51 protein-coding genes and 3 tRNA genes (2 of these 54 only partly in view) are annotated in these 57,671 nt (G+C 56.1%); 26 read left to right on the top strand and 28 right to left on the bottom strand.

Translation table 11 applies throughout. The features are described from left to right. From HEQ18_RS11300 to HEQ18_RS11325, 6 genes are all read right to left on the bottom strand, one after another. Positions 1-1,635: the 5' portion of a DUF885 domain-containing protein gene (locus tag HEQ18_RS11300; protein WP_432814793.1), read on the bottom strand. Its footprint begins 117 nt before the window's first position; the window shows 1,635 of its 1,752 coding nt (coding positions 1-1,635); its start codon is at positions 1,633-1,635; the stop codon falls past the left edge of the window. Positions 1,636-1,747: 112 nt separating this feature from the next. Beyond that, complete coding sequence (gene gltB / locus HEQ18_RS11305) at positions 1,748-6,274, bottom strand: glutamate synthase large subunit (protein ID WP_432814794.1); 4,527 nt, start codon at positions 6,272-6,274, stop codon at positions 1,748-1,750. Between the two features lie 35 nt (positions 6,275-6,309). Continuing rightward, positions 6,310-6,987, bottom strand: coding sequence for a DUF2059 domain-containing protein (locus HEQ18_RS11310; protein WP_397605537.1), 678 nt, complete (start codon positions 6,985-6,987; stop codon positions 6,310-6,312). A 17-nt stretch (positions 6,988-7,004) separates the two neighbouring features. After that, positions 7,005-8,447: an NAD(P)-dependent oxidoreductase gene (locus HEQ18_RS11315; RefSeq protein WP_432814795.1), complete on the bottom strand. Its 1,443-nt coding sequence runs from the start codon at positions 8,445-8,447 to the stop codon at positions 7,005-7,007. Between the two features lie 159 nt (positions 8,448-8,606). Further along, positions 8,607-9,407, bottom strand: coding sequence for an undecaprenyl-diphosphate phosphatase (locus tag HEQ18_RS11320; RefSeq protein WP_397580524.1), 801 nt, complete (start codon positions 9,405-9,407; stop codon positions 8,607-8,609). After that, positions 9,404-10,327: a complex I NDUFA9 subunit family protein gene (locus tag HEQ18_RS11325; RefSeq protein ID WP_432814796.1), complete on the bottom strand. Its 924-nt coding sequence runs from the start codon at positions 10,325-10,327 to the stop codon at positions 9,404-9,406. Before HEQ18_RS11325 ends, HEQ18_RS11320 begins: the two co-directional genes overlap by 4 nt. A gap of 195 nt (positions 10,328-10,522) precedes the next feature. Here HEQ18_RS11325 and HEQ18_RS11330 point away from each other — a divergent pair. From HEQ18_RS11330 to HEQ18_RS11375, 10 genes are all read left to right on the top strand, one after another. Continuing rightward, positions 10,523-10,609 (top strand) — tRNA-Leu (locus tag HEQ18_RS11330). Positions 10,610-10,744: 135 nt separating this feature from the next. Continuing rightward, on the top strand, positions 10,745-11,623 hold the full coding sequence (locus HEQ18_RS11335; RefSeq protein WP_432814797.1) for a DNA methyltransferase: 879 nt from the start codon (positions 10,745-10,747) through the stop codon (positions 11,621-11,623). Then, the gene (locus HEQ18_RS11340; RefSeq protein ID WP_432814798.1) at positions 11,620-12,912 is read left to right on the top strand and encodes an Eco57I restriction-modification methylase domain-containing protein; all 1,293 of its coding nucleotides are present in this window, start codon (positions 11,620-11,622) and stop codon (positions 12,910-12,912) included. Before HEQ18_RS11335 ends, HEQ18_RS11340 begins: the two co-directional genes overlap by 4 nt. Before the next feature lie 78 nt (positions 12,913-12,990). Continuing rightward, positions 12,991-13,812, top strand: coding sequence for an IS5 family transposase (locus HEQ18_RS11345; RefSeq protein ID WP_432814158.1), 822 nt, complete (start codon positions 12,991-12,993; stop codon positions 13,810-13,812). Positions 13,813-14,467: 655 nt separating this feature from the next. Then, a complete protein-coding gene (locus HEQ18_RS11350) occupies positions 14,468-16,714 on the top strand; it encodes a DEAD/DEAH box helicase family protein (RefSeq protein WP_432814799.1) in 2,247 nt (748 codons plus the stop codon). A gap of 176 nt (positions 16,715-16,890) precedes the next feature. Further along, the gene (locus HEQ18_RS11355; RefSeq protein WP_432814800.1) at positions 16,891-19,080 is read left to right on the top strand and encodes an autotransporter assembly complex protein TamA; all 2,190 of its coding nucleotides are present in this window, start codon (positions 16,891-16,893) and stop codon (positions 19,078-19,080) included. Further along, on the top strand, positions 19,080-23,240 hold the full coding sequence (locus HEQ18_RS11360) for a translocation/assembly module TamB domain-containing protein (RefSeq protein WP_432814801.1): 4,161 nt from the start codon (positions 19,080-19,082) through the stop codon (positions 23,238-23,240). Before HEQ18_RS11355 ends, HEQ18_RS11360 begins: the two co-directional genes overlap by 1 nt. After that, positions 23,240-23,425 carry a hypothetical protein gene (locus HEQ18_RS11365; protein WP_397605684.1) on the top strand — a complete coding sequence of 62 codons (186 nt, stop codon included), beginning with the start codon at positions 23,240-23,242 and terminating at the stop codon, positions 23,423-23,425. The genes HEQ18_RS11360 and HEQ18_RS11365 overlap by 1 nt, the downstream gene beginning before the upstream one ends. Positions 23,426-23,500: 75 nt before the next feature. Further along, positions 23,501-24,172 carry a glutathione S-transferase family protein gene (locus HEQ18_RS11370; protein ID WP_397603911.1) on the top strand — a complete coding sequence of 224 codons (672 nt, stop codon included), beginning with the start codon at positions 23,501-23,503 and terminating at the stop codon, positions 24,170-24,172. A 215-nt stretch (positions 24,173-24,387) separates the two neighbouring features. Then, positions 24,388-25,896 carry a YifB family Mg chelatase-like AAA ATPase gene (locus HEQ18_RS11375; RefSeq protein WP_432814802.1) on the top strand — a complete coding sequence of 503 codons (1,509 nt, stop codon included), beginning with the start codon at positions 24,388-24,390 and terminating at the stop codon, positions 25,894-25,896. A 63-nt stretch (positions 25,897-25,959) separates the two neighbouring features. Here HEQ18_RS11375 and HEQ18_RS11380 read toward each other — a convergent pair. From HEQ18_RS11380 to aroA, 5 genes are all read right to left on the bottom strand, one after another. Then, positions 25,960-26,045: transfer RNA gene (locus HEQ18_RS11380), tRNA-Leu, on the bottom strand. A 57-nt stretch (positions 26,046-26,102) separates the two neighbouring features. Further along, a complete protein-coding gene (locus HEQ18_RS11385; protein WP_296196381.1) occupies positions 26,103-26,381 on the bottom strand; it encodes an integration host factor subunit beta in 279 nt (92 codons plus the stop codon). A 213-nt stretch (positions 26,382-26,594) separates the two neighbouring features. Then, a complete protein-coding gene (rpsA, locus tag HEQ18_RS11390) occupies positions 26,595-28,301 on the bottom strand; it encodes a 30S ribosomal protein S1 (RefSeq protein WP_395616337.1) in 1,707 nt (568 codons plus the stop codon). A gap of 249 nt (positions 28,302-28,550) precedes the next feature. Continuing rightward, positions 28,551-29,177: a (d)CMP kinase gene (locus HEQ18_RS11395; RefSeq protein ID WP_432814803.1), complete on the bottom strand. Its 627-nt coding sequence runs from the start codon at positions 29,175-29,177 to the stop codon at positions 28,551-28,553. Between the two features lie 325 nt (positions 29,178-29,502). Then, positions 29,503-30,840: a 3-phosphoshikimate 1-carboxyvinyltransferase gene (gene aroA / locus HEQ18_RS11400; protein ID WP_432814804.1), complete on the bottom strand. Its 1,338-nt coding sequence runs from the start codon at positions 30,838-30,840 to the stop codon at positions 29,503-29,505. Between the two features lie 155 nt (positions 30,841-30,995). Here aroA and HEQ18_RS11405 point away from each other — a divergent pair, with 155 nt between their 5' ends. Continuing rightward, the gene (locus HEQ18_RS11405) at positions 30,996-31,313 is read left to right on the top strand and encodes an FYDLN acid domain-containing protein (protein ID WP_432814805.1); all 318 of its coding nucleotides are present in this window, start codon (positions 30,996-30,998) and stop codon (positions 31,311-31,313) included. Positions 31,314-31,387: 74 nt separating this feature from the next. Then, a tRNA-Ala gene (locus HEQ18_RS11410) sits at positions 31,388-31,463 on the top strand. On the opposite strand, the gene HEQ18_RS11415 is transcribed toward HEQ18_RS11410, so the two are convergent. From HEQ18_RS11415 to HEQ18_RS11460, 10 genes are all read right to left on the bottom strand, one after another. Then, the gene (locus HEQ18_RS11415) at positions 31,414-32,070 is read right to left on the bottom strand and encodes a tyrosine-type recombinase/integrase (protein ID WP_432816002.1); all 657 of its coding nucleotides are present in this window, start codon (positions 32,068-32,070) and stop codon (positions 31,414-31,416) included. The two genes, HEQ18_RS11410 and HEQ18_RS11415, sit on opposite strands and share 50 nt — an antisense overlap. A 326-nt stretch (positions 32,071-32,396) precedes the next feature. Then, positions 32,397-32,810, bottom strand: a complete 414-nt coding sequence (locus tag HEQ18_RS11420; RefSeq protein WP_432814806.1) for a helix-turn-helix domain-containing protein — start codon at positions 32,808-32,810, stop codon at positions 32,397-32,399. Then, complete coding sequence (locus tag HEQ18_RS11425) at positions 32,807-33,946, bottom strand: phage portal protein (protein ID WP_432814807.1); 1,140 nt, start codon at positions 33,944-33,946, stop codon at positions 32,807-32,809. The genes HEQ18_RS11420 and HEQ18_RS11425 overlap by 4 nt, the downstream gene beginning before the upstream one ends. Beyond that, on the bottom strand, positions 33,937-34,491 hold the full coding sequence (locus tag HEQ18_RS11430) for an HK97 family phage prohead protease (protein WP_432814808.1): 555 nt from the start codon (positions 34,489-34,491) through the stop codon (positions 33,937-33,939). The genes HEQ18_RS11425 and HEQ18_RS11430 overlap by 10 nt, the downstream gene beginning before the upstream one ends. Further along, a complete protein-coding gene (locus HEQ18_RS11435; protein ID WP_432814809.1) occupies positions 34,491-35,741 on the bottom strand; it encodes a phage major capsid protein in 1,251 nt (416 codons plus the stop codon). The genes HEQ18_RS11430 and HEQ18_RS11435 overlap by 1 nt, the downstream gene beginning before the upstream one ends. 339 nt (positions 35,742-36,080) lie before the next feature. Beyond that, entirely contained in the window at positions 36,081-36,683 is a 603-nt protein-coding gene (locus tag HEQ18_RS11440; RefSeq protein WP_432814810.1) for a hypothetical protein, read from the bottom strand. 58 nt (positions 36,684-36,741) lie between these two features. Beyond that, positions 36,742-37,062, bottom strand: a complete 321-nt coding sequence (locus HEQ18_RS11445) for a hypothetical protein (RefSeq protein WP_432814811.1) — start codon at positions 37,060-37,062, stop codon at positions 36,742-36,744. 23 nt (positions 37,063-37,085) lie between these two features. Next, positions 37,086-38,663, bottom strand: coding sequence for a terminase large subunit (locus tag HEQ18_RS11450; RefSeq protein ID WP_432814812.1), 1,578 nt, complete (start codon positions 38,661-38,663; stop codon positions 37,086-37,088). Between the two features lie 316 nt (positions 38,664-38,979). Next, positions 38,980-39,309 carry an HNH endonuclease signature motif containing protein gene (locus HEQ18_RS11455; RefSeq protein WP_432814813.1) on the bottom strand — a complete coding sequence of 110 codons (330 nt, stop codon included), beginning with the start codon at positions 39,307-39,309 and terminating at the stop codon, positions 38,980-38,982. A 5-nt stretch (positions 39,310-39,314) separates the two neighbouring features. Beyond that, a complete protein-coding gene (locus HEQ18_RS11460; RefSeq protein WP_432814814.1) occupies positions 39,315-40,583 on the bottom strand; it encodes an AAA family ATPase in 1,269 nt (422 codons plus the stop codon). A 516-nt stretch (positions 40,584-41,099) separates the two neighbouring features. On the opposite strand from HEQ18_RS11460, the gene obgE reads away from it, so the two are divergent. The 6 genes from obgE to HEQ18_RS11490 all read left to right on the top strand — a co-directional run bounded on the left by obgE (position 41,100) and on the right by HEQ18_RS11490 (position 46,474). Further along, positions 41,100-42,152 (top strand): GTPase ObgE, encoded by a 1,053-nt coding sequence (obgE, locus tag HEQ18_RS11465; RefSeq protein WP_397603977.1) that lies wholly within the window; start codon positions 41,100-41,102, stop codon positions 42,150-42,152. A gap of 81 nt (positions 42,153-42,233) precedes the next feature. Next, entirely contained in the window at positions 42,234-43,349 is a 1,116-nt protein-coding gene (gene proB / locus HEQ18_RS11470) for a glutamate 5-kinase (protein ID WP_432814815.1), read from the top strand. Beyond that, positions 43,346-44,254, top strand: coding sequence for an NAD-dependent epimerase/dehydratase family protein (locus HEQ18_RS11475; protein WP_432814816.1), 909 nt, complete (start codon positions 43,346-43,348; stop codon positions 44,252-44,254). The genes proB and HEQ18_RS11475 overlap by 4 nt, the downstream gene beginning before the upstream one ends. 90 nt (positions 44,255-44,344) lie before the next feature. Beyond that, positions 44,345-44,590 carry an acyl carrier protein gene (locus HEQ18_RS11480; RefSeq protein ID WP_295497917.1) on the top strand — a complete coding sequence of 82 codons (246 nt, stop codon included), beginning with the start codon at positions 44,345-44,347 and terminating at the stop codon, positions 44,588-44,590. A 20-nt stretch (positions 44,591-44,610) separates the two neighbouring features. After that, positions 44,611-45,810: a serine palmitoyltransferase gene (gene spt / locus HEQ18_RS11485; RefSeq protein WP_397603973.1), complete on the top strand. Its 1,200-nt coding sequence runs from the start codon at positions 44,611-44,613 to the stop codon at positions 45,808-45,810. Positions 45,811-45,820: 10 nt separating this feature from the next. Continuing rightward, positions 45,821-46,474, top strand: a complete 654-nt coding sequence (locus tag HEQ18_RS11490) for a YoaK family protein (protein WP_432814817.1) — start codon at positions 45,821-45,823, stop codon at positions 46,472-46,474. Here HEQ18_RS11490 and HEQ18_RS11495 read toward each other — a convergent pair. From HEQ18_RS11495 to HEQ18_RS11505, 3 genes are read right to left on the bottom strand one after another with little or no spacing between them, the layout of a single operon-like run. Further along, positions 46,471-47,394 carry a hypothetical protein gene (locus HEQ18_RS11495; protein WP_432814818.1) on the bottom strand — a complete coding sequence of 308 codons (924 nt, stop codon included), beginning with the start codon at positions 47,392-47,394 and terminating at the stop codon, positions 46,471-46,473. The two genes, HEQ18_RS11490 and HEQ18_RS11495, sit on opposite strands and share 4 nt — an antisense overlap. A 33-nt stretch (positions 47,395-47,427) precedes the next feature. Next, a complete protein-coding gene (locus HEQ18_RS11500; protein ID WP_432814819.1) occupies positions 47,428-48,399 on the bottom strand; it encodes a diacylglycerol/lipid kinase family protein in 972 nt (323 codons plus the stop codon). A 10-nt stretch (positions 48,400-48,409) separates the two neighbouring features. Next, positions 48,410-48,859 (bottom strand): DUF2141 domain-containing protein, encoded by a 450-nt coding sequence (locus HEQ18_RS11505; RefSeq protein ID WP_432816003.1) that lies wholly within the window; start codon positions 48,857-48,859, stop codon positions 48,410-48,412. A gap of 201 nt (positions 48,860-49,060) precedes the next feature. On the opposite strand from HEQ18_RS11505, the gene HEQ18_RS11510 reads away from it, so the two are divergent. From HEQ18_RS11510 to HEQ18_RS11530, 5 genes are all read left to right on the top strand, one after another. Then, a complete protein-coding gene (locus HEQ18_RS11510) occupies positions 49,061-50,254 on the top strand; it encodes an LptF/LptG family permease (protein WP_432816004.1) in 1,194 nt (397 codons plus the stop codon). Positions 50,255-50,257: 3 nt separating this feature from the next. Beyond that, positions 50,258-51,346, top strand: a complete 1,089-nt coding sequence (lptG, locus tag HEQ18_RS11515) for an LPS export ABC transporter permease LptG (RefSeq protein WP_432814820.1) — start codon at positions 50,258-50,260, stop codon at positions 51,344-51,346. A gap of 35 nt (positions 51,347-51,381) precedes the next feature. Then, positions 51,382-52,533, top strand: a complete 1,152-nt coding sequence (locus HEQ18_RS11520) for an N-acetyltransferase (RefSeq protein WP_432814821.1) — start codon at positions 51,382-51,384, stop codon at positions 52,531-52,533. Positions 52,534-52,612: 79 nt separating this feature from the next. Next, positions 52,613-53,317: an NRDE family protein gene (locus HEQ18_RS11525; RefSeq protein ID WP_432814822.1), complete on the top strand. Its 705-nt coding sequence runs from the start codon at positions 52,613-52,615 to the stop codon at positions 53,315-53,317. A gap of 68 nt (positions 53,318-53,385) precedes the next feature. Then, positions 53,386-53,811, top strand: coding sequence for a hypothetical protein (locus HEQ18_RS11530; RefSeq protein ID WP_432814823.1), 426 nt, complete (start codon positions 53,386-53,388; stop codon positions 53,809-53,811). A gap of 141 nt (positions 53,812-53,952) precedes the next feature. On the opposite strand, the gene HEQ18_RS11535 is transcribed toward HEQ18_RS11530, so the two are convergent. Beyond that, positions 53,953-54,279, bottom strand: coding sequence for a DUF952 domain-containing protein (locus tag HEQ18_RS11535; RefSeq protein ID WP_432814824.1), 327 nt, complete (start codon positions 54,277-54,279; stop codon positions 53,953-53,955). A 180-nt stretch (positions 54,280-54,459) separates the two neighbouring features. Here HEQ18_RS11535 and HEQ18_RS11540 point away from each other — a divergent pair, with 180 nt between their 5' ends. Further along, a complete protein-coding gene (locus tag HEQ18_RS11540; RefSeq protein ID WP_432814825.1) occupies positions 54,460-55,071 on the top strand; it encodes an outer membrane protein in 612 nt (203 codons plus the stop codon). 233 nt (positions 55,072-55,304) lie between these two features. On the opposite strand, the gene HEQ18_RS11545 is transcribed toward HEQ18_RS11540, so the two are convergent. Further along, the gene (locus HEQ18_RS11545) at positions 55,305-55,559 is read right to left on the bottom strand and encodes a YdcH family protein (RefSeq protein WP_397605708.1); all 255 of its coding nucleotides are present in this window, start codon (positions 55,557-55,559) and stop codon (positions 55,305-55,307) included. 275 nt (positions 55,560-55,834) lie between these two features. Between HEQ18_RS11545 and HEQ18_RS11550 the strand changes: the two genes are divergently transcribed. Then, positions 55,835-56,305 (top strand): thermonuclease family protein, encoded by a 471-nt coding sequence (locus HEQ18_RS11550; RefSeq protein ID WP_432814826.1) that lies wholly within the window; start codon positions 55,835-55,837, stop codon positions 56,303-56,305. Between the two features lie 7 nt (positions 56,306-56,312). On the opposite strand, the gene HEQ18_RS11555 is transcribed toward HEQ18_RS11550, so the two are convergent. Together HEQ18_RS11555 and HEQ18_RS11560 are read right to left on the bottom strand one after the other, a co-directional pair. After that, positions 56,313-56,738 carry an ion channel gene (locus HEQ18_RS11555; RefSeq protein ID WP_432814827.1) on the bottom strand — a complete coding sequence of 142 codons (426 nt, stop codon included), beginning with the start codon at positions 56,736-56,738 and terminating at the stop codon, positions 56,313-56,315. A gap of 60 nt (positions 56,739-56,798) precedes the next feature. Further along, positions 56,799-57,104, bottom strand: coding sequence for a DUF1294 domain-containing protein (locus HEQ18_RS11560; RefSeq protein ID WP_432814828.1), 306 nt, complete (start codon positions 57,102-57,104; stop codon positions 56,799-56,801). Positions 57,105-57,661: 557 nt separating this feature from the next. Here HEQ18_RS11560 and HEQ18_RS11565 point away from each other — a divergent pair. Further along, positions 57,662-57,671, top strand: partial view of an Abi family protein gene (locus HEQ18_RS11565; RefSeq protein ID WP_432814829.1) — the start only. It continues 908 nt past the right edge of the window; 10 of the gene's 918 nt are visible here — the first part of the coding sequence; its start codon is at positions 57,662-57,664; its stop codon lies beyond the right edge, outside the window.

The following is a 57,671-nucleotide window of genomic DNA, read 5'->3' on the forward strand; positions in this document are numbered from 1 at the left end:
CCCGAGTTCCTTGGTCGCCATATTGCGCAATTCGCGGATTTTCAGCTCGCCCAATTTGTACGCGAGCGCCTGACCCGGCCAACTGATATAACGGTTTACCTCCGCCTCAATATTCGCGGCGGACAAAGCGCTGTTGTCGGTCATGAAGGCGATGGCCTGCTGCTTGCTCCAACCCTTGGCATGAATGCCGGTGTCGACCACCAGGCGGCACGCCCGCCACATTTCGTAGGATAGCCGCCCCATATCCTTGGCAGGCGTATCATATAGCCCCATTTCGATACCAAGCCGTTCGGAATACAGCCCCCATCCTTCGGTGAACGCCGTGAACGATGCGCCATATTTGCGGAAATCGGATAAGGGCAGCTCCTGCTGCAACGCGATCTGATGATGGTGCCCCGGCACCGCCTCATGCACAGAAAGCGCTGGAATCTCCCAGAACGGGCGCTGGTTCAACTTCGACGTGTTGACAAAATAGGTGCCGGATATCCCAATTTCGGGCGATCCTGGATTATAATAAGCCGTCGTGGTTCCTTCAGCAGTCTCCGCCGGAATTTCCTTTATGCCATATGGCAAGCGGGGCAAGCGGCCGAACAGGCTGGGCATTTTGCCATCGATTATCTTGGTCACCCGCGCGACCTTTTCCATCAACTCCTCTGGCGTTTTGGCATAATATTGCGGGTCGGTACGCAGATGTTCGATAAAGGCTTCGCGGCTCGGATAGCCTGCCTTTTTTGCGACATCGACCATTTCGGCGCGAATGCGTGATACTTCGCTCAGGCCAATTTGGTGGATTTGCTCTGCCGTCAGATTGGTGGTGGTTTCTTCGCGGATGCGAAAGGCATAATAAGCCGCGCCATCGGGCTGCGCTGACACGCCGGGGGCCTTGGCACAAGCGGGCTTGTAGCTTGCGGTGTACCACGCCAATTGTGTGTTGAGCGCTGGGTGGATGACATTGCGGATGGTTGCCTCGGCACTGGCCGCCAGCGCCGCAAAGTCACTTTCCGAAATGCTATCGGGGCGCTTGGCCGCATAAGGACCGTAGAAGCGCGACCGGCGAATGTCCGACGCGATCAGGCCGCTAACGGTTCCTTCAAATCCGGTCAGTGTTTCGCAAGGCTGCGTAAACCTGCCTTTGATCGCGACATTGGCGACCGCGATATTTTCGTCATTGACGCGACCATATTGCGCAAGCCGGGCATTGTAGCTTTCAAAATCTGTCTTGGTTTTGAACGGCAAGTTTCGCGACATGCTGGCGAGTTGTTGGTGCCAGCTCGAATAGGTCGTGAAGTTGATGGCGCGCTGGCCGAACTGATTGCCTTCGATCGTAGACACCAACGACCGGCGTAATATGCCCGCCTCCACCTTCGACGCAGCGCTTAATGCATCTGCCGGGATGGCATTCAGGCGGATTAGAAACTTTGTCGCATCGGCGGCCCTGCGGTCCTGCGCCGCTAGGGTATAATCGCCAAGTTCATTGGCATAATCATTCACGCCAAGCGCGCTGGCGAAGACAGGCGCCTCTTTCAACGCCGTCGCCCAGACGTCATCGACCAAAGCCGTGAGATCATCATTGGCATCGGCATAAGCAGGTGTCGAAAGCGCAAATAAGCACCCGGCGATGAACAGGCTACGCATGAATAAGGCTTCTCCGTCACAAGTCGAAGTGACGCATAAAGCAGGGAAAGCGGCAATTGGCCAGCGGCGATTCTTTGCGCGCATTGGCCCGGCGGCCTGCCGCAGTTCTTATTTACTCCGCCGCTTCCAATGCTTCATGGTCGGACAGTGGTTGGCTCAGGCGCGTGAGCATTTCCTTTGGACAAATCTGCCAAAATTCGCCGCGCCTGCGATCCCAATCTTCCATGATTGATTTCGACCAAGCGCTGTCGGTTTTTTCGGCATGCGCGGTGATCAGGGCTTTTAGCGCCTCTTCCCAATAGGCGCTTTCAAGGCGTTGCCATATGATGCTGTCCGGGTTCGCCATTTGGGTGAAGTCGCGTTCGGTATCGAGCATGAACGCCATGCCGCCGGTCATGCCAGCGCCAAAATTGCTGCCGACCTTGCCCAAGATAACTGCGATACCACCGGTCATATATTCCAAACCATTGGACCCGCAGCCTTCAACCACGACATGCGCGCCCGAATTACGGACCGCAAAACGCTCCCCGGCTTGTCCTGCCGCGAACAAATGCCCTGATGTTGCGCCATACAGAACGGTGTTGCCGATGATACTATTTTGCTGGCTAGCCAGCGGGCTGCTGACCGTCGGACGCAATATGATTGTCCCGCCCGACAGGCCCTTGCCGACATAGTCATTGGCATCGCCAAATACTTCGAGCGTAATGCCTTGGCACAAAAACGCGCCCAGCGATTGGCCAGCGGAACCACGCAAACGGACATGGACATGCCCTTCGGATAGGCCCTTCATGCCATATAGCCGCGTGATTTCGGAGCTGAACCTTGTGCCCACCGCACGGTGCGTGTTGCGGACATTATAGGTTAGCTGCATCTTCTCACGCCGTTCAAACACGGGCCGCGCGTCATGGATCATCTGCGCGTCAAGGCTGTCGGGCACTTCATTGCGGAATGTCGGGATGTTGAAACGGCGCGCGCTGTCGGGCGCGTCCACCTTGGCCAATATCGGGTTGAGATCGAGATCATCGAGATGCTCGGCACCCCGGCTGACCTGGCGCAGCAGCTCTGTGCGGCCAATGACTTCATCAAGGCTGCGATAGCCAAGCTTCGCCAGTATCTCGCGCACTTCCTCGGCAATGAAGGTCATCAGGTTGATGACTTTCTCCGGTGTGCCCGTGAATTTCTTGCGCAAGGCCTCATCCTGAACGCACACGCCAACAGGGCAAGTGTTCGAATGGCATTGCCGCACCATGATACAGCCCATGGCAACAAGGCTGAGCGTGCCGATGCCAAATTCCTCAGCACCCAAAATCGCGGCGATGACGATGTCGCGCCCGGTTTTCAAACCGCCATCAGTGCGCAACTTTACGCGGTGGCGAAGGCCGTTGAGCGTGAGCACTTGGTTCGCCTCGGACAGGCCCATTTCCCATGGCGTGCCCGCATATTTGATGCTGGTTTGCGGGCTTGCACCCGTGCCGCCGACATTGCCGGAGACCAGGATGACATCGGCATGCGCCTTGGCCACACCTGCCGCGATTGTGCCAATGCCCGCCGCACTGACAAGCTTCACACAGACCCGCGCGCGCGGGTTGATCTGCTTGAGGTCGTAAATCAACTGCGCCAGATCTTCGATCGAATAAATGTCGTGATGGGGTGGCGGTGAAATAAGCGTCACGCCCGGCGTCGAGTGTCGCAGACGTGCGATCATTTCGGTCACCTTAAAGCCCGGCAATTGCCCACCTTCGCCGGGCTTTGCGCCCTGCGCGACCTTGATTTCGATTTCCTCGCACGCGCCCAGATATTCGGCGGTGACGCCAAAGCGGCCGCTGGCAATCTGTTTGATCACGCTGTTGGCGTTGTCGCCATTTTCATAAGGCTTGAAACGCTTGCTGTCCTCGCCGCCTTCGCCCGAAACGGCCTTTGCGCCGATCCGGTTCATGGCAATGGCGAGCGTTTCATGCGCCTCTGGCGACAATGCGCCGAGGGACATTCCGGGCGTGACAAAGCGTTTGCGGATTTCGGTGATCGCCTCAACCTCGTCAATCGCGACGGGTTCTTTGGCGAAGTTGAATTCCAGCAAGTCGCGCAAGTAAATCGGCGGCAATTCCTTCACGCCTTGCGCAAATTGCGTGTAGGTCGAATAGCTGTCATTCGCGACCGCGCTTTGCAGCAAATGCATGAGGCCCGCAGAATAAGCATGTTCTTCGCCGCCGTCGCGTTGCTTGTAAAATCCGCCGACGGGCAGGCGCGCAACGGCGGCATCAAACGCGTCATTATGACGGTCGCGCGCGTTGACATATAATGAGTGATAGCCTTCGCCCGAAATCTTGTTCGGCATGCCGGGGAAGAAGTCGTTGACCAAAGCGCGTGACAGGCCAACCGCCTCAAAATTATAACCGCCACGGTAGCTGGAGATGACCGCGATACCCATTTTGGACATGATCTTCAGCAGACCTTCGTTAATCGCTATGCGGTAATTTTCGACGGCTTGGGTCAGCGTATAGCCACCGAGCAAGCCGCGAAGATGCCGGTCGGCAATCACCGCTTCGGCAAGATAGGCGTTCACCGTGGTCGCGCCAACGCCGATGAGAACGGCGAAATAATGCGTGTCCAAGCATTCGGCAGAACGGACATTGATCGACGAATAACTGCGCAGGCCATTGCGGACCAAATGCGTGTGCACAGCCGCCGCCGCGAGGATCATCGCGATACCGACGCGGTCGGGACCGATATTTTCATCGGTCAGGAACAGTTCGGATTTGCCCATCCGCACGGCGGCCACCGCTTCTTCGCGAATACGGCTAATGGCGGCGCGCAGGCCCTCTTGCCCGTCGGAAATGTCATAAGTGCAATCAATCTCGGCGCCCAATGGCCCGAACGCGGCCTTCAACCTGCGCCAATCGTGCGCCGTCAGGACTGGGCTATCCAGAACCAAGACATCGGCATTCTGGCTCTTTTCCTCCAGGATATTGGCGAGGTTCGAAAAACGCGTTTTCAGGCTCATCACATGCCGTTCGCGCAAGCTGTCGATCGGTGGGTTGGTGACTTGGCTGAAATTCTGGCGGAAGAATTGGCTAATCAGGCGGGGTTTATCGCTGATGACGGCCAGCGGGGTGTCGTCGCCCATGGACCCAATGGCTTCCTTGCCATCTTCGATCATCGGCGCGAGGATCATTTCGACATCTTCCAATGTCATGCCAGCGGCGATCTGACGCTTCGTCAATTCCGCGCGCGACCAAGCGGGCGCGCTGTCGTCGTCAGCCTCTGGCAAGTCGGTGATGCGGCGGAAGCCGCTGACCAATGCGCCATAATCCTGCTCGGCCGAAATGCGATCTTTTAATTCGCCGTCGCGGTATAATTTGCCTTCATCCAGATTGACGGCAATCATTTGTCCAGGGCCAAGGCGGCCCTTTTCCAATATCGTCGTTTCGGGCAGGACAACCATTCCGGTTTCGGAACCGATCACCAGCAAATTGTCTGACGTCCGGCTGTAGCGCAACGGGCGTAGCGCATTGCGGTCAACGCCTGCGACGGCCCATTGTCCATCGGTCATCGCCAAAGCGGCAGGGCCGTCCCATGGCTCCATGACGCTGGACATATATTCATACATGGCGCGGTGGTTGGCGGGCAAATTGGGGTTCGACTGCCATGCTTCAGGAATCAGCATAAGCTTGGCCGTTGGCGCTTCCTTGCCGGAACGGACCAAGGTTTCGAACACGGCGTCCAATGCGGCAGTGTCCGATGATCCGGCGGGAATGACAGGCTTGATATCATCCGACTGCGCGCCAAAGGCGATGCTGGCCATCTTGATCTCGTGGCTTTTCATCCAATTCTGGTTGCCACGGATGGTGTTAATCTCACCATTATGCGCAAGGCCGCGAAATGGCTGCGCCAACCACCATTGCGGGAAAGTGTTGGTTGAATAACGCTGATGGAAAATCGCAACGCGGCTTTCAAAGCGGTCATCTTGCAGGTCGGGGTAAAATACCGACAGCGACTCCGCAAGGAACAGGCCCTTATAGACAATTGAGCGGCACGACAGCGAACAGATGTAGAAATCGCGGATTTGCGCAGCGATGATCTTCTTTTCGATCCGGCGGCGGACGAGGTAGAGATTCTTTTCAAATTCGGTTGCGCCGACCTCTTCGGGCATTGGTCCGGCAATCATGATCTGCTCGATCTCGGGCCGCGTCGCTTGCGCTTTATCGCCGATCACGGAGACATCGACAGGCACCTGACGCCAGCCATAAATGGAGTAGCCAGCGTCGATAATCTCCGCCTCAACAATCGTCCGGCAATTCTCTTGTGCGCTTAAATCGGTGCGCGGCAGGAACACCATGCCAACCGCCAACCGGTTGGGCATGGGGCGGTGGCCGCTGTCCGAAATCGCATCGTCAAAGAAACGGACGGGCAAATCGATATGCAGGCCTGCGCCATCGCCGGTCTTGCCGTCGGCATCGACCGCGCCGCGATGCCAAACGGCCTTCAACGCCTCAATCCCCGCCGCCACAACCCGCCGTGAAGGCTTGCCATCGGTCGCCGCAATCAACCCTACGCCGCAGGCATCGCCTTCGGACTCAGGATGATACATGCCTTCACGGGCAAGGCGTTCATGTTCGGTTGTGGGGAATTGGTGGGTCATATCTTCGTCTGTTATGCTGACATCACAGCACCCTCTTATTGCTCTGTAGTTTCGGTTGACGGCTTAGGCGGCGGTGGCAAATGCGCCGTCGCGGCTTCGACCTTTTTCATAATAGCAGGCATGGCTTCCATGATTTTTGGCATCATGCCGAATGAAGCCTGCATCAATTCTTTATCGGTAAACGTACTCATGAAGTTACCAGCAAAACTCTCCCCACTTGGTGTAGCAAAAAACGCTCCAATATCGTTCAACTCGGCAAGCGTATATTTTTTGGCATAGATGCTCGACAATGCCGTGCGGACCTCCGGCTCTAACTCGACCATCATCGCACCCATTTCAGTGAACATGACTTTCATCATGATGTCCATCCGTTCGCGGAAATACGGGTCTCTTTCGGCGGCAAGCTGTTCCAGCGTTTTGCCAGCAACCGCGCCGTTCGCCTCATCACCCGCCATAGCGGCCATTACTGCTGGATCCATTCCCAGCATCTGGTCCACGATGCCGCTGGCCATAGTATCCATCATATCTTTCATGATGCGCTGATATGTGCCCGGAGGAACGAGCTTAATCACCACATTTTCCGCTGCTTTCAGCCTCGCCGGATCAACAGGAGTTGCAGTTACTTCCGTCGGCGATTCTTGGGCGAAGGCCGGGGTCCCTAGCACGAAGGAAACTGTCGTCAGCGATAAAGCGAGCAAAGTGGATTTCAACATATTCATACTCCCAATTGTTAAGCCGCGACTTTTGCCAATTTTGCCTTGGCCTGCAACCAATCATGCATATGCTGCGTCACATCCCGCCCGTCGCGGATTGCCCAGACAACAAGGCTTGCCCCGCGCACGATGTCGCCAATGGCGAATACGCCGTCGAGGTTCGTCATCTGCGTCATATGATCGACACGCACGGTGCCCCAGCGGGTGACGTTGAGGTCAGGTGCGTTGAACAGGACAGGCAGGTCTTCGGCCTCAAAGCCCAGCGCCGTAATCACCATATCGGCGTTCAATGTGAAGTCGCCTTCGGGGTCATTTTCCGGCGTGCGGCGGCCGGAGGCATCAGGCGCGGCAAGCCGCATCTTCGCCACATGCACGCGCTCGACTTTGCCATTGCCGTCAAAGCCCTTGGGGCCGGACAGCCAAACAAATTCGACGCCTTCTTCTTCGGCATTGGTCACTTCGCGCTGTGAACCCGGCATATTTTCACGGTCGCGGCGGTAGAGGCACTTCACCGATTTTGCGCCTTGGCGAATCGCGGTGCGGACACAATCCATTGCGGTATCGCCGCCGCCAATGACGACGACGTCTTTGCCATGTGCGTTCATCGCGCCGCTTTCAAAAGCAGGCACAATGTCGCCAAAACCCTTGCGGTTGGAGGTGGTGAGGAAATCCAGCGCCGGGATGATGCCCTCCAGCCCGATGCCCGGTGTCGCAATTGCGCGCGCCTTATAGACGCCGGTCGCGATCAACACCGCGTCATGCGTCGCCCGCAAATCATCCAGCGATGCATCGCGGCCAACCTCAAAATTGGCGTGGAAGTGAATGCCCGCATCCTCAAGCCGCTGGACACGGCGCATGACAATGTCTTTCTCCAGCTTGAAACCGGGGATGCCATAGGTCATCAGCCCGCCCATGCGGTCATAGCGGTCATATACATGCACGTCATAGCCCGCGACGCGCAGATATTCTGCGGTCGTCAGCCCGCCGGGGCCAGCGCCGATGATACCCACCGATTGGCCGCGCGATGGGCCAATATCGACGGGTTCAACCCAGCCCTGCTCCCACGCGGTATCGGTGATGTATTTTTCAACCGAGCCAATGGTGACCGCGTCATGGCCCGAAAATTCAATAACGCAATTGCCCTCGCACAAGCGATCCTGCGGGCAAATACGGCCGCAGATTTCAGGCATGGTGCTGGTCAGGCTGGACATCTCATAGGCTTCGCGCAAACGCCCTTCGGCGGTCAGGCGTAACCAATCTGGAATATGGTTGTGCAGCGGGCAATGGACCGAACAATAGGGCACGCCGCATTGCGAACAACGCGACGCCTGATCCGCTGCTGCGGCGGGCGCATAGCGATCTGCGATTTCGGCGAAATCTTCGGCGCGCAATTCGGCTTCCCGCTTATGCGGATAAGCCTGCGGCTTCGAAACAAATTTCAGCATCGGATCTTTTGCCACAACACGCTCCTTCAGAAGCGCTGCGCGTAACGCGGCGAACATGAGCTGTCACGTGAAAATCCAATAATAGGGCAGCTTTGTTGACTAAATTAACGCATTTTGAGACGATAATTTACGCGCGCGCAATAATATTTCAAATTAAAAGGTCCGTATCGGCACCTACCGCATCGTCAGCCATAGCAACGCGGCTGTTCCAACGATGATTCGGTAATACGCAAAAGGGGCAAATCCATATTTGCCGACAATGGCGACAAACGCCTTCACCACAACCACCGCGACCAGAAACGCCATGGTAAAGCCAATGCCGATCATCCCCAGGTCGTCCGCGTTCAAAAGCGCCCTGTCTTTCCACAAAGCATATACCGTTGCGGCCATCATCGTGGGCACGGCCAAGAAGAAAGAAAATTCCGCGGCGGTCTTGCGTTCGACACCCATCATAAGGCCGCCCATGATTGTCGCGCCCGACCGGCTCACGCCCGGCAACATCGCGGTACACTGGACAAGGCCAATCGCCAAAGCCGTGCCAAAGGGGATTTCCTCAACCGTGTTAAAGCGCACCGTCTTCACCACGCGCTCCAGCAATAATAGGATGATGCCGCCTACGATCAACGCGATGGCAACAATCTGCGGTGTCTGCATCGCGGCGCGAATGGCATCATAAGCCACCACGCCAATCACCACAGCAGGGGCAAAGCCCAAGAGGATATTGCGCGTGAACGCAACGGGCCCAGCCTGCCGCTTCAACAGCCCCGTGCCCACCGCCCAAAACCGCCGCCAATATACCAATAGCACCGCCAAGATCGCGCCGAGCTGAATGGCAATCTTGAACGCGACTGAGCTATTATCGGTAAAACCAACCAGCTCGCCCGCCAAGATAAGATGCCCAGTCGATGACACCGGCAAAAACTCCGTCAGCCCCTCAATAAAGCCGAGGAGCAAAGCGATCATCGTGTCGCTCATGCTGTGGGGCTACTGCCAAAGCGGCCATGCTTGCGGTAAATGTTTAACCAATCGGCGGCAATGACATCCAACGGCGTCGGCACGATGCCATAAGCCGCCAACCCGTCGGTGCCCGTCACCACATTGTCACGGCCCAGCATCTTAAACTGGTCATCGGTAATCGGCGCGCCGGGCATCCACCCTGTGCCCTTGGCGAGCATCTTTGCAGCGATATCGGGCACTTCGATGAACAGGGGGTCGCGGCCAATCGCTTTGGCGATCCAGCGGTTCAGCTCCATCATGGAAAATATCTCCGGCCCGCCAAGCTCCAGCACGCGGCCATCCTGATGCACCAAAGCAGCGGCAACGGCCTTGGCAACGTCGCCAGCAAAGACAGGCTGAAACTTTGTGGCCGCACCAATAACCGGAACGACGGGCAACATGCGGATCAGCCCGGCAAAGCGGTTGATAAACTGGTCTTCGCGGCCAAACACAATTGACGGCCGCAAGATGACGGCGGCGGGAAATGCCGCATGCACCGCCGCTTCGCCGCCCGCTTTGCTTTGGCCATATTCGGCGTCGCTTTGTGCGTCCGCGCCAATTGCCGAGATGTGGACCAAAGCGCCAACGCCGGCGTCTGCGGCGGCCTGTGCCACGATGCCCGCGCCCATATTCTGCACGGCGTCCATATCGGCAAAGCTGCCCACCAGATTGACGACAGCATCGGCATCCATCACCGCGCGGGCAACGCTGGCGGGTTTGCGGATGTCGGCGTCCATCAATTGCACTTGGCCCAAATTGCCCAGCGGCTTGATATGATTGGCGCTATTGGCGTTGCGGCCCACAATACGCAGCCGCGCGCCTTGACCCAGCAGCGCCTGCGCGACGTAGCGGCCCAAAAACCCGCCGCCACCAAAAACCGTTATCAACTTGCCCTGCATATATGCTCCGTCAGCCAGCGTGAAGTCCTGCGCGCGCTTTGCACCACCGCTAAGCAGCTTTCAAGGCCGACATGTGCCTGGCCTGCGCGGCGCGTGGATTTAATCTGCTGTGCTTGGCACGGACGTTGACAATATCACCTAATCGCTTAAAGGAGCGCGCCTACCCGACATGCGGAAAAAGCCTGCATGTCTCGTGCCCGGATGGCGGAATTGGTAGACGCACCAGCTTCAGGTGCTGGCGCTGGCAACGGCGTGGAGGTTCGAGTCCTCTTCCGGGCACCATTTTTCGGTTCAGCGTTAATAGTGCATGCGCGACAGAGCGGGCGTAGGAAAAAACAGATTATATCAGATGAACATGGCCGAACAATAGACGTGAAAGCCATTGCGATTTTCTGTTGAAATGGCATAGCTAACAGAATGTCATTTTCAACCAGCCGGATTGCAGCGGGGCTTAGCCTTGATGATGTCTCGAAAGAGTTCCGGGTGCCGCCGGACACTGTTAGTTCGTGGGAGGCAGGAACTGCAAAGCCACCTGTGCAGATAGCAAGTTCGTTGGAGTTCATTGGCCGAATGAGCGCACAGGAAAAGTCAGACGGCATAAAACCTGCACAAGCGGAGTTCATTACAACCCGCGACGAAGGACCACTTTTCACGCCCGAAAAACTGATCAAATCGAAAAAGCGCGTTGCCGATCATGGCGAGGTTTTTACCCCCGATTGGCTGGTCCAAAAGATGCTCGATCTGGTGAAGGGCGAGACCGAACGGATTGATAGCCGTTTTCTGGAACCCGCATGCGGCAGTGGCAATTTCCTTGTGCCTATTTTGCAGCGAAAGCTGGCGGCGGTCGAGGCACGCTATGGCAAGAGCGATTTCGAGAAACGCCATTACGCATTGTTGGCGCTCACCTGTTGCTACGGCATCGAATTGTTATCCGACAATATCGCCGAATGCCGCGCGAATATGTTGGCAGTGTTCGCCGAGTATCTCCGGCTTGAAAGCCATGATGAATTATATCGTGCCGCCAGCCACGTCTTGTCGCTTAATCTGATTCACGGCGATGCGATGACAATGAAAAATGCGGATGGGGGCCCGATTTTGATTGTTGAATGGGGTTATATTGGCAAGGGCAAGTTTCAACGACGCGATTTCCGCCTTGATGTGTTGACGGGCATGTCGAGCTTCCGTGAGGAACGGACGCTGTTCGCACATCTTGGCAGCCACGAGATTTTTCAGCCTACCGAAAGCTATCCGCCGATGCGCGTAGCCGAATTGGCGGCGGCGGACGTGGCCGCATGACCCAACAGGCTGGCTTCACATTGCGCGGTCGCAATCCGGATGTTTTGACCTGTATTGCGAACCTGTCGAACGACGAAGTATTCACCCCGCCGGAATTTGCAAACCGGATGCTGGATACGCTTGCGGAAGGCTGGGCGGCTGGCAATAAAGGCGCGGATATATGGGCGGACAGCAAGGTTACATTTCTCGATCCTTGCACCAAATCGGGCGTGTTCCTGCGGGAAATTGCAAAGCGATTGATCGCGGGGCTGGAAGGGGAAATTCCGGACCTGCAAGAGCGGGTGGACCATATCCTGACGAAGCAGGTTTTTGGTATTGGTATCACCCGACTGACCAGCCTACTCGCGCGGCGAAGTCTCTATTGTTCGAAACACGCAAAGGGCGACCATTCGGTCGCTAAGAGCTTTGATAACGACGATGGGAACATTTGGTTCGAGCGGACCGAACATACTTGGATCAATGGCAGGTGCAAGTTTTGCGGTGCGCCACAAGCCCTATTCGTTCGAGATAAGGGCCTAGAAACCCACGCGTATGCACTTATCCACGCTGACGACGTCGATGCGCGGGTCGCAGAGATATTTGGAGATGACATGCAATTCGATGTAGTAATCGGCAATCCCCCATATCAACTAAATATAGGGGTCGAAAAAGAAAATTACGCCGTTCCACTTTATCAGCATTTTGTTTCACAAGCGAAAAAGCTTAATCCTCGATTTTTGACAATGGTCATCCCGGCTAGATGGTTTGCCGGTGGAAGGGGCCTCGATGAATTCCGAGAGGAAATGTTGAACGACCTGCGGCTGCGGACAATTGTTGATTATCCAAATGCAGTAGACTGTTTTCCCGGCGTCGATATCTCTGGCGGCGTTTGCTATTTTCTCTGGGATCGCGACAACCAAGGCGATGCGAAAATTCAAACTGTACAAGGTGATCAAGTCTCCGAAATGACGAGGCCATTGCTCGAAGAAAAACAGAGCACCTTCATTCGGTTCAATGAGGCAATTTCCATCGTTCGGAAAGTAAAAGAGTTCGGAGAGGAAAGTTTTTCAACATTTGTTAGCCCTCAAACACCTTTTGGGTTTCTGTCGTCCTTTAAAGACTACAAAGATAAAGCATTCCCCGGTTCAGTGGTGATCCATACCGTTAATGGAATAGGTCACATTCCGAGAGACACCGTTCAGAAAAACTCTCAATGGGTGGGTAAACATAAGCTTTTTATAGCCAAGTCATATGGCGAGCGTGGTAGTTATCCATATTTGTTTTTAGTGTCTGACCCGAAATTAAGTTGAGTAGTGTCAGCGAGTTAGCTTGACGCTTTTCCACATCATTGATTCAGCGGTTTTGCAACAACCCGAAGGATTTCAACGATGTGGACCGACACCACTCGCGCGCATCATGCACGCAACGGATTGGCTTTGCCAAGTGATTTAACTGATGAGGAGTGGGCGGTTCTGGAACCGTTTTTTCCGCTGCCGTCCTTTGTCGGCCGTCCGCGCAAATGGCCGATGCGGCGGATAGTAGAAGCGATGCTGTATCTGCTACGCGGTGGCCTGCCATGGCGGATGCTGCCGCCGGGCTTTCCACCTTCCTCGACGGTGCAGCGTTGGTTTTACGCTTGGCGCGATGATGGCACATGGCAACGGATCAACCATTATCTGATCCAGGATGCCCGGGTGGCGCAGGGTAGCGAGGCTTCACCCAGCGCCGGAGTGATTGACAGCCAGTCTGTCAAAACGACGGAAAGCGGCGGCATACGCGGCTATGACGCGGGCAAGAAAGTGAAGGGGCGCAAGCGCCATATCATCACCGATACGAACGGCTTTCTGGTACACGCCATTATTCACAGCGCCGATATACAGGACCGCGACGGCGCGCCGATCGTGCTCTCCGACATCCGTTATAGCTTCCCTTGGCTGCGCCATGTCTTTGCCGATGGCGGCTATGCCGGTGACAAGCTCAAAACCGCGCTGACCAAGATCGGCGACTGGACCATCGAAATCATAAAGCGTTCTGACCGGGCAAATGGCTTTATTGTTCTACCGCGCCGCTGGGTCGTCGAGCGAACGTTCGCATGGCTAAACCGCAACCGGCGCCTTGCCAAAGACTTCGAGCGCAGCATCGCTTCCGCAACGGCATGGCTGTTCATGGCCTCCGTCCAGTTCCTCGCTAGACGAATCGCAAAACTATGATATTAAACATGATAATTATGAGTCAGACTCTTAGGCAAACCATTTCTTGGCGAGATCGACAGCTGCTGCACACAAACTTATTTAATGATCGGGCCATTTGAGAGTAAGCTTGAGGCTGAGTCGGCAAGAAAATACATAAAAACTCGGTTTTTTCGCTTTCTCGTCATGTTGAGGAAAAACACCCAGGATGCCATGCGGGGAGTCTATTCCTTCGTGCCTATACAAGACTTTTCGCAGCACTGGACGGACCAGATGCTCTACGAAAAGTACGGCTTGGCAGACGATGAAATCGCATTCATCGAAACAATGGTAAGGCCTGTTCTCGACGATGCCTAAACCCACCATCGACGACATCCTCACCCCACAGCCCGAGGCCCGGCTGCGCATTTATGCGTGGACGCCGAACGATCCGCCTGCGGCCTATGCCGGGCTGATTAAGATCGGGCAGACGGCCCGCGAGAATGTCAACGACCGCATCCGCCAGAGCCAAGGGCAAATGCACCAAGCCTATACGCTGCACATTGATGACTTTGCCGAGCGCGACGATGGCAGCGGCTTTCGTGACGGTGACATCCGCCAGCGGCTGATCGAAAAAGGCTTTGAGAATGTCGTGATTGGCGCGTCGCGGGAATGGATGCGCTGTTCACCCGCCGATGTGAAAACCGCGATTGCCGAGCTGAAAAGTGGGCTGCGCTTCACTGGCACGCACAACGACGATTTCCCGATGCGCGCTGAACAGGCGGAGGCGGTTGAACAGACTTTCGACTATTACCAGTCGCGCTGGGCGCAGGATGCAAAGGCCGTTCCGCGCTTTCTGTGGAATGCCAAAATGCGCTTCGGCAAAACTTTCACCAGTTATCAGCTTGCAAAGAAACTCGCGGCCAAGCGGGTTTTGGTCGTTACCTTTAAGCCCGCCGTTGAGGATGCTTGGCAAACGGACCTGCAAAATCACCAAGATTTTGACGGCTGGACATATATGTCGGTGAAGGCAGGTGGCAATCCCAGAGCAATGCCGAAGGACCAGCCTCTTGTCTATTTCGGGTCGCTGCAGGATTTGCTGGGGCGTGACAGCCTGGGCAACATCAAGGCTAAGAACGAGCATCTGCATACGACCGTCTGGGACCTGGTGATTTTTGACGAATATCACTTCGGTGCGTGGCGGGAGAATTCCAAAGCGCTGTTCGAAGGCGACGAAGAAAAGAAGATCGAATATGTCGAAGCGTTGCTCGGGGACGCCGACGTAGAGAAGAAAAAGGCGGCCGAACGCGCCGCCGAAGTACAGCAACCGCTGGAGCAGGAATCGAACTTCCTGCCGATTACCGCACGGGCGTATCTCTATTTGTCGGGCACACCGTTTCGAATATTGCGCGATGCCGAATTTATCGAAGAGCAGGTTTTCAACTGGACCTACACCGACGAACAACGGGCCAAGGCAAAGTTTGCCAAGGAGCATCCGGGCAAGCGCAATCCCTATGCCGCGCTGCCGATGGTAAGCATGTTCACTTACCAAATGCCCGAGGAGTTGACTTCGATCGCCAGCGACGGCGAATTCGACGAGTTCGATCTCAACGCCTTCTTTTCGGCAAGCGGGACCGGCATCCTCGCCACCTTCGCACATGAAAGCGACGTTCAGAAGTGGCTGAACATTATCCGGGGGTCATATAATCCGCAGACCGTGGAGCAGATGCGGAGCGGCACTAAGGCACCCTTTCCTTACGAGAATGATCGCCTGCTGCCTTATCTCAACCATGCCTTCTGGTTCCTGCCCGATGTCGCGGCGTGTCAGGCAATGGCAAATCTGCTCGAAAAACCGCAGAACCAGTTCTGGCGCGACTATAAGGTTATCGTGGCGGCAGGAACGACGGCTGGCATCGGGCTGGAAGCCCTGAGGCGCGTGAAAAACATGATCGGTAGCGGTTACGACAGCAAGACGATCACCCTTTCGTGCGGTAAGCTGACCACTGGTGTTACGGTTCCGCAATGGTCGTCAATCCTGATGCTGCGCAACCTGAAGTCACCCGAGACCTATTTCCAGGCAGCGTTCCGGGTGCAATCGCCTTGGTCAATTAAGAACCCCGAGGGTGACGACCCGGGAGCCGAGCAGGTTTTGAAACCGGTCTGTTTCGTGTTCGATTTTGCGCCCACCCGAGCGCTACGTCAAATTTCCGAATATGGCACCGGGCTTTCTCCCGGTGAGACGAACCTTGAAAAGGTGGTGGCTGACCTGGTCTCTTTCCTGCCGGTGCTGGCGCACGATGGCGCTGTGCTCAAATATCTCGATGCCGGTGAAATCCTCGATTATGCTTTGACGGGGACGGCGGGAACATTGCTTGCCCGGAAATGGGAATCGGCGCTGCTTGTCAATGTCGATAATGCTACACTCGCGCGCGTGTTAGCAAACGCTGAGGCGCTGGCGATTGTTGGGAAGATCGTCGGCTGGCGCAGCCTGAACGACAACACGATCGAAACGATTATCAACAAGAGTGAAGCGGTCAAGGATCTCAAAAAGAAGGCCAAGGATGGCGAACTGTCCAAGGCCGAGAAAAAGGAGCTGACCGACGAGGAAAAAGAATACAAAAACAAGCGCAAGCAGATTCAGGAAAAGCTAATCAAATTCGCAACGCGCATTCCGGCCTTCATGTATCTAACCGATTTCCGCGAAAACACGCTGATCGACGTTATCACAAAAATCGAGCCGGAACTATTCCTGACAGTCACCGGCCTAACGGTTGAGGACTTCAACCTTCTAGTGCGGCTACGCGTGTTCAATACCGAGCGGATGAACGAGGCAGTGTTTGCATTCCGCCGATACGAGGATTCCTCGCTACGTTACACAGGCATAGAGAGCCATGAAGGACTGACGCATATCGGGGGGTATGACACCGTTATTGCCGTAGAGTGACACAACGCTGGCGATCTAACGAAGGCTTAGAGTGAATGCAAGCCGACCCATAAGCCACCATTTACACCCCAGCATTGCGTTCTTGTTTGCAACATTTGCCGTTCGCACTATCGGATGTTCCCGGGCCAAGCGGAACCTTTTTGCATAAGGGGGTGTTAGGGCCGGGGAATGCCTGTTTGATCCGAACAATTGCCTTTTTATGTTTGACGAGCGCTGCTGCGCCGGTGCTTGCCCAAAATCCGGCGGCTGCGGCACCTGCAACGGGTCCGCATGCGCCTATCATAACCGACACGGAGTTTAACGCCGCCATTCCGTCGCTCGACGACGCCCCCTTGGAAAGCATCGAAGCGTGGCAGGCCGATCAGGAAAATCGTGCAGCAGACGGCTCTGCGGCGCAGCAGGTGGCGCAGACCGCTGCTGACCCGGCTATCTTGGCGGTGCAAGATAATGATGCGGTCGAATTGCTGCCCGATCCGCCGGTGACCGACCCGTTGTTGGACGATCCCTTGTCGCCTATCGCAAGTTTTGATGCCGAACCCCCGCCTGAACCCACGCAGGCTGGGGAACGCGAGGTGGGAGCCGTGCGCTACATACTGCGCCTCGATGGCTTGGATGCGGCTGCAACAACAGAGCTGGCCAAAGACGCCGATGGCATTGCGGTTGAGGCGGCGGCCTGGAATGATGTCCGGGCGCGCTTTCACGATCTTTCGTCGCTAAAGGAGAAAGGCGGCCGCGCAGATAGCCGCGCCGAGATTGGCCAACGTGCGCGTGCGGACCGGCAACTGTTGCTGGACATTTTGAACGGGCAGGGCTTTTTTGATGCCGATGTGCAGGTGAAGACCGAAATATCGGCAACACAAAGCGGGCCAGTCAATGTCATCCTGACCGTCCTGCCTGGCCGCCGTTATTATCTGGGGCAGATCGCTTTTGCAGGCCCAGCGGTGCAGCCGGCTAACCTTATCAGCGCCAACTTCGTGCCAAAAACGGGTGATGCGATCATTGCCGATGTCATTTTGGCGGCAGAAGCGAACATTTCTGTCGCATTGCCGCAAAATGGCTATCCCTTCGCCGCCGTTGGCCAGCGCGATATATTGTTGGATGACGCAAATGGCCTTGGCGACTACACCTTGCCGGTGGACCCCGGCGCACGCAGCTATTTCGGGCAATTGCGCACCGAAGGCAGCCCCGCATTTGGTGCGCAGCATATCGCCATATTGCGACGCTTTAAGACGGGCGATCTCTACGACAGCCGCAAAGTGGATGACCTGCGCGCCGCATTGGTTGCCACTGGATTGCTGTCTACTGTTTCGGTCGAAGCGGTTCCCGGCGAAGGCGTGGCACCAGACGGAACGCCTTATGCCGATTTGCTTGTCCGCCAAGAGGCCGCACCGCCGCGCAGTTTGGCGGCAAGTGCGGGCTATGGGACGGGGCAGGGCTTTCGCGCAGAGGGCAGTTGGACGCACCGAAACCTGTTTCCTCCGGAAGGTGCCTTACGGGTAGCAGCGCTGCTTGGCACGCAGGAGCAAGCAGCAAGCGTCGCTTTTGACCGCGCCAATGCCGGACGGCGCGACCGCAATATCGAGATATCCTTGTCGGCATTACACAGCAATTATGATGCGTTTGAGGCATATACCGGGCGGTTGGGTGTGACGATGGCGTTTGTCTCGACCCCAATTTGGCAAAAGAAATTCACATGGTCGATAGGTGCGGAAATCTTAGGCACGTCCGAAGATGCGTTTGAATTGGCGCGCGGTGCCCGCGACCGGCAGCTATATTATGTTGCCGCCTTGCCGGGCCAGGTCGGTTTTGACCGATCGAATGATCTGCTTGATCCCATTCGGGGCTATCGCGTTAATTTGCGGGTCTCACCTGAGGCATCGTTGGGAACGGGCACACAGATTTACGTCCGCGCCATATTGGACGGTTCTTATTATTATCCGGTGCAAGACAATATCGTGGTGGCGGCCCGCACGCGCGTTGGAACCATAGCCGGCATCATGCGGGATAATCTGGCACCATCGCGCCGATTCTATGGCGGCGGTGGCGGATCTGTGCGCGGTTTTGGCTATCAACGGCTCGGCCCCTTGGACCCGAATAATGATCCCATTGGTGGGCGAAGCATGAACGAATTCGCGCTGGAGGGACGCTATCGCTTTGGCAATTTCGGCGTTGTTGGCTTTGTCGATGCAGGACAAGCCTATGAATCGAGCATCCCCAAATTTAACGACTGGCGCGTGGGCGTTGGCATTGGTGGCCGCTTCTACACCAATTTCGGTCCCGTTCGGCTGGACCTTGCAACGCCGTTGAACCGGCGACCTGGCGATTCCCGCTTCAGCGTTTACGTGTCGATTGGGCAGGCATTTTAATGGTGTGGCGGCGGGTTGCTATTGCCGGTGTTGCCGTTGCGGCGTTAATGCTCGCGATAGTGATGGGCAGCTATGTTTGGCTTGATAGCCAGTCCGGTCGGAACTTTGTTGCACGCCAGATTGCGGCTTTTGAGATGGAAAATGGCCTCAACATCCGGATCGGTAAAATCAATGGGTCGATTTATGGCGACGCAGTTTTGTCCGACGTCCGCTTTCGTGACCCCAAGGGCGAATTTGCGCGCGCGCCCGAAATCCGGCTGGACTGGAACCCTTTGTCCTATTTTAGCCGCGGTATTGCCATCAATGCGCTGACGGCCAAAGAACTCAAGTTATCGCGCTTGCCCGCGTTTCATATTGTCCCCGACCGAGGCGACCCGCTGCTCCCTGATCTAGATATCAACATCGAACGGCTGCAGGTGGACCGCATCGTCTTTGCCAAGGCCATTACGGGGGAGGCGCAAGTCGCCTCATTGTCTGGCAAAGTGAAGATTGCCGACAGGCGCGCAATAATTGAAGCGGCCGCAGGCAGCATGCGCGGTGACCGCATCGTTTTAAAACTCGACGCTGTGCCTGACGATAATCGTTTTGATGTCGACCTGAAACTCGATGCACCAGCAAAAGGTTTGGTTGCCGGGCTACTTGGCCGCGAAGTGCCGATGAAGGCCAGCTTAACTGGTCGCGGCAGTTGGCGGAAATGGGATGGCGCGTTGACGGCGCAATTGGCGTCTGAGGACGTAGCGGACCTTGCGCTTACCGCGCGCGAAGGGACATTTACGATAAAAGGCACCGCAGCGCCTGCCAAAGTCTTAGCCGACAGCTTGCTGATGCGGGCGCTATCGCCAGTGGCAATGTTGGACATGGCGACAAGCTTCGACAATCGCGTTGCGAAGATCACGGGCAGCATCCGTTCGGCTGCGGTCGCGGTAGATGCAGACGGCGTGGTCGATTTGGGCAAAGGCAGCTTTGATGACCTCGCGCTGGATTTCCGGATTCTCCGCCCCAGCATCATCGGGTCGAATGTCAGTGGCGCAAATATTCGCGGCAGGGCATTGCTCAATGGCGCCATTGTTGGTCCCATGGTCGCCTATTCCGCCAGTGCAGGTCGGTTGGCATTTGATGCCACAGCATTTGAAGATGTGACCGTCACCGGCGAAATGCAGGCGAAGGCGGACCGTTTCATCATCCCTGTTAACGCGACGGCGCGCCGGGTAACGGGCGTCAACCAAATCGCGGGCGGTTTGCTGACCAACGTTCGCGTCAATGGCGATATTGCTATCGCTGACGGCCGTGTGCTCTCCGACAATTTGAAAATCCGTTCCGACCGGATCAACGCAAAAGCGTTGCTGGTCGGTGACATTGATAAAGGCGTTTACACCACGGCGTTAGACGGAAAGGTCGATGGATTTCAGGTCAACTCGGTTGGCCTGTTCAATGTCGTTGCGGATGTCGATGTCGAAACCACGCGTGGCCGTGGCTATGCGCTGGTCGGCACCGTAAAGGCGCGTTCAACCCGGCTATTCAGCCAGGGTTTCCAGAATTTCCTGGGCGGCCAAATGTTCGTTAATGCCGGCATCCGTTATGGCACCAATGGCATATTGCAGATCACGCGCGCGACATTGGTGTCGCCCTTGTTCCGGCTCAACAGCGGCAGCGGTACCTATGTGACCCAAGGGGGCGGTGTGGTGTTCAATGGTCAAGGCTATTCCAACCAATATGGCCCTGTGCGCGTCGGGATGACTGGCACCTTCGACCGTCCGGAATATCGCATTACGGCAACCAATCCGGGGTTCGGCATCGGCATGTCCAATGTCGTTGGCATCGTGACGGCTAGCCCGCGGGGTTATGCCATCGCGATGACGGGTTCGACCGATTACGGCCCAATCAGCGGCGATGTCGATGTGCTGTCGGGGAAGGGGCCGATGACGATGGATATCTTGCGCGGCAATTTTGCAGGCATCGGCGTAACGGGCCGTATCCAGCAGGCAGCGTCAGGACCATTTGTTGGGACATTGAAGGGGGCAGGTTCGGGCTTTGACGGAACCATCGCTTTGTCGGCGCAAGGCAAGTTTCAGCGCGTGGGTATTGACGCTGTTGCTATAAATGCCAGTCTTTCCGGCGAACGGAAGCTGGCCATTGGGCGTGGGATCATCAATGCGGACATCATATTATATAACAACCCGCAGGTCATTGCCGATGTGCAAGTTGAAAACGCGGTTGTAAATGACATCTCGATCGCCGCAGCACGCGCTAAACTGGATTATCGTGCAGGTGCCGGTGCGGCACAAATATTGGCCGAAGGCCGGAGGCAGGTTCCTTTTCGCCTTGCCGCAAATGCCGACTTCACCCCGCAATTGTGGCGGATTGCCGCCAAGGGCCGCGCCAATGGCGTCAATTTCGCTACCGACAACCCAGCGCGCATTGTCCCGCGCCGGAACGGCTATGATATTTTACCGAGCAATATCAACGTTGCGGATGGCAATTTGCGCATTGCGGGCAGTTATGGCGACGCCCTTGTCCTTCAATCGCGCTTCGACAAGGTCGATATCGCCGTGCTCGATCCCCTCCTGCCCGGACTTGGCCTTGGCGGGCGTGCGAGCGGCAGTCTGGACTGGTCGCAAGCGTCATTGGCGGCCTTCCCGAATGCGGACGCGCGGCTGGAGATCAGCCGCTTTGCCCGGACATATCTGGGGTCGCGATCACAGCCTGTGGACATCAGCTTGGTCGCAAGATTGCTTCCGACCGGCGGAAATGCCCGCTTTATCATCCGACGGCGTGGGGCAGCGGTCGGTCGAATGCAGGTTGACTTGACGCCGTTGCCCCCCGGAAATGCACGCTGGACCGAACGGCTGCTCGCTGCGCCCCTGTCGGGCGGCATTCGCTATAATGGACCTGCCGACACATTGTTTTCCTTGGCCGGACTTGCGGACCAAAGCCTGACTGGCAACATCGGCGTTGCGGCCGATTTTTCGGGGAGGGTGCAGACCCCGATATTGACGGGCGTCGTTCGCGCCAATGACCTTGTGTATGAAAATGATAGCTATGGCACGCGATTGACCGATCTGCGTGTGCGGGGCGTATTCACAAATGACCAGTTGGAAGTCACGGAGCTGAGCGCAAAAGCGGGCGATGGGACAGTGACGGGCAAAGGCATCGTCAACTTAAGTGCGGCCAAGGGCTTTCCTGTGCAACTTAACCTTGACCTCGACCGCGCCCGCGTTGCGCGCAGCGAATTGATTTCGACAACGGCGACTGGCCGGATCAGCGTCACCAACACGCCCGACGGCGCGGCCTTGATTAGTGGCACATTGCGTCTGCCAGAAACGCGGTTCAAGATTATCAGGCAAGGCGCGGCCAAGGTCGCAACCTTAACCGGCGTTCGCCGCAAAGCGCCAACGGGCCGCGCACGTGTGTCCGGCGATGCCGATGCGATCAGCAGTCTTCCAAGCAATTGGAAACTCGACATCCGGCTGGAGGCCCCCGACGAATTATATGTGAGCGGCATGGGACTAGAGTCCGAATGGGGGGCAAGTTTGCGGATCACAGGGACCAGCGATGCACCATTGATTTCAGGCGATATGGGACTTGTGCGCGGAACGCTTGGCTTTGCAGGCCGATCCTTTGAACTGGAAAGCGGACGCATTTCCTTCAACGGCGGGCCTGCAAGCAATCCATCCATCCGCGTGACGGCCGCAAGCTCGGTTGATGGGACGACGGTGCGCGTCAATATTGCCGGTACCGGGCAAAATCCTGCCATTAGCTTTAGTTCAACGCCTGCCTTGCCGCAGGATGAAATCATGGCGCGGATCTTGTTTGGAAACTCCATCGCCGAATTGTCTGCTATTCAGGCGGTCCAGCTTGCAGGGTCACTCAACAGCTTGCGCGGCGGGTCGGGCGGGCTAAATCCGCTTGGGGTGCTGCAATCGGCGACGGGTCTTGACCGCTTGCGCCTGTTGAATGCAGATGCGAATAGCGGTCGCGAAACGGCGGTTGCATTCGGCCAATATATTACCAATGACGTCTATGTCGAAATCGTAACTGACGCCCGCGGCTATACCGCAACGCAATTGGAAATCAGTCTTACCCGCGCGCTCTCCGTGCTTAGCCAGATTGGAACCGGCGGAACATCGAACGTCAATATTCGGTATAAAAAGGATTATTGATGCGCCGATTCCTGTGTTTGCTCAGTCTGACCGTATCTTCTTTGCTGGCGGCGGGGTGTCAGCAGGATTTTGACACGCAATATGCGGAGACGGAGCGCAAGGTGAAAGCGGCTGAAGCAAAAATCGATATAGAAATGGCAAAGGAAGCCAAGCGCGAACCGGGTGAAAATGGTAATTCGGATTAGGTCCTGACCCTAATGCCTGTGCTTTTAGGACGACGCCCCCTTCACTTTCTGTGTAACCAGTCCTAACAGATGCAAATGTGGCAACTCCATCAATATCCGCTCTGTCCCTTTTCGCGCAAAGTGCGTCTGCTGCTTGGCGAAAAAGGCGTGCCATACAGCTTGGTGCGTGAGAATCCGTGGGAACAGCGCGACGAATTTGTGCAAATGAACCCAGCGGGCCGAACGCCCGTGATGCGCGATTCCGAACGCAATATTACTTTGTCCGATTCGGTGGCGATATCGGAATATATCGACGAAACTGTTCCAACGAACCCGATGATCAGCGGCACCGCGCAATATCGCGCCGAAATTCGCCGCCTCGTGTCTTGGTTCGACGAACAATTTTATGGCGACGTGACTCAGCCGCTTTTGCATGAACGCATGAAGAAGCGACTGATTGATCGTCAGCCGCCCGAAGCCAAAATACTGCGCGAAGCGATGAAGTTGGCGAACGGCCATCTCGATTATATCGACTATCTCATCGACCACCGAGCGTGGCTGGCGGGTTCAACAATGACGATGGCTGATCTGGCTGCAGCGGCTCAGATTTCGGTAGCTGACTATCTTGGCGGCATTGATTGGAATGGACATGAGCAGACCAAGGCTTGGTACGCCATGTTTAAATCGCGGCCCAGTTTTCGGCCCTTATTGTCCGAACGGATGGAAGTCATCGCGCCACCCAAGCATTATGAACAGGTCGATTTCTAAGTTCGGAAAACGCCCGACTCTTCGACTGTTTCTTGCGCGCTTTGGGCATTGATAACGTCAAATTGGATATACCAACCGTTGGTATACTAACCGGCCGCAGTTGCCATCGGAGCCGCTAGCTGCGCAATAGGGTTTGTCGATCTCTGGACCGGTCGGCCGGACCTCCGCCGAAACGTAATCCCAGCGCGGCGGAGGTCCACCCTTGGGGACAGTATATGGTATCGATTGTTTCCACAGTCGCGTATCTCGGCTTGGAAGCCCGCAGCGTAGAAGTCCAATGCCAAGTCGCGCCAGGTATGGTAGGCTTTGCCGTTGTGGGTCTTCCCGACAAGGCCGTCGCCGAAAGCCGCGAGCGCGTTCGCGCCGCAATCTCTGCGCTGGGTCTGGCATTACCGCCCAAGCGGATCACCATCAATCTCTCACCTGCTGACTTACCCAAAGAGGGCTCGCATTATGACTTGCCAATTGCTTTGGCATTACTCGGTGCAATGGGGTTGGTGGATGCAGAGGCGCTAGCGCAATTTGTTGTGGTCGGTGAGCTAGGTTTGGATGGCAGGGTGGCGGCATCACCTGGCGTGCTTTTGGCGGCGCTACATGCCTCGTCACGCGGGCTCGGGCTGATATGTCCGGCGATGCAAGGGTCAGAGGCGGCTTGGGCTGGTGAAATCGAAGTCGTGGCCGCACCCGACTTACTGGGCTTGCTGAACCATCTAAAAGGGCAATCCTTGCTGCGGCCGCCTGAGCCAGGGCGCGCCGAGCCGCGCCAAACGGGCCCTGATCTGAAAATGGTAAAGGGGCAAGAGACCGCAAAGCGCGCGCTGGAGATTGCCGCTGCTGGCGGTCACAATTTGGCGATGGTTGGTCCACCGGGCGCGGGTAAGTCGCTATTGGCGTCGTGTTTGCCGGGTATCCTGCCGGAGCTTTCGCCCGCGGAAGCATTGGAAGTGTCGATGATTGCATCCGTCGCCGGATCTTTGGACGGTGGACGCTTATTGCGGACACGTCCGTTCCGTGCACCGCATCATAGCGCGTCCATGCCAGCCTTGGTCGGGGGCGGTCTGCGCATTCGTCCGGGCGAAGTCAGCCTTGCGCATCTCGGTGTCCTGTTCCTCGACGAACTACCCGAATTTCAGCGCGGCGTGCTCGACAGTTTGCGACAGCCCTTGGAAACCGGCGTAGTCAGCGTCGCACGGGCCAACAGCCATGTGACTTTTCCCGCCAACGTCCAATTGGTCGCCGCGATGAATCCTTGCCGCTGCGGGCATCTTGGCGACGCTGCTTTGGCATGTAGCCGGGCACCGCGTTGCGCTGCGGACTATCAGGCGAAGATATCGGGGCCATTGCTTGACCGGATCGATCTGCATGTCGATGTGCAGGCCGTCCGCGCCGCAGACTTGGTCCTTCCGCCCCCCGCCGAAGGTTCAGCTGAGGTGGCCGCAAGGGTGCAGGCCGTGCGTTTCCTGCAAAGCGCACGGCTGCAAGGCACGGGCTTGCGGACCAATGCTGATCTTGATGGCGATACACTCGCAGAATTTGCCACGCCGGACGCAGCGGGGCAGAAGTTACTGGCCCAAGCGGCAGAAGCGATGCGCCTATCGGCGCGCGGCTACACACGCATATTGCGCGTTGCCCGCACCATTGCGGATTTGGCTAACGTCACGGACGTTGGCCGTATCCACATTGCCGAGGCACTGAGCTACCGAAGACAGCCCCCACGCAACTGAACAGCAATGTGGGGCGGGCCTTGCATTAATCAGGAAGTGACTCAAATGGCGCCTCAGGCCAATTGGTGCGGATGGCGGGACTCGAACCCGCACGCCCAGAAGGACAACAGATTTTAAGTCTGTAGCGTCTACCATTCCGCCACATCCGCTTAGCCATGCGCAGACAGCATTACGCCCGCAGGGTCAAGTGCCTTTGCACAAACGGGTTATTTGTTGAGGCTTTCGCGGACTTCTTTGCCCGGTTTGAAATAGGGTACGCGCTTCGATGGCACTTCGACCGATGCGCCGGTGCGCGGGTTGCGGCCCTTGCGTGGGCTGCGGGCGCGGGTCGAAAAAGCGCCAAAGCCGCGCAATTCAACACGCCCGCCATCGGAAAGGCGTTGAATGATCTGGTTGAAAAACAGATCGACGATCTTTTCGATTTCCTCTGTTTTGAGCTCCAGATTCTCGGCTTCAAGCTTTTTGATCAACTCGGAACGGATCATATTGTGTCTCTTTCTTAAGGTTTTTTTAACGCGACGCAGTGCGCTTCTCAAAGTTCACTTTACAATGCTTTACAATAATGTCGATAGGTTGCCAGAAATTTTTCATTATTACAACGGTCTTCCAAGCATTTCGTGCCAAAGATATAAAAAACCCGCTCCTCTTGCAAGGAGCGGGTTTTTCACGGCATTTTGGATGATCGCTTTAACCGAAGTTTACTTCTTCACGCCTTTGAGTGCTTCACCCAAGATGTCGCCAAGCGATGCGCCGGAATCGGACGAACCATATTGCTCAACGGCTTGCTTTTCTTCGGCCAGTTGGAGCGCCTTGACCGAGAAGTTCGGCTTTTTCGAGCGGTCGAAACCGGTTACCATCGCATCAAACTTCTGACCAACCTGGAAGCGGTCGGGACGTTGCTCGTCACGGTCACGGCCAAGGTCGGCGCGCTTGATGAAGCCAGTTGCACCATCTTCGCCCGCTTGCACTTCAAGTCCGCCATCGCGCACTTCAAGAACGGTCACGGTGGTGGTGCCACCCTTTTTCAGGCCGCTTGCCGAAGCAGCGCCGGCTGCCGATGGGGCACCCTTTTCAAGCTGCTTGATGCCAAGCGAAATGCGCTCTTTCTCGGCGTCGATGTCGAGTACGATTGCCTTGACGGTTTCGCCCTTGCGATGCAGGTGCAGGGCTTCTTCGCCGGTGATGCCCCATGCAATGTCGGACATATGGACCATGCCGTCAACGTCGCCGTCGAGACCAATGAAGAGACCAAATTCGGTCGCATTCTTGACTTCGCCTTCAACGGTCGAGCCAACTGGGAACTTGTCTGCGAACGATGCCCATGGATTGTCGTGCGCTTGCTTGAGGCCAAGCGAAATGCGGCGTTTCTCCATGTCGATGTCGAGAACGACAACGTCGACTTCTTGTGAGGTCGAAACGATTTTGCCTGGGTGCACGTTCTTTTTTGTCCATGACATTTCCGAAACATGGACCAAACCTTCGATACCAGCTTCGAGTTCGATGAACGCACCATATTCGGTGATGTTCGTGACTGCACCCTTGAGCTTTGTGCCCACTGGATACTTTGCAACCGCTGCATCCCAAGGATCGCTTTCCAACTGCTTCATGCCAAGGCTGATGCGCTGTGTGTCCTTGTTTATACGAACGATCTGAACCTTGACGGTGTCACCAATGTTGATGACTTCGCTTGGGTGGTTGATGCGCTTGTAGCTGATGTCCGTGACGTGCAGCAGGCCATCAATGCCGCCCAAGTCAACGAACGCACCATAATCGGTGATGTTCTTGACAACGCCGTCGATAATTTGACCTTCGGCGAGGTTCTGGATCAGGCCAGTGCGCTGCTCTGCGCGGGTTTCTTCCAATATGGCGCGACGCGATACAACGATGTTGCCACGCTTGCGGTCCATTTTCAGGATAACGAAGGGTTGGGCGATGTCCATCAATGGCGCAACGTCGCGCACGGGACGGACGTCAACCTGGCTGCCGGGCAAGAATGCCACTGCGCCGCCCAAATCAACGGTGAAACCACCCTTCACACGGCCAAAGATAACGCCGTCCACGCGGTTGCCAGCGTCGAATTCGCCTTCAAGCACATCCCAAGCGGCTTCGCGACGGGCGCGATCGCGGCTGAGCATGGCTTCGCCGTTCATATTTTCTACGCGGTCAACGAAGACTTCGACTTCGTCGCCAACCTTCAGGTCGGCTTTTTGGCCGGGCATAGCGAATTCACGCAGCGCCACACGGCCTTCGGATTTGAGACCCACATCTATGACAGCATGGTCATTGTCGATTGCGGTTACGGTGCCTTTTACGACGCGGCCTTCAAAGCCACCGTCTGCGCCACCAAGTGATTCGTCGAGAAGTGCCGCGAAATCGTCGCGGGTCGGGTTTGGCGAAGTTGCCATAGGTTAGAGTGTCCTTACGTACATTTTGTCCGGCCAGTCGGTTGGTTCCGACGGTCTTTGACCAGAGTTGCCCTGATGCCCGAATAGCAGCAAAGCGTTCAAATACGGTGCATATCGAACCAGATTACCACGTCATGCTGAACTTGTTTCAGCATCCATTCATCAACTTAGACCAAGGGTCAGCGAGGCGAAATGGACCCTGAACCAAGTTCAGGGTGACGGTGTGTTCTATCGATACACGCCGGCTACTTAGCTCTTGCGAAGTTGAGACTCCACCAAAGCAATCGCAGCTTGAACGGCGTCGCCTATAGTCAAATCGCCGGTATCAAGCAATAGCGCGTCTTCCGCCGGTTTTAACGGCGCATCGGCGCGGCCCGTGTCGCGCGCATCGCGTGCCTGAATGTCGCCGAGAATATCGGCAAATGCGACATCGTTGCCGTGCCGTTGCATTTCATCATATCGGCGGCGTGCGCGGACCTCTGCGGGCGCGGTGACGAACAGCTTTACGTCAGCATGTGGCGCAATAACCGTCCCGATATCGCGCCCGTCAAGCAACGCGCCGCCGGGTTGATTGGCAAAGTCCACCTGCCGCTTGTTGAGCGCCGCGCGCACCACGGGGTGGATGGATACCCGGCTAGCTAACCCGCCAACTTCTTCGTTCCGCAAGCTGGGGTCATCAAGCAAGCTGTCTGGAAAGCCGCATCCGGCCAAAGCGTCCGCGGCATCGTCGGCGTTGCCCTGGTGCAATTGCACCTGCCGTCCAACCGCGCGGTATAAAAGGCCAGTGTCCAGAAACGGCAGCCCGAAATGCGCGGCGAGTGCCTTTGCCAACGTGCCTTTGCCAGAGGCGGTGGGGCCATCAACGGCGATGATCATAGATTACCTTCTAAAGCGGGAACTATGCGATTCAAATAAATATTTTTCATGCCTAAACCGTTCGGGCGGCAATCCCGCCGCATGTAAGGAGCAAATATGACACTTGCCGAATTTTGCCTCTTACTTGGAGCGTTGTTTGCTTTTGCAACCTTGATCCTCAAGATTGTTGAAGTAGCGCGATCCAAGTAACGCAACGGGAGGGGGAGCGTGCAGCAACATGCTCCCCTAAGCGCATTGACCCCCGACTGCAGCAACAGTCAGGGGTCGTAATGCAGGAGGTATCCTGACACTTGCAACGCCGCACTAATCTAAGCGTCCCTAAAAATCAATGAATTTTGCGTGCGAGCTTCGACAGCATAGTTTCAAATGTCGGAAAACTCGTCGCAATGGGCGACACATCATCCACCGTTACCGCCTGATAGCAATGCTGCCCTGCCACGGCAAAGCTCATCGCGATGCGGTGGTCGAGTGCACTACTGACGGTCGCATTGCCCTCAAGCGGCTCCCCGCCGCTGCCGTCGATGACAAGGCCGTCTTCGCGTTCTTCGACCCGTGCGCCAATCGCTTTCAAGCCCGTCGCCATGAGCGCGAGCCGGTCGGATTCTTTGACGCGCAGTTCGTCAAGCCCGCTCGTCGTTGTTCGGCCTTGCGCCATGCTGGCGGCTACGAAGAATACCGGAAATTCGTCAATCATGCTGGGGGCGACCTCGGGCGGCACGTCGATACCGCGCAAAACCGAATGCCGCGCGGTGATGTCCGCCACTGGCTCGCCGCCAACCTCGCGCACGTTGGAATAAGTAAGGTCAGCGCCCATCGCCTCCAGCATCTTGTAAATGCCCGTGCGCGTCGGGTTCATGCCGACATGGGTGACGGTCACTTCGCTGCCCGGCGTAATGAGGGCCGCAACAATGAAAAAGGCTGCGGAGGACGGATCGCCGGGAACCTCAATCTGCTGCGGCTGTAGCTCTGCTGCGCCCATTAGGCGGATATGGCGCACACCATCGGCATCAACATCGACGGTTAAATCTGCACCAAAACCGCGCAGCATTCGTTCGCTATGGTCGCGGGTGGGCACAGGCTCGATCACTTCGGTGATTCCCGCGATGTTCAACCCGGCCAGCAGGACGGCGCTTTTAACTTGCGCAGAGGCGACCGGCAGACGGTAGCTGATCGGTATGGCAGGCACCAATCCGCGCACCATGATCGGCAGCATCCCGCCGGGGCTTGCCGTAAACTCGGCGCCCATTTGGCTGAGCGGATCAATCACGCGGCCCATCGGGCGTTTCGACAGGCTGGCATCGCCAATGAAGGTCGCGGTTAGTCGGTGGCTGGCGACCAGCCCCATCAATAACCGTGTCGAGGTCCCGCTATTGCCCATGTCGAGCGCGCCAGATGGCTGCATCAGCCCGCCCACGCCAACGCCGTTGACGGTCCAATTACCTTCGCCGATGCGGTCTATATGCGCGCCCATTGCCCGCATAGCAGTCGCGGTGGCGAGCACGTCTTCGCCTTCTAGCAAGCCTGAAATTTTGCTTTCACCCACCGCAAGCGCGCTCAACATAAGCGCGCGGTGCGAAATGGATTTGTCGCCAGGAACCTTAAGCGTGCCAAGTAACGCGCCGCTGGGCTGGAAACTGCCGGGTCTGGGTACTGCGCTGTGCATGATGTTTTGCGCTTTGCGGATGATGCGCGTTCAAGTCAACGACCACAGTAATTTTTGACAGCGGCGCGTCGCTGTGGCAAAGGCCGCGCCAATTAACGGTGATTCACAGATGTGCGTTGCCTTTCCAAGCCAGTTTAAAAGGATTTAAGCCCGCCATGATCAAGGCTGAATGGGGAATCAAGCGCACTTGCCCGAAATGTGGCGTTCGTTTTTACGACCTGACCAAGGACGAACCGGTTGAATGCATCGAATGCGGCAACCAGTGGACGCCAGAGCCAGTTTTAAAATCGAAGCAGCCAATGCCGTTTGAAGAAGTCGAAAAGAAAAAGGACGACTCGGATCTGGCCGATGACGACCTCGACATTGACGTCGATGCGGTTGATGGCGACGTTTCGCCCGACAATGATGTCGACTTGGGCGGAGACGAAGATCTTGGCGTTGCCGGCACGGAAGATGAGCCCGACGACATCTAATCTTCGGACTTGATATATACAGGAGCGCTCGCTAGTGGCGCTCCTCACCAAGGCTGTCCAATGGGCGGCCAGATGGGGCCTTAGCTCAGCTGGTAGAGCGCTACACTGGCAGTGTAGAGGTCAGGGGTTCGACTCCCCTAGGCTCCACCACTTTTCTGCCGCTTTCCGAAAGCATCGGATTGTCGTTGCAACGCAACTGTAACGCATTAGCGTCTGTAAAGGCAAGCAATTCAGTGTGCATCAGGGCTGTCACCTCAATAAAATAGTTGTCGATGGCCTCTCTCGCGCCGTTCAAATAGCCGGGGGAAAACTTCACATAGCGTTCGGTCGTTCGGTTTCCCGTTGCATGCCCTGCAAAGCGTTCGACTTGCCAAGGCTCTGCGCAGCGCTTCATGGCCTCTGAAATGATTGTGTGCCTGATAACGTAGCGATTGACCGGCAAGGCTATTTCAGCCGCTTTTGCGGCCTTGTCGAATGTGGACCGCACCGAATCCATTGGGCGGCCCTCATACGTCACCAGATGCCCTTGCGGGGCGTTTTGCAGCATAGGCAGGATAGCGTTGGCAATCGGCACTGTAGGGCGCCGCTTGTGGTTCTGTCGCTGCCCTTGGGGCAAGAGGTTAATGGTTTTGCTGCCGAGATCGATCGATGAAGTCTGAAGTTGCATGATGGCGCTGGGTCGGGCCATCGTCGCAATCGCGAGCAAGAGATAGATTCGCAGATGTGGCACGGTCGCCGCGTCAATCAACCGTGCCATTTCGTCGATTGTAAGGATGCGCTCGCGGGGCTTGCCTTCGGGGGCAAGCGAAAGATCGATAAAGGGTGCGGCTGTTATCTCGCCGCGCTTGATCGCGGCGTTAATTGCGGCCTTGCCGTCGGATAGAATGCGCCGAATATACCCGTCGGCTTTGCCTTGCTCTCGGAGTGCATCGACGAAGGCCCGCACGGTCTGCGCATTAATGTCTGCGATTGATGCGCCATCGAAAAAGTCAGTCCAATAGCCCAGCGATGTTTTAACGGCGTTGGCGCTTACCAAGCCGCTGGAGCGAGATTTGAAATCACGCACCAGCAGCTCGGCCACCGTTATTTGTCCGGGGGATTGTTCAACGATCTTGCGGCTTTCCACAAACCATTGAATGAGGGCGTCTTGGGCTTGTTCAAAGTCGTCTGTGCCAAGCGAGACGCGGCGAGTTTGTCGAGCGCGGGTGTCGAACCATGTTCTATACCAGTTGTCGCTGCCGGGCCGCTTGGATAGCCAATAGGGTCCGACTTGTCCCGCTCTTGCTGTTTTCTGTGCCATCCGCCCTCCGTTATGCGTTCGATGTAATCGTTAAGATCGTCCAGCGTGTATTTAATCCGCCCGTCACCAGTGCCGAAACGTCGGTAACGTATTCGGCCCTCTCGCCTTATGCGCTGCAATGTGCCGACGGATATATTGAGGCAGTCGGCGGCTTCGGCTTCCGAGTAAAGCGCGGGCAATTTGACAATGTTTGTCATAGCGCTTGCTCCGCTCTCGGATTCCATCCTTCGACTTGGCGAACCTCGTTCGGATCGAGGACGTTATTCGAAAGGGCGATGGCGTGGGCTTGCCATCGGGTCGCTGGATCACCGCGAAGAAATCCAGTGAGGTCGAGTTCCATCTCTAACTGCGAAGCGCTGGAAAACAGGCTCCGGCAAAACTCGGCTTCGATTTTGCGCGCCCAAGGCGTGAGACAAAACATTGCAAACCAGCGCCCCGCCGTCTCGCTATTCGTGAATGTGTTATGCGAATAATCCTGCACCAGCGGTGGGGGGACTTGAAACAATCGGCAAATTTCTTCGACGCCAAATTTCCGTGTTTCGAGCAATTCGGCGTCTTCGGGTGAAACTTGCGCTGCGCTCCAATCCAGTCCGTTATCAAGAACAAGCGTTCGACCGGCATTTTTCGCGCCGCTATATCGCTCTTGAAATTGGGCTTTGATGTTTTTGATTTGCTCAAGCGAGAGTATAGCGGGTGACTTAATGACGCCGCTCGGTTGCGCGCCGTTTATCAAAAATTCGCGGGCAAAATCATTGCTCGCGGTAATGGCTGCAACGGTGTTAGCTGCGCGGCTTAACCGTGATCGACCGACAAGCCCGTTATCGGTCCGGTCTCGCAAGTGTAAAACTTCGCTTTGCAGCAAGCGCCATGATTTTCCTTTGCCGTCTGAAACGTCATAGGCCAGTCTGCCCGTTGTTAGTTCAACAACACTCACCCATTGCCAAGGGATATAACGGAGGGTTGAAACTTGCCCTCGTCTGTCGCGTTCGATCTGCGCTAATCCGTTGCCGGTTAGCAAGGCCGATGCGGTCCAATGCTCGATAAAGTCGGGCCATCCCATGCTGTCGTTGACGCCATTGCGAATGAGGTTTCGAAGCGGGTGTTTCTCGACCTCTTTTCGGCCGTTATCATTCACCTGATAAACAAGGGCTGGAATTGACGCGAGGGCAGATGAAATCGCGGTGACGCAACCCAATACCGAAGAGAGGTTCTCGCTCGCTCGCGCTGATAGCGTGGCGGGATAGCCGACATTGCTGCCCAGCGCGGCCCAGCTTGGGTCCGCTGCCCGTTTTTCATAGCCCATGGTGGCTGCAATTTTGTCCATCATACCCATTGGCTTGCCTCCGCTATTGCGATGGCTCGGCGGCGGCGCGCTCGATCATCGACGAATGCCCTAGACCGCAATGCAATGCTCGTGTCCGGATAGGCAGGGAACGCGCTCACAACTGAAATTTCTTTCAAGTCGATGGTGCGCAAGTTGCGGGTCGATCCTTCCCAAAATTCACCGTTCGGGGGGACCAAAAAGCCGAATGACATGCCGCCCAGATCGTCGCGCTCGGCAAGGGCGAGAATATCGCGCCCCGCTTGCGTGTCGGGAAGGTCGAGCGAAAAGGCCAAGCCCCGGCTATCTTCGAATAGCCGCAACGTGCCTGATCGTGTTCGACCGAGAACGCGCCCCGGATCGTGATCCATAAGCGCGAGAATGTCGCCAGCGAGTGCTGAACGAAATGCGCCTGGCTGTATCGTTTCCGAAAACTCGCCAAGCTTGGCCGTGCTGCCAAAGGTTGCGGCATAGCCCTCAATTCGCCGCCGTGACGCAACGGCGCGCATTTCGGAAAATGCGCGCCGCTCGATGGCTATGGGGGGTTGCCCGGACATTAGGCTAATATGTCCGTGGCGGCTGCGAAACTCTCGGCGTACCGCACGTTTACGTCGCACGTTAGCATGGCGCGAATCGAAACATTGCCCTTGGCATAGGCTGTGGCCTCATACGGGTTGACCAACAAGTCGAATGCTGACCAATAACCGATAAGCAAATCATCCCAGTTGCCGTAAATAAGCGCCGAAAGATTGGTGCCGGTGCCCTTTGTTAAATTGCCCGGGACATTGTTCGAAAACTCGACGCGCTGATTTTGGAAAACCTGCTGCAATCCGTATGGTCGGCCGTCCGAGTCCTTCAATTTCATTGCCGCAACCATGACTTTACTGTTTGTCAGGAATGCGCGTGAGGTTGCAGGGGCGTTTGCAATGTCAATCCGGCCCATGACGTCTATTGGCGTGTCAATTGTCATGGCTGCGCCATTGGTGCCCATGGCTACGGTGCCAATACCAGCGGTGCTCAAAATGCCCCGTGGCTGCGCCCCTGTGCCTGTGCCGGATATAGCGGCCCTATCCACCGCGTCTGCAAGCAAGGCGGCAAAATCGGCTCTGATCAAGGTTTCAATGTCGGGCGATGTTTGTTGCAACATGTTGCGACTTACTTCGGTTATGGCGCCGGCATGTTTTGGCGTCATGCTGACTTTGCGATATTCGGGATCACTCGGCGTGAGCGCCGCGTTTTCCGCAACCCAACCAACTGTCGACGAAGTTTTAAGTCCGGGAATATCGACATTGCCGACAAGTCCGTTCAGGACTCTGGCCCCAAGCGATTGCACCTTCATTGCGGCGCGCAGCCGGTCGAAGTATAATTCGCCATTTAGTTCCGTCTGCACAAGGTGTCCGCCGGGTCCACCAGCGGGCAGGGTGGACGTTAGGACGCGCTTTTCGAGGAATAATTCCAAAGGTGCCATGACGCCTTCGGCTGCTTTTCCTGCCCGCTTGGCAAGTTCGGGTTGCACTTCGCGTTCAAAGCCATAGTCGTGGCCGCTCAATCCAGCTTGCATGGCAAGGGCGCGCACCAGCGAAAAATCCGTCCGCAACGCGGTCGAGAGTTTCGGATCTCCAAAAATCGGACTGCCGCGCTCTTGACGTTCGGCGGTTTCAATCGCCTTTGCGCGTTCAATCTGTCCGTTAACGCTATGGAGTTCAGATTCCGCAGCGACAAAAGCTTCGCCGCCATCCGCTTCATGGGTTTTCATTGTGGTAATAAGCGCACTTCGGCGCTCTTGAAGTTCTGCTAATTTTAGCATTGGTCTAATCCTTTTCTAACAGGCGGGGGCGTGATGCCCCCGCGCAGAGATTCCCGACTGTCTCGCGACGTTGGCGGGTTGTTGCGGCGGTGCTTGGCTGTCGTGCAAGTTGGGGAATCATACCCAATCGCCCCCAACAACCCAGCTTGACCGAGGATGCGCCGCGCACCCCCTTCTTTCGGGGCGAATATGAATTGTGAAATGTAAATACCGACTGTCTCGCGACGTTGGTTGCGGCGTTGCCTGATTGCAGTTTTCCCTGGCTCGGAGTTCCAGTTCGCCCCTGCAAAAAGGCTTGGTTTAGGATGCGCCGCGCACCCCATTTTTGTGGGCGAAAATTCAGTCATCTTGGCCAGTTTGAGGGAAAACGGTCCAAACGAGGCGGGCAAGGGTAACACCGTTAAAAGCGTAGCTGTGCTTAACGGGACGCTGCCAGCCATCGAATTGATTATGGTCCCGAAATCGAATGTTCTTTCGGTAAACAATTTTGTCCTCGTCGTCGGCATCGACGACAAGGGCAGATGCCTCAAATTCTGGCCAGTTGATCACTACGGAATAGATCGTTTCGACGTGAAGAGAGGGGAAGTCGGGAGGGTTTTTGAACTGTCGTGCAAAGTCGATTTGTTCTGCCAGCCAGTCTGCTAAGCGCTTAGGAGCGCCTAATCTGCGTTCGAGCGCCTCTGGCATTCCGTCCACGATTGGGCGGTCAAAAAGAGCCTGAAGCCGGTTGAATGCCTTGGGAGCATCTTTCACTTTGTCAGAGGCGAGGACGCCCAAAATTGCGGCTGCGACATGATAAGACGAAATGTGCGGAACCGTGCGGCCCACCGCTAAAGGCAGGATTTCCGCATCCTGCATCGCTCGGACTTTGTTCCGCACCGACGATTCGTCGAGTTGGAATTTGTCCGCCATTGCCGCCACTAACTTTGCAACTGTCGTCATACGTAAACCCTTTTGATTTTGGTTTTTGTATTTCATAAACAAAAATCTGTCAACTGCATCATTGCGGTGAAGGTGGCGCGCTCGAAATTCGCTTCATGTCTTCAATCAATGCCGTCCAAATTTTGTCGAAGTTGCCCGAATTGAATTCGTAAACTTCCTCCGATTTCATCACTGCCATTTTTGCCAATATGGCTGTTGGCGAATCGACCGGATGCAATAGAAAATCGGTAAGTGCCGCCGTCGCCGCCTCCGCATAATAATCAATCATCTGGTCGCTTTTAATGTCGTCGGATTCGAGATCATTGGTTGCATCTTCAAATGCTTTTAGCTTCGCCTGCCATTCATTTTGCGGTGTCCAAAATTGTTGTGCTTCAATCATTTTTCTTCCTTCCTTCTTCTACGTTAAACCCATGAAATCCCGCTGCCACGATAGACCTTTGGCCCTTCGTCGCGGCTCGATAACCCCACGGCCATGATAAGGGCGACAAGCGGGTCGATTCGGTCAATCGATCTGTTTTTGCTTGGCTTGCGCGCCCCGGCGGGGTCCATTTCGAAAACGAGATTGCCAGCGCACCAGCGCAAAACGGGGTGCATCCCGTGTTGCAGCTTTTGGCTAAGCATTGCCGTTTCGAAGGCATCGACCGCCGGTCCCATCGATTGATAGCCCTGCCCCCATGCCACCAAAGGCAGGGTGACGCCTTCGGCATTCAAAATATTTTCCAAATCCTGAAATCCCCAACGGTCGAACGCGACACCCCGCAATTCGAATGTCGATGTGATCTCGGCAAGCCGCTGCGCAATAAACCGTTTGTCGATTGCCCGACCGGGCGTTGCCTCGATCAATTCATTCTTCGCCCAGGTGCGATAGGGGACGCGGTCGGTTTCTTCGCGCTCCGCAAGATTTTCCTTTGGGCACCATACGAAAGGCAACACCGCGCCATTATCGTCGGGAAAATAAAGGACGAGAGCGGATAGATCGCGAGTGCTTGATAGGTCTAGCCCGCCATAGCAGGGTCGCCCGCGTAGCCGTTCAATGTCGATCTCATCGCCGCATGCTTCCCATTCGGCGGGGTTGATTGCCTTCGGCTCGGCATCGACGCGCTGATTGAGATACAGATTGCGGAATGACGGTTCGAATGTCGGCATTCGCCTTGCGCGCTCGGCCTCTTCGGCCATTTCGCGAGCGCCGCGAAACGTGCCAAGCGCAGGGTTGGCAAGCGGCCAGTTGGCAGGATCGAAAGCGTCGGCGTCGTCCGGGACCGCATACAACACGCCATGGAAGCTGCTATCCTCAATCTCGCCGGATTCGATGCGCTGCGAATAATCGACCAGCTCGGACATGACATTTTCGGCAGAGTGCGATTGCGTCCCGATAATTAGCATTAACGGCTCGCGGCGCTTGCCCAGCGACGTTCGCAGGACGTCGAACAATTCGCGGCGCTTCCATTGTGCCAGCTCGTCGCAAACGACAAATGATGACGCCAAGCCATGCACCGACTTGCCGTCGCTCGCGAGCGCCCGATAGATCGATCCGGTCTCTTTGTCTTCGATGGTCTTGTGAAACGCCTTCAAATTGAGCCGTGCGGCCATCCAAGGGGTTTGCAGGATGATCGCTTCCATTTCGGCATAGATCAAACTGGCCTGTTCCTTCGTCGCCCCAGCGCTGTAGCATTCGCCCCTCTGCTCGCTTTCGGGGCCTATCAGGTGGCAAAGGGTCAATCCGGCGCATAGCACGGTTTTGCCGTTGCCACGCGCCACGCTTAGCAGGCCAGTGCGGACCGCTCGCGTCCCGTCGCTGCCATCGACATAGATTGAGGCAATCCATTGACGTTGAAAGTCGCCAAGTTGGATTGCCTCACCGACGCCAAAGCCCTTTGTGATCGGCAGGCTCTCGATAAAGGCAATCACCCGCTCGGCTCGCGTCAGGCCCGCTTGCTCCCAAGGGTGCGCAGCAGGGGCGACGGGGTGCGGATTGAACAAGCTGGGGCCTTCGACAAGCGCAAGCCTGCCTGCCGCCCTCTGCCTTGTCGATCCCGGACCTCTTAGTCCCATTTTCTGACTTGCCTTTCCTCTGCTTTGGCGTTCCCGAATGGGGAATGCGGCGGCTTTTCTGGATTGTTCCCTTATCGGGAACGGATTTTCCCGAAATCTAAACTAACTATAATACCCTAGGGGGCGTCGGGTCCCTAGACGCAGCTTTGAGCGATTTTTCTGTTCCCTCATGGGGAATGGTCACGCTTGCGCGGACGTTCCTTATGCGGGAATGTCGGCGCATGTTTGTTGAACGCTTGTCGGGTCATTGCCGCGCACCATGCCAAGGGTGATCGGAATGCAATGGACTGCCATCGGCCTTGCAACCCTTGCGAGGTTTCGTTGTTCGGATTGCACCGGCTTCCGTCCCGCGAGCCGTTTTGCGACTGTGACACGGCACGCAAAGGCTGTTGAGTTTGTCGAGTGAGGGGAATGGTGCGCCACCGGCTGAAATGGGATCAACGTGGTCAACAACTGTTGCCATCACCAATCGGTCAATCTCGGCGCAATGCTCGCAGAGTGGTTCGACTGATAGCTTGAGCGCTCGCAGCTTTCGCCAATTCGTCGTGTTGTAAGGCCATTTTGCCACTGTCATTCCTATCAATCAAACGGATCGTCGTCGTCGTCGTGCAACGGGGCAGGGGGTGGAGGGGTGGTGCGGTCCCCCTCTCTCCCTATAGGGAGAGGGGACCGCACCGCACCCCCCTGCGGGATAGTTTCAAACAACCTTCCCGCAACCTTCCCGCAAGGATTATCGCGGGTTTCCGGAGGTTCACTTTGAACCGTCCCGCAACCTTCCCGCAAATGGTCATTTGGAACCTTCCCGCAAGGATTACTGCGGGTTTCAGGGCTTTCGTCCGGAACCTTCCCGCAACCTTCCCGCATGCTTTCCGTTCGGCGCAAGCCGCGCTTAAACTTCCTGTCGGGGCCTTTGAAAAGGTCCGCCTCTTCGATCATGTCAAGGTGGAATAGACGCTCCATGGCGCGGGCAAATGATTCGAGCGGAATGCCCTTGCCGATGGTCATTCGAGCGAATGCTTTGGGTGCAAAGTTCTGCGCATGCTGGCTTGCACTGACCGGGCGTTGCTGCCGGTTAGTTTCGTCCAAGCAATCCATAAAACGGTCGTTTTCTGCCGTGGCGCGCTGCACTTGCGCGAGGTCTTCGAAGTGCTGGCAACGGTCGTCCTTAGGGTCAAGAAACGCCCAATCATGCCACTGCATCTCGATCTTTTCGCCAACGGCGGCATAGTTGGATTTCGACCGCGAGAGCGTCCGCAAGTTAGTGTTTGCTTGTCCGTCGTCGTCGTCCGGTCTGCCAAGGTAAAGGCGCGAGCGCACCTGATTTTCCCATGCTGTCGAGCCGCTGAATTGCGCACCGGCCTTTGATGGATGGCCAAGAAACAGAACCGTCCCGCCAATATCGCGGGCGAGTTTTTCCATCGCATTGCAGAATGTGGCAACGTGCAGGCGGATGTTTTCGTTACCTGAAAAAAGGTGCGCGATGTTGTCGAGCACAAGAAAAAAGGAGCCTGTCCGAATTGCAGCCGATTCGACCTGTCGATAAAAGGCCGATGGCCCGACGCTCTCGCCATAGTCGAAATCAAGCATGGCATTGTCGAGATCGCCAACACGCGACACAAGGTGCATGCGGTCCCTAAGGTCGGCCATGCTTATTCCGAGAGCGCGATTGATGGCCTCTTGCCGTCTATGCAATTCGCTGGGGTCGTCTTCGCAGGTGATATAGAGCGACGCTTGTTGCCGCACCGGAATGCCCATGAATGGAATGCCCATGGCAACGCACGTCGCCAACTGTTGCGCGAGCAATGATTTTCCGGACCCCCCTTCGCCGGTCAAAAGCGTTGCGCGCATAACCGGAATCCAGTTGTCCAAAAGCCAGACCCGATTCGGGGCCGGTTTACCCTCCCACTGATTCGGAGAAATCAGATCGAGCGCCGATTGCGCTGTCGGAATGGTAAAAACTTCCGCGCCATTATCGCGGCTAGGGGTCACGCCGCGCATGGTGCAACGCCATTGGAACGCACTACACCGGCGAGCGGCGTTTTGCCGTGCGGCACATTATGCCTTGTCATTACGCGGACTCCCCACTATTCCGCGCTTCCGGACCGCTGGCAGTGTAGAGGTCAGGGGTTCGACTCCCCTAGGCTCCACCACTTTTCTTCTTCACGTCATGCTGACCCGATTCAGTCACCCTGAACTTGTTTCAGGGTCTTAATTCTGAAATGTCCAGAAGTAAGATGCTGAAACAAGTTCAGCATGACAGTCGGGAATCCAAACGCCGCTGTCCTGAACCAAGTTCAGGGTGACAAGCTCGGGTTTTGAACCCAACACTGGCCAAAACCAGCATTCTCCCCTAAAGGCCAATATATGCATTTTCTTGACCAAGCTAAGATTTTTGTCCGTTCCGGCGCAGGTGGCCCGGGCGCGGTCAGTTTTCGGCGGGAGAAATATGTTCAATATGGCGGCCCCGACGGCGGTAATGGCGGCAAGGGTGGTGATATCGTTATTGAGGCAGTGGCCGGGCTGAACACACTCATCGATTTCCGCTATGCGCAGCATTTCAAAGCTATGCGCGGCATTCAAGGGATGGGCCGTGATCGCCATGGCGCTTATGGTGATGATCTTGTCATTCAGGTTCCTGTGGGCACGCAGGTGCTGGCCGATGACGAAGACCGTACGCTTTTGCTTGACCTGACTGCAGTGGGACAACGGGTTGTGTTCCTGCGCGGTGGCGATGGCGGCCGTGGTAACGCATCGTATAAAAGCTCAACCAACCGCGCCCCGCGCGAACATGGTCCAGGCTGGCCCGGCGAAGAAAGATATATCTGGTTGCGGTTGAAACTGTTGGCTGATGTCGGCCTTGTCGGCATGCCGAACGCGGGCAAATCGACGTTCATCAACCAAGTGTCGAATACCAAGGCGAAGGTTGGTGATTATCCGTTCACCACCACGCGCCCGCAATTGGGCGTTGTTGACCATAAGTCGCGTGAATTCGTGCTGGCCGATATTCCAGGCCTTATCGCTGGCGCTGCCGAAGGCGTTGGCATTGGCGACCGTTTCTTGGGCCATATTGAGCGCTGCCGGATCCTGATTCACTTGATTGATGCAACGCAAGATGACCCCGTGGCCGCGTGGCACATTGTGTGTGACGAATTGAGCGAATATGGCGCGGCCTTGGATGAAAAGCCCCAGATTGTCGCGCTCAACAAGGGCGATTTGCTTGACCCTGAATTGATGGCCGACATCGCACAGCAGCTTCAGGCGGCCGGCGCGCAGGATGTCATCGCGATTTCCGGCGCGACGGGCCAAGGCGTTGACTTGGTGCTCGACCGGATATTGGAGGCGCTGCCTGCCAAAAGCGGGATTGAAGGCGCAAAGGCCGATGGCATTACCGAGGACGGGACATGGTCGCCGATCTGAACGCTGCGCCTCGCCCTTACAACTCCGTCACCCTGAACTTGTTTCAGGGTCTTAATGTGAAACAAGTTCAGCATGACGCCCATGCATAAACTCTCACCCGCATCCTGCCCCTTATTGGTGGTTAAGGTCGGCTCGTCGTTGCTGGTGCAGCCGGACGGAACTGTGCGGCGGGAATGGCTTCAGACGCTCGTTGCGGACATCAGTGCGCGGCATAAGGCGGGGCAGCGGTGCATCATTGTCACCTCGGGTGCAATTGCGCTGGGTGCCCGCCGCTTGGGCTTTGACAAGGGTGGCCGCGCCAGCCTTGCCGATGCGCAAGCCGCCGCGTCGGTAGGGCAGATTGTGTTATCGGGCATCTGGGCGGAGCTGTTAGAAAGTCAGTCCTTGGCCGCAGCGCAGATGCTGGTGACGCTCGATGATCTTGAAGACCGCCGCCGTTATTTGAACATCGCGGCCACGCTTGATCGCCTCTTGGGGGCAGGCGCAGTGCCTGTCATCAACGAAAATGACAGCGTCGCTACCGAAGAAATTCGTTTTGGCGACAATGACCGTTTGGCCGCACGCGTGGCGCAAGCTGCGGGCGCGACGGGCGTGATATTGCTGTCGGATGTTGACGGCTTGTTCGACCGCGCGCCACATTTGCCTGGCGCGGTGTTGCTACCGACGATTGAGAAGATTGATGGCCGCGTGCGGGTGATGGTGGCCGAAGGCTCCTCTTCTGGCATGGGGTCCGGCGGGATGGCATCCAAATTGGATGCCGCAGATATTGCAACGCGGGCCGGGGTTGGCCTGGTGATCGCATCAGGTCTGCGCGACCATCCGCTTACGGCGTTGCAGCAAGGCGGGCTTTCGACCTTCTTCGCTCCACGCGAAGGCGCATCGGCGCGCAAAAGCTGGCTCGGCGGACGGCTGACGGTCAAGGGCCGGATCCGAATTGATGACGGTGCGGTACAAGCGCTCCAGAACGGCAGCAGCCTGTTGCCCGCAGGGGCACTGTCGGTAGAGGGCGAATTCAAGCGTGGCGATGTCATCGACATCAGCGCCGATGACGGCATTGCGATTGCACGCGGACTTTCCGAATATGACGCGGTTGATGCGGCGCGTATCTGCGGGCATCGGTCAAGCGAGCTTGCCGCCATATTGGGCACCGTGCCCCGCTCTGTGCTCGTCCACCGCGATCAATTGGTCCTGCTGTGAAGACAGTTGCGCTGACCGGGGCGACGGGGTTTGTCGGGCGGATCACGCTGGATCGATTGGTCGCGGCTGGCTGGCACGTGCGCGCATTGACGCGGCGGGACCAGCCCACGACAGCAGGCGTGACATGGGTGCATGGCCGTCTGGATGATGTGGTCAGTCTCAACCTATTATGCAAAGGCGCAGATGCGGTGTTGCATGTTGCTGGCGTCGTCAACGCGCCCGATGCGGCTGGTTTTGAAAGCGGTAATGTCGCTGGCACCGCAAATATGCTTGCCGCTGCCCAAATGGCACATATTGACCGCTTCGTCGTTGTCTCCTCACTTGCCGCGCGCGAACCGGCGCTGTCCTTATATGGCGCGAGCAAGGCCAGGGCCGAAAATCTTGTGAAAGCTTCGTCGCTCGACTGGATCGTCATTCGACCGCCGGGTGTCTATGGCCCCGGCGACACCGAAATGTTTGATATGTTCCGGATTGCGGCCAAGGGCTGGGCTTTGCTGCCGCCGCGCGGGCGGGTGTCCGTCATCCATGTCGATGATCTGGCCCGCTTGCTCGTGACCTTGTTGTCGGCTGAAAATGTGTCGAAACACGTGTTTGAAGCCGATGACGGGACGGCGGGCGGGTGGAGTCATGAAGCCTTTGCCAAAGCCATCGGCGCGGCGGTCGGCCGCAACATTACGGCTGTGCATGCACCGGGCTTTCTTTTGAAATTTGCCGGATGGGCCGATCGTGCGATCCGCGGGCCAATGGCAAAGCTGACGCCGGACCGCGCCAATTACCTTGCGCATCCTGACTGGACTATTGACCCGGACGCTGCGCCAGCGTCGCAGCTTTGGCAGCCAAAAATTCCAACGACTTCGGGCCTGAAAGACACCGCAAGCTGGTATCGCAAGCACGGGTGGATGTAGCGCCTTAACCTTGCCCTTTTGCCGCCTTATTCGCTTGCAATAGCGCGGATAGGTGGACCATTGGCCGCCAACCATATCGGGGATTGAAGAATGACTGACCGCAGCGAAATGTTTGATCGCCTGAAGGGCTTGATTGAACCATTTAACAAAAAAGGCGTCGAAGTTGGTGAGGCAACGACCTTTGCGGGCGACTTGGAATGGGATAGCCTGACCGTTATGGATTTTGTCGCTGAAGTCGAAGACAGTTTCGATATCATCATCAGCATGAATTTGCAGGCTGAAATTGAAAATGTAGGCCAATTGGTCGATGCCGTGACCAAGCTAACTGCTGCTTAAATTTTTCACGAGAGACGGTAATGACTGACTTATTTTCCAAATTTGACGCTTTAATCGCCCAGCGCGAAGGTCTGCTCGCCACCGGCGTAAAAGACCCGTTCAGCCTGGTGATGGAAGAAGTGAAATCGCCCACCGTCGCTGTCGTCAATGGCAAGGAAACGATCCTGCTTGGCACCTATAATTATATGGGCATGACCTTTGACGATGACGTCATTGCGGCAGGCAAGCAAGCATTGGACGAATTTGGCGCTGGCACCACCGGCAGCCGCGTTCTGAACGGCACCTTTCAGGGTCATAAGGAATGCGAAGACGCGTTGAAGGAATTTTACGGGATGGACCATGCCATGGTCTTTTCCACGGGCTATCAGGCGAATTTGGGTATCATCAGCACAATCGCTGGCAAGGGCGATTACATCATCCTCGACATTGACAGCCATGCATCGATTTATGATGGCTGCAAAATGGGTGACGCCGAAATCGTCGCCTTCCGCCACAATGATGTTGAGGCACTTGAAAAGCGGCTGAAACGGCTTCCGGCGGACGCAGGTAAGCTTGTTGTGCTTGAGGGCGTTTACTCCATGCTTGGCGACGTTGCGCCGTTGAAGGAAATGATCCGCGTTTCGAAAGAGGCCGGCGCAATGATCCTGGTCGACGAAGCGCACTCCATGGGCTTTATCGGCGAAAATGGGCGCGGCGTGGCGGAAGAGCAAGGCGTGCTGGATGATGTCGATTTCGTCATTGGCACCTTTTCCAAATCGGTTGGCACCGTGGGTGGTTTCTGCGTGTCGAACCATCCCAAGTTTGAAATCATGCGGCTGGTTTGCCGTCCTTATGTGTTCACCGCATCGCTACCGCCTTCGGTTGTTGCCTGTTCGGCGGCAAGTATTCGCAAGCTGATGCACAATGGTAACAAGCGCGCGCATTTGTGGGAAAATTCAAAGAACCTGCATCAGGGGCTGCGCGATCTGGGCTTCCAATTGGGCACGCCCAATGCACAAAGCGCCATCATCGCGGTCATCATGCCCGATCTGGAAAAGGGTGCGGCGATGTGGGCAGCGTTGCTTGAAAACGGGCTGTATGTGAACTTGGCACGCCCACCGGCGACGCCCGCAGGTATGACCTTGCTGCGCTGCTCGCTTTGCGCGGAGCATACGAGCGATCAGGTCGCAGATATTCTCGACCGTTTCGAACGCGCCGGCAAGGCTGTCGGGATCATCTGACGGAAAGCTCGTGAACAGGCTTGACCGTAACGCCCGCCTTTTGGCCGTCAGTTTCGCGGCCATGGCGGGTATGGTCGATGCCATTGGGTTCCTTGCCAGCGGCGGGTTTTTCCTCTCTTTTATGAGCGGAAATTCCACACGGCTCAGCGTCGGTCTGGTGGACGCCGCGCCTTATGTTGGCATGGTCGCTGCGTTGCTGACAAGCTTTGTAACCGGCGTCGTTGCAGGGTCGCTTATTGGCCGCAAGAACATGCTCTCGCCTTCGCGGCGTCAGGCATTCATCCTCATCATCATATCGCTGCTGCTATTTGCCGCGCCACTCATTGCAAACTTTGGATTTCTGCTCATTGGGCTGTGCTTTGCGGCATTCTGCATGGGGCTGGAAAACACGCTTTTTGAACGCGAAGGGTCCGTATCGTTCGGGCTCACTTACATGACAGGCGCGCTTGTTAAAATCGGGCAGGGGCTTGCCACGATGATCAGCGGCGGTCCGCGTTTGGAATGGATGCCATATCTGTTGCTATGGCTTGGCCTGATCATCGGCGCTGCGGTTGGCGCGTTGATGTTTGGCATCTTCGGATATAACAGCCTGTTGTTGCCTGCGGCTTATGCCGGCATTTTCGCGCTTGTGCTGTTGGCTCCGCACAACCGATTTGGCGGTTAACGCACGGCCCCTTTTGCCCATAATTTCGGCACCAGAAACAGCGCCGCGACCAATGGCCATTTGCGCTGCCATGGCTGGATGATGATCTGCGTTCCGGCGTGGCGGTTTATCTTCCACGCCAGATAATCAATCCCGCCGGCATAAGTAAAGGCGGCCTTGGCAAGCCGTGCGATGGTCAGCAATTTGCCGCGTCGGCGCAATCCCGGCCAACGATTTTTCTCTTCCGCAATTTTGGCGTCCACATCTGGAAATAACAGGATTTTGTCGCCGCGCAGTTCGTTCGCTATACGGGTGTGATACAGCGCAGCGATGCCAAAACGGCCATAGCGTTCGGGGTCGAATGCGATGACGGACGATGGCCGGTCTTTGCGTTCGGCGCGCAGTTCGGCGCTATATGTCATCTGGAACCCTGACTGCCACAAATCGAGGACGTCCACCTCACGTTCGGCAAATGCCAATGCTGCATTGAGCAAAGTTGGGGCCGCCCCCGAAATCGCGATTACCGTCGCTTGTCGCGCCTTATCATCGGCGCACCAGGCGAGGCGTGCGGGCTGTGCAAATCTGGCCCAGACCGAAACGGCAGATGCGGCTGGCCGGTTAAGGTGATGAAAGTCGCTTTCGCTTAACACCGCGACTTTGGCGATGAGGCCATTATGTTGAAACGGAAAGACGTTAGGCGGTAGACGGCGGTTCCATGTCGCGAGCCAGCTTTTGCCATAAGCGGCCTTATAGTCAGAAACGATCAGGTAAAAGTCGAGCATCTCGCCCTGCAATTGCTCCGACCGTAAACATGAACCGTAGAATAACACCGCGCGTGCCGCGCCGTTAAATTGCGCCGCGATATGCGATGCAAATTCGCTTACGCCCTTCTGCACTGGGATAGCCAATTCTTCAGCGACAAGTTGCCTAAGCGAGAGCATGTCTGTGGTCTAAGCCGCCTTTATGGGCGCTTGTTAAGCGGCCAGTTTCAGGAACGGGACGGGCGGTGTCGAGCGCAGAACGATTGGGCTACCGCGATGGGCCTGAAAAACTTCGCCGTCCAGAACGACATTGCTTTGTTCGCTGTCAATGCGAATGACGTCGCCTTGTTGGAAATGCACACCGCTCATGGTTGTTTGCCCTAATTTGCCCCGCAATGAGGCCGCAATCATTTTCAGTATAGCCAATGGTTTTTGGTCAACCGCCAGAAATTTCATCAACCCGCGTTGCTTGTTGGTGCCCGCTTGGCCGCCCAACAAAAGCTTTTCCAAAGTCGTCACAATCAGCACAGAAAACGTGCCGTGCAATTCACCATTGCGGATAAACGTGATGCTGACCGGCTTTGATCGTTTCGGCAGGAAACTGGCTTTTACGGTGACGATTGCCGAAAACATGACGGCAAATACGGTCAAAAAATGGCTAAGTCCATTGGGTAGGCCCAAGGGATAAATTTTGTGCCGACAATATAAAATCGTTTCGGCAAGCCCTGCTCCACCAAGAAACATGCCCAGCACCGGACGCGCATCTTCGCTGCCATCGCTCAGGGCAATGAGTTCGCGCACCACGATATGCTTCGTCATATCGCCTTTTGCGACCTCAACAATCCGCGAAAGTGCCTCCAACGGATCGCCTTCTGCACCCAAGTCCAAGGCGATGAGGTTCGTCTTGCCGTTGGGCAATACAGCCACTGGCGGTGGGGTGCCTTCAAAATGGCCACCATGATAAAGCTCGGTCAGGGCGGATTGAACCGTGCCATCGCCGCCGTTGATCACCAGCACCTTGGGCTTCACGCGGGCAATCATCTCCAACGCCTTGGCAATCTGGCCGATCTCCTCGACCTCATAATGAAATATATCGGGATTTTTTGCGCAATAGGTACGAACCTCTGGCAACATAGATTTGTTGCCAGTTGAATTCGGGTTCGAAAGGAGCGCCACTAAAGCCAAATAAACACCCTCACATATATTTCAGGTTGATTGTGATCCGCGTGACCCCGGGGCCTGCGTCAAAAGCGACCTTGTTGACCGATGGCCTGCCCAAGTTCAGAATGCTGATGCTTGGGTTATTCGAAAAACCGCCGCCGTCCTGGCTAATATCGGTCTTGCCATTGCCATTGCGGTCATGCCGGACAGCGATGCCATATTTGCCTTCGGCGGGAACCGGGATGCAGATATTCATGCTGCCTGCGCTTGCGGGGGTCTCGATGCGGTGAAGCCAGCGGCCCTTGGCCAACCAAACGCCGGCAATTGCGGGGTAGGATTGCACACGGACTTTCCCGGTCGCTTCCTTAATGCCGCGCACTTGGACGAGCACGGCCGGCCCGTTGCCCGACGTGCACCGCGACATATCATTATTCAGCTCTTGGCTCGCGACTGCTACACCTGAAACCAGCACCAGACCAACCATAGCCACAAGGGCGACACATTTCTTCATCTGTATACTCCTGGAACTTTAATGTCTGTTATCCGCACTTTTTTCGGATAGCATCGATATTGCCCCTGAACCTGTAACCGTCTATCGGGTGAGTTTGCGGCCAAATTAGGGTGACAGGGCGACGATAAATTGAAATTTCTAACTGCCACCGACCGCTATATCTTCCGGCTTGTGATGTTGCCGCTGCTTGCCACACTCGCAATCGCCGCGTCATTGCTGTTGCTGGAAAAGATGCTGAACCTGTTTGACTTTGTGGCAGCAGAAGGCGGGCCGGTCAGCGTCGTTTGGCGCATGCTGGCGAACCTTGTGCCCGAATATCTCTCATTGGGTATCCCCATCGGCCTGCTGCTTGGCATCTTGTTGGCCTTCCGTCGATTAGCAACATCCTCAGAACTCGACATTTTTCGCGCAGTGGGCATGAGCTATTTTCGCCTGTTGCGCGTTCCGTTCATGTTCGCAATGGTGCTTGCCGCTATCAATTTCGCGATCGTTGGCTTTATTCAACCAAGTTCGCGCTATTTGTATGAAGAACTGCGCTTTGAACTGCGTTCAGGTGCCTTTGGCGCAAAAGTGCGGGTGGGGGAGTTTAACAATGTCGGCAAAAACCTGACTGTCCGTATCGACGAAAGCCGCGATAACGGCAATGCGCTGTCTGGCCTATTTGTTTTCGCGCAAAGCAAAAGCGGGCAGACTATTGCAGTGACGGCGGAGCACGGCCAGTTTCTAAGGACCGACGACCCTGATACGATCTTGCTGCGGCTCGAAAAAGGAACGCTCGTTCATGACGCGCCAAGTTATGAATCTCCTCGGGTGTTGAGCTTTACGAGCCATGACATCCCCATTCCGTTGCCAAAGATCGAAAATTTCCGCACGCGCGGTGGCAAGGATCGTGAATATCTGATCACTGAATTGATCCAGATCGGCGGTGATGCCCAGAAACCTCCGCTGGACCGCAACCGGGCTTGGGCCAATTTTCACTTCCGCTTGGTGGAAGTCGCAATGATGCTCTTGCTGCCTTTGCTTGCACTGGCGCTGGCGATCCCGCCGAAGCGTTCAACGTCTGCGCTTGGGGTGTTTTTATCAATCGTCATGGTGGTGACCTATCACAAGGTCAACGAATATGCGGAAGGCGTGGGCGGGATGGGCATCGTTGATCCTTTCATTGCCTTGTGGTTGCCATTTCTGATTTTCACAGCGCTGATCCTGTGGATGTACCATATCATCGCGCATGTGCCCGGCGGGCAGCCGATTGGCGCGCTTGAGGTGTTTGCCACAAAGGCTGGCAAATGGACAAAGCGGCTGTTCCGCTTTGGCCGAAAATCGCGGCTGGCGACCCTTGGCATGCCCGCGTCATCGGCGGAGACGTAGATCATGCATTTTTTCCCGTCGCGTAACATTACAATATATATGGCAAAGCTATTCATCATCCGCAGCTTTGCGGTGCTGATGATGCTCGTTCTTATATTGATGACGCTCGATTTGTTGGGGGAAAGCGGCAAAATTCTGTCGGTTCCCGGAAATGATCAGGGCGATGTTCTGCATTATATTTCGATGCGCGCGCCGCAGATTATTGCACGATTCCTACCTTTTTCCGTATTGCTCGGCACCCTCATCACGTTTGCGGGGCTCAGCCAGAACAGCGAAGTCGTGGCGATGAAAGCGGCTGGATTATCGGCGCATCAGATTTTGGCACCGATGTTCGTCGCCAGCCTTGGTGTTGCGGTGATATCCTTTGCCTTTAACGATGCCGTCGTTGCCCCCAGCACGGCGCGATTGAAGGCATGGCAGGCGTCGGAATATGGCGCGTTGGCACCCGATAGCAACGCCCGCAACAATATATGGGTGCGTGAGGGCGATGACCTTATCAATGCGGGCGATGTCGTGGGTTCTGGCGATGACACGGTGCTAGAGGACGTCCGCATATATCTGCGTGCCAATGGCGGCTTGCGACAAGTCATCACCGCCACCCGTGCGCGTTACATCGGCGATGCTTGGCAACTTGAGAAAACAAAATCGTTCAATGTGGTGACAACAATCGGAACGACGGCAGATAGCCTCATCATTGGGAAAGGTATCACGCCTGACAGGTTCAATTTGGTTAAAGTCGATGGCGACAGCCTTGCCTTCCTGCCGCTCATGCGCGCAATCGACGATTTAAAGGCCGCTGGACGCCGCACGGATAATCTTGAAGGCATTTTATGGCACAAGCTATCCGGGCCTTTGTCCACATTGTTGATGCCATTGCTTGGCGCAGTGGCGGCCTTTGGCCTTGCCCGCTCCGGCGCGCTCTTTTTGCGGGCGGTCATCGGGATGGCCTTGGGCTTTACCTATTTTGTGGCCGATAACTTTGCGTTGGCCATGGGTAATCTCGGCGCATATCCGCCATGGATTGCAGCATGGGGGCCCTTTTTGTTGTTCTTCTTGATAGGCGAGACGGTTTTAGTCCGCACCGAAGAATGAACGGCGCGGGTCGTAAAAGCTTTCAGGGATAGTATATGACAGACATCAAAATTCGCCTGGTTTCGACAAAGGCTGACAAGCAAGCCTTTATCGATCTGCCTTTCCGCTTATACGCAGGCGACCCGAACTGGGTGCCGCCATTGAAAAGCGACGTCATGGCTACGATCACGCCGGGCAAAAACCCGTGGTTCGAGCATGGCGAAGCGCAGCTTTTTCTAGCTGAGCGGGATGGGCATATTGTTGGCCGCATTTCGGCGCATTTGGATTATCTCGCTTTGGCGCAGCCTCCGGAACAGGGCATGGGTCCGGGTGTAGGCAATTGGGGGTTTTTCGAAGCCGAAGACGCCGATGTTGCAAAAGTGCTGATTGAAACAGCGGAAGGCTGGCTGCGCGACAAAAAAATGGTCCGCGCGCTTGGGCCATTGAGCCTGTCGATCTGGGAAGAGCCGGGATTATTGGTGCAAGGCCATGATCACCCCCCGACGGTGCTGATGGGGCATCACAACCCTGCCTATGGCGCGTGGATACAGGCGGCGGGTTATGCTGGTGTCAAAGACCTTTATACCTATCAAATACCGATTGATGTGCCGTTCCCACCCCTGGTGCAACGTATCGTCGCATCGGGCGAACGTAATGAGCGGATTGTCATTCGGAAGGTCAACAAGGCCAATTTTGATGCCGAAGCGGCCATCATCCTGTCGATACTGAACGATGCGTGGAGCGGAAATTGGGGCTTTGTGCCGATAACGGATGCAGAAGTCGCCCATACCGGAAAGCAACTTAAGCCCATCGTATTTAACGATTTGATCTGCATTGCCGAGGTTGATGGAGAGCCCGTGGCATTCATGATGACATGGCCCGATATCAATGAGAAAATCGGTAGTTTCGGGGGATATCTATTCCCGTTCAACTGGGCAAAGCTGCTTTGGTGGCTTCGCGCCCCCAAGGTCCGCAGCATGCGGGTACCGTTGATGGGCGTGGTCAAGAAAATGCAGGCAACACGGTTGGCCAGCCAATTGGCGTTTATGATGATCACCTATATTCGCGATGCTTCGACTAACAAATTTGGTGCCTCGCGCGGCGAATTTGGTTGGGTACTGGAGGACAATGGCCCGATGCGGTCGGTGGGCGAGGCCATAAATGGTGAGATCAACAAAATATATCGCATTTACGAAAAGCCGTTGTGATGCCTTGCTCGGGAAATCTCTTCCAAAGCGGCCATAAAGGCTGACCATTGGGCATCACCCGGGCCCATCGGAACAAGACATGTGCGTAGTGTCGATTGCATGGCATGCGCATCCGCGTTGGCAATTGATCGTCGCAGGAAATCGCGACGAATTTCACGCCCGGTCCGCAGCGCCGTTGGGGCCATGGCCAGACGATCCGTCGATTATGGCTGGGCGCGATATCTTATCGCAAGGCACATGGATGGGGGTGAGCAACACCGGGCGCTTTGGCGTTGTTACCAATATCCGAACTCCAGACAGCACGGATCCGCAAAAGGCGTCACGTGGTGCGCTGGTCACTGATTGGCTCGCGCGCGGGGCGTTTCCTGACAATCTGGAGAACTTCAACCCGTTCAGTCTGATGATTGGTGATCAACAAGGGCTCCAATATCTGTCGAACCGTCCGAATGAAGTCCGCGCCTCATTGGGGCATGGTGTGCACGGTCTCTCCAATGCGGTGCAGGGCGAACGCTGGCCGCGCAAAGAACGGTTGAACCGCGCGCTCATAAGCTGGCTTGGCGGCAGCGCAGAAGACCCCATGACTTTATTTGGCATTTTGGGTGATGCCCATAGCACCCATGTGGACGCGCATCCGATATTCATCCGCAACGCTGTCTATGGTACGCGGTGCAGCACAATATTGGCGGTCGGGCGTGATGGTGCCGGGCGCATTACGGAGCGACGTTTTGATAAAGCTGGGAATGGCCTTGGGGAAAGCGCCGAAGCCTTTAACTGGGCACCCTGAAACGCCTGAGGGAACCGTCCTTCTTTATGCGCGTTTACGTCTATCGACTTTCAGGACAGGATGCCTCCATGACCGAAACAGAAAAGAGCCGACCCGTCGGTAAGCCGCTTATAGCCGAAGTAAGCACCGACAATGCGCGCCCCGTTGACCAAGCGGAGAATACGCCGGAGAGCTTTAACAGCGAGCAAGATGACGAAGCGGCGCAGGCGCAAACCGTGTCCAACGATGCCATACGGGTTATTGCCGATCGGTCAGCCAATCTGGAAAGCGAAAATGGGGGAACCACCAACCCCGCGCAGATCAATCCCGACGATACGCAGGATGTGTTGGACCATATGAACCAGATGGAACGCAGCGGGCAAATCGACATGGACGCCTATCGCGCAGAGCGCAGCGACGACGACGAACCGGACAGCTTTGGTGAGTCGGCGCTGGAGCCCGACGATGTCGACAGCCGTGGCAATCGAGGCGGCGATCCTGACCCTAACGTTTGATAACGTCGCCCACCGTGATGACGAGCATGATGATCGCAAATGATGTGAGCATGCCGGTGAAAATGGCGACGGCAGGAATTTGAATTACGTCCATGTCAGTTTCCTTCAGTTAAGAAGGTCTTTATGGCGTAAAAAATTCCGTCATGCTTTGATCTGGGTCAAATGTCCGATGATCGCGTGTATCGGCAAGTCACCGTAAATATGGGGGAAAAGCGCACCGCCGCGTGATGGCTCCCATTTGATCACATCCTTAAGTGCTGCTAAATCAACCTCGGCAATGATCAATCCATCCTGACCGGCAAAATGCTTGTCCAGCGTGCCCTGAACCTGATCTTGCGTCGACAGATGGATGTAGCCATCCGCCATATCAACAGGCGCACCATGAAAGACACCGTCCGCTTCAAATTGTGCCCATTGCGTTGCGGTCAGGATTTTGAAAGCGGTGGCTGGCTGCGGCGTGTGTTCCATGCGCCATCCATGTCCAAATCGGACCATTAGGGCAAGCCGGTTTGTGGCAGACCCAAAGCGTGTCTATGATGTCACAGCATTTTGGTTGTTTTATATTCATGCAACTATCCGGGCTGCTGCGGCATTTGGTTAACGACGTCGCAACTATGGCGTCAGTTTTACTGAAAATGGATACTGAAAATGCGTAAACTTTTAATTGGTGCAGCCTTCCTCTCCACTGCACTTGCAACCCCCGCCCTTGCGCAGGAAGACGCGCCGTTCACAGGGCCACATATCGAAGCGCTCGTCGGTTATGACGATGTGGCCGATGGTGACGGTGATATCATGTATGGCGTGGCCGCTGGGTACGACTTTCAAATGGGCGGCGTGATTGTCGGTATCGAAGGCGAATTTGCCGATTCCGACGTTAACGGCACGGCGAATGACTTGGTGACCACGGGCGATTCGTTCCGTTTAAACACTGACCGCGACCTGTATGTCGGCGCGCGTCTTGGTTTCGCCGTTTCGCCTTCAACGATGATCTATGCCAAGGGTGGTTACACCAATGCAAAGTTCGAGGGCCGTTTTGACAATGGCGCGGGCACGATTTTCAACAATGGTGTGACAGCCGACGGCTACCGTATTGGTGCCGGGATTGAACAGAAGTTCAACCTGCTCGGCCCAAGCGGCTTCATCAAGGCGGAATATCGGTATTCTAACTACAAGAATCTCGACATCGGCCAGGATGATTTCGACCGTGAAATCGACGTTGACCGTCATCAGGCCGTTATCGGCCTTGGCGTCCGTTTCTAATCCTTTGGCACCGCCATCTGGCTAGGGTCAGGGCCACTTAAATCCACCTTCGCGGCGTCAAAAAGGCAAAGATATCGAAGCCATTTTGGCGTCCTTCGGATTTGACCCATACTGTCCATTGCCGCTTTGCACTGAACAGTATGGCCTCAAACCGCGAAGGTGGATTTAAGTGGTCCTGCCCCTAAGCCCTAGAACACAACCGCCGGGCGAAACCCCGGCGGTTTTTGTGCGGCTCACAACGCTTTGGCTTGCCCGTCGTTCAGTCTTTGAAACACCCCATCAAGCAGCGACAGCCGCTCCTTCTTCAAGGCCTCGGTCCGGTCGTCAGATGCCGGTTCAATGCCGCTGTCGATACGGTGTATTTCACGGTTCAACACATGGTAACGCTCGGCCAGCGTCGCAAAATGCGGGTCATTCCGTTTCAGATCATGGATTTTCTGCGCAGCGTCAGGGAATTCGTCGTGAAGCTCATGTGGGGTATGCGACATGCTTTATCCTTTCTTCGTTGATGTTCGGCATAAGGGTAACGCGCGGGCGGCCGTTGCGCCTTGCGCTGGATCAAAAGCCGCACATTAATTCTGACCTCGACCCTGACTGCACCGAATCCGACATAACGGACCGCGACTTTAACCAATTGTTGAGCCTAACATGTAAAAGATGGTATCATCCGGCGGCAGTGTCCGAACGCGGCGGTGTTTACGAAGCAATGCGTAAATACCCGGCGTGCGTGCCCTGCTGTCATACGCAAAGGTCCAGTGCAGTTATGAACCGATTTCTTCCGCTTAGCGCGATGCTGTCTGCCGCCGTTTTTTGGGGCGTCTGGACGCTATCTGGCCCAGCCCCGGTTGGCGGCGTCGCTGCCTTTGCCGCAAGCGTCACCGATACCGAAACTGCCGCATTTGGCATATGCAAAAGCGGTGGGGGCACGAACTGCGTCGTGGATGGCGATACGATTTGGTATCGCGGCAGCAAAATCCGCATCGCCGATATTGATACGCCCGAAACCCATCAACCGCGTTGCGCAGCGGAGGCGGAGCGCGGCGCCGCAGCAACGCGGCGGCTACACGAGCTTGTGAATGCTGGCCCTTTCACACTGCAAAGCATTGACCGTGACGAAGATCGCTATGGTCGCAAATTGCGCATCCTGACGCGCGGCGGGGAAAGCCTGGGCGATGTGTTGGTCGACGAAGGGCTCGCCCGTTATTATGAAGGCGGTAGGCGAAGCTGGTGCTGACCCGCGCCTATCGCCGACCCAGACGGGCGACAATCGTTACAAAAAACGCCGTTGACCAACCGAGTAACAGCAGGCCATTAATCCCCTCAATCGCCGCGACAAGCCGCCATTCGGGCACAATGTACCGATCGTCAAAGCCAATACCGGCATAGCTTATCGTTGAAAAATACACCGCCGTTTCGAGATTCGCCACCGCCCCTATGCCTTCGTATAAAAAGGCGTAGAGCCAAATTTCAATGCCATGCAGCACGAACAGCGCCAGCACCAACGCCAGCGTAAAACCCATCGTCCGCAACGAAACCCCCGGCACATGATGCGCGCGCTCGGCCTGCACCTCGCCGCGTAACATCCGCCCAAGTATGGCAAGCCCGCCACCATGGATAACCACCGTGAGCAGTACCATGATAGTCGAAACGGCAAGCTGAAGTATCATGCGGAAAGGTGTCGCACGAAACGCGCGGGCGGGGAAGGGGGAACTGGGCCAGCCACTACGTCATAACGCGCCCGCCAGCATCCAGCCCCCCGCCAGCGCGGCAGCAAAGACGTGCAGTATCGCGGTCTGTTGGAGGTGGCTGGAAAAGGGCTGCTTGCGCGTCTTGTGCCGGAATGCAGCGCGACCGGCATAGGCGCCGATGATCCCACCCAAAAACGCCCAAGTCAGCAACGTCCCTTCGGACACCCGCCACGTTCCCGCCTCAGCGCGGATCTTGTCGAGGCCGAACAATATGAACGTCCAAAGGTTGACCAACGCAAACAGGCCAAGCGCGTTGGGGAGGGTGAGGAGGGTGTTGAAGGTCAATGCGTGATGTGTCGGCGCGTTAGCGTGTCTTAGTAGCCTTAATAAGGTTCACACGCCACACCGTCGCCATTGATTGCATTGCCGCAATTCCCTTTAAATTTTCACTGTGAGTTCCCCGCATCGTCATGCTGAACTCGGTTCAGCATCCATCGCGCAGCCAACCCAGATTTTGATAGGCACGATAGACCCTGAACCAAGTTCAGGGTGACGGTGTTGGGGTAACTAAAGGCCAATCCCCACCCGCTCCGCGCCCCGCGTGATCACCGGGAAATTATACACCGCCAAGAAGGTCAGCACGACCAAGGGTGCAGCAGTTTTGAGGAATGAGTCGCGGGCCATATGCGGATAATGGCATGGAGGTGGTTAAGGAGAGGTTGAGGGGACGGTGAGCAGCCGATGATAACACCGGCGTTAATGGCGCTCTACATGGTGGCTTGACTTGTTGGATTAGGAATCTTAGATGGACGCCAACAACACCCCCCAGGCCTAGAGCGAAAGCTTGCCCAATACCGGGGGGTTACTTATAAGGGCCTCCTCAAATTGAGGGGGCCTTTTCTTTGCAATATC

Origin of the sequence: Sphingorhabdus sp. (genome assembly GCF_050921905.1) — a bacterium.
In the GTDB taxonomy this organism is placed as follows: Bacteria; Pseudomonadota; Alphaproteobacteria; order Sphingomonadales; family Sphingomonadaceae; genus Sphingorhabdus_B.

What these genes read in the sequence shown, in the direction of transcription:
- HEQ18_RS11545 (WP_397605708.1), bottom strand. Translation starts at nt 55,559, where the DNA reads ATGTCGCATACCCCACATGAGCTTCACGACGAATTCCCTGACGCTGCG.
- HEQ18_RS11430 (WP_432814808.1), bottom strand. Translation starts at nt 34,491, where the DNA reads ATGTCCGGGCAACCCCCCATAGCCATCGAGCGGCGCGCATTTTCCGAA.
- HEQ18_RS11385 (WP_296196381.1), bottom strand. Translation starts at nt 26,381, where the DNA reads ATGATCCGTTCCGAGTTGATCAAAAAGCTTGAAGCCGAGAATCTGGAG.
- HEQ18_RS11460 (WP_432814814.1), bottom strand. Translation starts at nt 40,583, where the DNA reads ATGCGCGCAACGCTTTTGACCGGCGAAGGGGGGTCCGGAAAATCATTG.
- HEQ18_RS11425 (WP_432814807.1), bottom strand. Translation starts at nt 33,946, where the DNA reads ATGGGTATGATGGACAAAATTGCAGCCACCATGGGCTATGAAAAACGG.
- HEQ18_RS11395 (WP_432814803.1), bottom strand. Translation starts at nt 29,177, where the DNA reads ATGATCATCGCCGTTGATGGCCCCACCGCCTCTGGCAAAGGCACGTTG.
- HEQ18_RS11370 (WP_397603911.1), top strand. Translation starts at nt 23,501, where the DNA reads ATGTGGCAACTCCATCAATATCCGCTCTGTCCCTTTTCGCGCAAAGTG.
- HEQ18_RS11455 (WP_432814813.1), bottom strand. Translation starts at nt 39,309, where the DNA reads ATGACAGTGGCAAAATGGCCTTACAACACGACGAATTGGCGAAAGCTG.
- HEQ18_RS11345 (WP_432814158.1), top strand. Translation starts at nt 12,991, where the DNA reads ATGTGGACCGACACCACTCGCGCGCATCATGCACGCAACGGATTGGCT.
- HEQ18_RS11445 (WP_432814811.1), bottom strand. Translation starts at nt 37,062, where the DNA reads ATGATTGAAGCACAACAATTTTGGACACCGCAAAATGAATGGCAGGCG.
- HEQ18_RS11415 (WP_432816002.1), bottom strand. Translation starts at nt 32,070, where the DNA reads ATGGCACGGTTGATTGACGCGGCGACCGTGCCACATCTGCGAATCTAT.
- rpsA (WP_395616337.1), bottom strand. Translation starts at nt 28,301, where the DNA reads ATGGCAACTTCGCCAAACCCGACCCGCGACGATTTCGCGGCACTTCTC.
- obgE (WP_397603977.1), top strand. Translation starts at nt 41,100, where the DNA reads ATGCATTTTCTTGACCAAGCTAAGATTTTTGTCCGTTCCGGCGCAGGT.
- HEQ18_RS11520 (WP_432814821.1), top strand. Translation starts at nt 51,382, where the DNA reads ATGACAGACATCAAAATTCGCCTGGTTTCGACAAAGGCTGACAAGCAA.
- HEQ18_RS11420 (WP_432814806.1), bottom strand. Translation starts at nt 32,810, where the DNA reads ATGACAAACATTGTCAAATTGCCCGCGCTTTACTCGGAAGCCGAAGCC.
- HEQ18_RS11505 (WP_432816003.1), bottom strand. Translation starts at nt 48,859, where the DNA reads ATGGTTGGTCTGGTGCTGGTTTCAGGTGTAGCAGTCGCGAGCCAAGAG.
- HEQ18_RS11405 (WP_432814805.1), top strand. Translation starts at nt 30,996, where the DNA reads ATGATCAAGGCTGAATGGGGAATCAAGCGCACTTGCCCGAAATGTGGC.
- HEQ18_RS11540 (WP_432814825.1), top strand. Translation starts at nt 54,460, where the DNA reads ATGCGTAAACTTTTAATTGGTGCAGCCTTCCTCTCCACTGCACTTGCA.
- HEQ18_RS11440 (WP_432814810.1), bottom strand. Translation starts at nt 36,683, where the DNA reads ATGACGACAGTTGCAAAGTTAGTGGCGGCAATGGCGGACAAATTCCAA.
- HEQ18_RS11525 (WP_432814822.1), top strand. Translation starts at nt 52,613, where the DNA reads ATGTGCGTAGTGTCGATTGCATGGCATGCGCATCCGCGTTGGCAATTG.
- HEQ18_RS11320 (WP_397580524.1), bottom strand. Translation starts at nt 9,407, where the DNA reads ATGAGCGACACGATGATCGCTTTGCTCCTCGGCTTTATTGAGGGGCTG.
- HEQ18_RS11340 (WP_432814798.1), top strand. Translation starts at nt 11,620, where the DNA reads ATGACCCAACAGGCTGGCTTCACATTGCGCGGTCGCAATCCGGATGTT.
- HEQ18_RS11555 (WP_432814827.1), bottom strand. Translation starts at nt 56,738, where the DNA reads ATGATACTTCAGCTTGCCGTTTCGACTATCATGGTACTGCTCACGGTG.
- spt (WP_397603973.1), top strand. Translation starts at nt 44,611, where the DNA reads ATGACTGACTTATTTTCCAAATTTGACGCTTTAATCGCCCAGCGCGAA.
- HEQ18_RS11510 (WP_432816004.1), top strand. Translation starts at nt 49,061, where the DNA reads ATGTTGCCGCTGCTTGCCACACTCGCAATCGCCGCGTCATTGCTGTTG.
- HEQ18_RS11480 (WP_295497917.1), top strand. Translation starts at nt 44,345, where the DNA reads ATGACTGACCGCAGCGAAATGTTTGATCGCCTGAAGGGCTTGATTGAA.
- HEQ18_RS11495 (WP_432814818.1), bottom strand. Translation starts at nt 47,394, where the DNA reads ATGCTCTCGCTTAGGCAACTTGTCGCTGAAGAATTGGCTATCCCAGTG.
- HEQ18_RS11550 (WP_432814826.1), top strand. Translation starts at nt 55,835, where the DNA reads ATGAACCGATTTCTTCCGCTTAGCGCGATGCTGTCTGCCGCCGTTTTT.
- HEQ18_RS11365 (WP_397605684.1), top strand. Translation starts at nt 23,240, where the DNA reads ATGCGCCGATTCCTGTGTTTGCTCAGTCTGACCGTATCTTCTTTGCTG.
- HEQ18_RS11375 (WP_432814802.1), top strand. Translation starts at nt 24,388, where the DNA reads ATGGTATCGATTGTTTCCACAGTCGCGTATCTCGGCTTGGAAGCCCGC.
- HEQ18_RS11360 (WP_432814801.1), top strand. Translation starts at nt 19,080, where the DNA reads ATGGTGTGGCGGCGGGTTGCTATTGCCGGTGTTGCCGTTGCGGCGTTA.
- HEQ18_RS11335 (WP_432814797.1), top strand. Translation starts at nt 10,745, where the DNA reads ATGTCATTTTCAACCAGCCGGATTGCAGCGGGGCTTAGCCTTGATGAT.
- HEQ18_RS11535 (WP_432814824.1), bottom strand. Translation starts at nt 54,279, where the DNA reads ATGGAACACACGCCGCAGCCAGCCACCGCTTTCAAAATCCTGACCGCA.
- HEQ18_RS11325 (WP_432814796.1), bottom strand. Translation starts at nt 10,327, where the DNA reads ATGCAGGGCAAGTTGATAACGGTTTTTGGTGGCGGCGGGTTTTTGGGC.
- HEQ18_RS11310 (WP_397605537.1), bottom strand. Translation starts at nt 6,987, where the DNA reads ATGTTGAAATCCACTTTGCTCGCTTTATCGCTGACGACAGTTTCCTTC.
- HEQ18_RS11530 (WP_432814823.1), top strand. Translation starts at nt 53,386, where the DNA reads ATGACCGAAACAGAAAAGAGCCGACCCGTCGGTAAGCCGCTTATAGCC.
- gltB (WP_432814794.1), bottom strand. Translation starts at nt 6,274, where the DNA reads ATGACCCACCAATTCCCCACAACCGAACATGAACGCCTTGCCCGTGAA.
- HEQ18_RS11435 (WP_432814809.1), bottom strand. Translation starts at nt 35,741, where the DNA reads ATGCTAAAATTAGCAGAACTTCAAGAGCGCCGAAGTGCGCTTATTACC.
- lptG (WP_432814820.1), top strand. Translation starts at nt 50,258, where the DNA reads ATGCATTTTTTCCCGTCGCGTAACATTACAATATATATGGCAAAGCTA.
- aroA (WP_432814804.1), bottom strand. Translation starts at nt 30,840, where the DNA reads ATGCACAGCGCAGTACCCAGACCCGGCAGTTTCCAGCCCAGCGGCGCG.
- proB (WP_432814815.1), top strand. Translation starts at nt 42,234, where the DNA reads ATGCATAAACTCTCACCCGCATCCTGCCCCTTATTGGTGGTTAAGGTC.